39 protein-coding genes are annotated in these 43177 nt (G+C 73.6%); 9 read left to right on the top strand and 30 right to left on the bottom strand.

What is annotated here, in order from left to right:
* Positions 1 to 567 precede the first annotated feature (567 nt).
* The 5 genes from IF88_RS0134795 to IF88_RS0134775 all read right to left on the bottom strand — a co-directional run bounded on the left by IF88_RS0134795 (position 568) and on the right by IF88_RS0134775 (position 5674).
* A complete protein-coding gene (locus IF88_RS0134795) occupies positions 568 to 2298 on the bottom strand; it encodes a BCCT family transporter (RefSeq protein ID WP_199808182.1) in 1731 nt (576 codons plus the stop codon).
* Positions 2299 to 2493: 195 nt separating this feature from the next.
* Positions 2494 to 3045 carry a hypothetical protein gene (locus IF88_RS0134790; protein ID WP_158754761.1) on the bottom strand — a complete coding sequence of 184 codons (552 nt, stop codon included), beginning with the start codon at positions 3043 to 3045 and terminating at the stop codon, positions 2494 to 2496.
* A gap of 87 nt (positions 3046 to 3132) precedes the next feature.
* Positions 3133 to 3342, bottom strand: a complete 210-nt coding sequence (locus IF88_RS41340; RefSeq protein ID WP_107050697.1) for a hypothetical protein — start codon at positions 3340 to 3342, stop codon at positions 3133 to 3135.
* An 81-nt stretch (positions 3343 to 3423) separates the two neighbouring features.
* Entirely contained in the window at positions 3424 to 4827 is a 1404-nt protein-coding gene (gene gdhA / locus IF88_RS0134780; RefSeq protein ID WP_051838087.1) for an NADP-specific glutamate dehydrogenase, read from the bottom strand.
* A 202-nt stretch (positions 4828 to 5029) separates the two neighbouring features.
* The gene (locus tag IF88_RS0134775; RefSeq protein WP_030721951.1) at positions 5030 to 5674 is read right to left on the bottom strand and encodes a dihydrofolate reductase family protein; all 645 of its coding nucleotides are present in this window, start codon (positions 5672 to 5674) and stop codon (positions 5030 to 5032) included.
* Between the two features lie 289 nt (positions 5675 to 5963).
* Here IF88_RS0134775 and IF88_RS0134770 point away from each other — a divergent pair, with 289 nt between their 5' ends.
* Positions 5964 to 7055 (top strand): PP2C family protein-serine/threonine phosphatase, encoded by a 1092-nt coding sequence (locus IF88_RS0134770; protein ID WP_051838085.1) that lies wholly within the window; start codon positions 5964 to 5966, stop codon positions 7053 to 7055.
* Positions 7056 to 7113: 58 nt separating this feature from the next.
* Here the strand turns inward: IF88_RS0134770 and IF88_RS0134765 are convergent, their stop codons facing one another.
* The 13 genes from IF88_RS0134765 to IF88_RS0134705 form a co-directional block, all read right to left on the bottom strand.
* Positions 7114 to 8076, bottom strand: coding sequence for an SMP-30/gluconolactonase/LRE family protein (locus tag IF88_RS0134765; RefSeq protein ID WP_051838083.1), 963 nt, complete (start codon positions 8074 to 8076; stop codon positions 7114 to 7116).
* Between the two features lie 195 nt (positions 8077 to 8271).
* Positions 8272 to 9975, bottom strand: coding sequence for a PKD domain-containing protein (locus IF88_RS42580; RefSeq protein WP_158754759.1), 1704 nt, complete (start codon positions 9973 to 9975; stop codon positions 8272 to 8274).
* Between the two features lie 211 nt (positions 9976 to 10186).
* Positions 10187 to 10546 carry an ArsR/SmtB family transcription factor gene (locus IF88_RS0134755; RefSeq protein WP_030721939.1) on the bottom strand — a complete coding sequence of 120 codons (360 nt, stop codon included), beginning with the start codon at positions 10544 to 10546 and terminating at the stop codon, positions 10187 to 10189.
* A gap of 164 nt (positions 10547 to 10710) precedes the next feature.
* Complete coding sequence (locus tag IF88_RS0134750) at positions 10711 to 11085, bottom strand: hypothetical protein (RefSeq protein ID WP_030721936.1); 375 nt, start codon at positions 11083 to 11085, stop codon at positions 10711 to 10713.
* A 155-nt stretch (positions 11086 to 11240) separates the two neighbouring features.
* Positions 11241 to 12977, bottom strand: a complete 1737-nt coding sequence (locus IF88_RS44585) for a thiopeptide-type bacteriocin biosynthesis protein (RefSeq protein ID WP_234323805.1) — start codon at positions 12975 to 12977, stop codon at positions 11241 to 11243.
* A gap of 44 nt (positions 12978 to 13021) precedes the next feature.
* Positions 13022 to 15052, bottom strand: a complete 2031-nt coding sequence (locus IF88_RS0134740) for a TOMM precursor leader peptide-binding protein (RefSeq protein ID WP_267884550.1) — start codon at positions 15050 to 15052, stop codon at positions 13022 to 13024.
* Entirely contained in the window at positions 15049 to 16884 is a 1836-nt protein-coding gene (locus IF88_RS0134735; protein ID WP_051838076.1) for a hypothetical protein, read from the bottom strand. The genes IF88_RS0134740 and IF88_RS0134735 overlap by 4 nt, the downstream gene beginning before the upstream one ends.
* A complete protein-coding gene (locus IF88_RS0134730) occupies positions 16881 to 18056 on the bottom strand; it encodes a lantibiotic dehydratase C-terminal domain-containing protein (protein WP_030721924.1) in 1176 nt (391 codons plus the stop codon). Before IF88_RS0134730 ends, IF88_RS0134735 begins: the two co-directional genes overlap by 4 nt.
* 107 nt (positions 18057 to 18163) lie before the next feature.
* Positions 18164 to 20974: a lantibiotic dehydratase gene (locus IF88_RS0134725; RefSeq protein ID WP_051838075.1), complete on the bottom strand. Its 2811-nt coding sequence runs from the start codon at positions 20972 to 20974 to the stop codon at positions 18164 to 18166.
* Between the two features lie 201 nt (positions 20975 to 21175).
* On the bottom strand, positions 21176 to 21358 hold the full coding sequence (locus IF88_RS0134720) for a thiazolylpeptide-type bacteriocin (protein WP_030721918.1): 183 nt from the start codon (positions 21356 to 21358) through the stop codon (positions 21176 to 21178).
* A 23-nt stretch (positions 21359 to 21381) separates the two neighbouring features.
* Positions 21382 to 21570, bottom strand: coding sequence for a thiazolylpeptide-type bacteriocin (locus IF88_RS0134715; RefSeq protein ID WP_030721916.1), 189 nt, complete (start codon positions 21568 to 21570; stop codon positions 21382 to 21384).
* A gap of 391 nt (positions 21571 to 21961) precedes the next feature.
* Complete coding sequence (locus IF88_RS0134710) at positions 21962 to 22606, bottom strand: GAP family protein (protein ID WP_030721913.1); 645 nt, start codon at positions 22604 to 22606, stop codon at positions 21962 to 21964.
* Positions 22607 to 22891: 285 nt separating this feature from the next.
* Positions 22892 to 25210 carry an ADP-ribosyltransferase domain-containing protein gene (locus IF88_RS0134705; protein WP_234323804.1) on the bottom strand — a complete coding sequence of 773 codons (2319 nt, stop codon included), beginning with the start codon at positions 25208 to 25210 and terminating at the stop codon, positions 22892 to 22894.
* Between the two features lie 299 nt (positions 25211 to 25509).
* Between IF88_RS0134705 and IF88_RS0134695 the strand changes: the two genes are divergently transcribed.
* Positions 25510 to 27000: an MFS transporter gene (locus IF88_RS0134695; protein WP_030721911.1), complete on the top strand. Its 1491-nt coding sequence runs from the start codon at positions 25510 to 25512 to the stop codon at positions 26998 to 27000.
* 17 nt (positions 27001 to 27017) lie between these two features.
* Here the strand turns inward: IF88_RS0134695 and IF88_RS0134690 are convergent, their stop codons facing one another.
* Both IF88_RS0134690 and IF88_RS46930 read right to left on the bottom strand, forming a co-directional pair.
* Positions 27018 to 28154 (bottom strand): mechanosensitive ion channel family protein, encoded by a 1137-nt coding sequence (locus IF88_RS0134690; RefSeq protein ID WP_051838074.1) that lies wholly within the window; start codon positions 28152 to 28154, stop codon positions 27018 to 27020.
* 216 nt (positions 28155 to 28370) lie between these two features.
* A complete protein-coding gene (locus tag IF88_RS46930) occupies positions 28371 to 29645 on the bottom strand; it encodes a hypothetical protein (protein ID WP_030721907.1) in 1275 nt (424 codons plus the stop codon).
* Positions 29646 to 29826: 181 nt separating this feature from the next.
* On the opposite strand from IF88_RS46930, the gene IF88_RS0134680 reads away from it, so the two are divergent.
* Positions 29827 to 30933 (top strand): P1 family peptidase, encoded by a 1107-nt coding sequence (locus IF88_RS0134680; RefSeq protein ID WP_030721905.1) that lies wholly within the window; start codon positions 29827 to 29829, stop codon positions 30931 to 30933.
* A 3-nt stretch (positions 30934 to 30936) separates the two neighbouring features.
* On the opposite strand, the gene IF88_RS47470 is transcribed toward IF88_RS0134680, so the two are convergent.
* Positions 30937 to 31092 (bottom strand): hypothetical protein, encoded by a 156-nt coding sequence (locus IF88_RS47470; RefSeq protein WP_199808181.1) that lies wholly within the window; start codon positions 31090 to 31092, stop codon positions 30937 to 30939.
* A gap of 104 nt (positions 31093 to 31196) precedes the next feature.
* Entirely contained in the window at positions 31197 to 32123 is a 927-nt protein-coding gene (locus IF88_RS0134670) for an NAD(P)-dependent oxidoreductase (protein WP_030721893.1), read from the bottom strand.
* Positions 32124 to 32207: 84 nt separating this feature from the next.
* Here IF88_RS0134670 and IF88_RS0134665 point away from each other — a divergent pair, with 84 nt between their 5' ends.
* A complete protein-coding gene (locus tag IF88_RS0134665) occupies positions 32208 to 32579 on the top strand; it encodes a winged helix-turn-helix transcriptional regulator (RefSeq protein WP_030721877.1) in 372 nt (123 codons plus the stop codon).
* 374 nt (positions 32580 to 32953) lie between these two features.
* On the opposite strand, the gene IF88_RS0134660 is transcribed toward IF88_RS0134665, so the two are convergent.
* Entirely contained in the window at positions 32954 to 33559 is a 606-nt protein-coding gene (locus IF88_RS0134660) for a hypothetical protein (RefSeq protein WP_030721875.1), read from the bottom strand.
* Positions 33560 to 33749: 190 nt separating this feature from the next.
* A complete protein-coding gene (locus IF88_RS0134655) occupies positions 33750 to 34454 on the bottom strand; it encodes a hypothetical protein (protein ID WP_030721873.1) in 705 nt (234 codons plus the stop codon).
* A 123-nt stretch (positions 34455 to 34577) separates the two neighbouring features.
* Here IF88_RS0134655 and IF88_RS42575 point away from each other — a divergent pair, with 123 nt between their 5' ends.
* Positions 34578 to 35063 (top strand): hypothetical protein, encoded by a 486-nt coding sequence (locus tag IF88_RS42575; protein ID WP_030721871.1) that lies wholly within the window; start codon positions 34578 to 34580, stop codon positions 35061 to 35063.
* Between the two features lie 18 nt (positions 35064 to 35081).
* Here IF88_RS42575 and IF88_RS0134645 read toward each other — a convergent pair whose 3' ends face one another.
* Positions 35082 to 35426, bottom strand: a complete 345-nt coding sequence (locus IF88_RS0134645) for a hypothetical protein (protein WP_030721869.1) — start codon at positions 35424 to 35426, stop codon at positions 35082 to 35084.
* 597 nt (positions 35427 to 36023) lie between these two features.
* Here IF88_RS0134645 and IF88_RS0134635 point away from each other — a divergent pair.
* The 3 genes from IF88_RS0134635 to IF88_RS0134625 all read left to right on the top strand — a co-directional run bounded on the left by IF88_RS0134635 (position 36024) and on the right by IF88_RS0134625 (position 37797).
* Complete coding sequence (locus IF88_RS0134635) at positions 36024 to 36455, top strand: DUF5958 family protein (RefSeq protein ID WP_051838073.1); 432 nt, start codon at positions 36024 to 36026, stop codon at positions 36453 to 36455.
* Positions 36456 to 36660: 205 nt separating this feature from the next.
* Positions 36661 to 37422 carry a hypothetical protein gene (locus tag IF88_RS0134630; RefSeq protein ID WP_030721865.1) on the top strand — a complete coding sequence of 254 codons (762 nt, stop codon included), beginning with the start codon at positions 36661 to 36663 and terminating at the stop codon, positions 37420 to 37422.
* Between the two features lie 27 nt (positions 37423 to 37449).
* Positions 37450 to 37797 (top strand): hypothetical protein, encoded by a 348-nt coding sequence (locus IF88_RS0134625; RefSeq protein WP_030721862.1) that lies wholly within the window; start codon positions 37450 to 37452, stop codon positions 37795 to 37797.
* Here IF88_RS0134625 and IF88_RS0134620 read toward each other — a convergent pair.
* The 5 genes from IF88_RS0134620 to IF88_RS0134600 form a co-directional block, all read right to left on the bottom strand.
* Positions 37794 to 38438 (bottom strand): response regulator, encoded by a 645-nt coding sequence (locus IF88_RS0134620; protein ID WP_030721859.1) that lies wholly within the window; start codon positions 38436 to 38438, stop codon positions 37794 to 37796. The genes IF88_RS0134625 and IF88_RS0134620 overlap by 4 nt on opposite strands.
* Positions 38390 to 39691, bottom strand: coding sequence for a sensor histidine kinase (locus IF88_RS0134615; protein WP_107050696.1), 1302 nt, complete (start codon positions 39689 to 39691; stop codon positions 38390 to 38392). The genes IF88_RS0134620 and IF88_RS0134615 overlap by 49 nt, the downstream gene beginning before the upstream one ends.
* A gap of 22 nt (positions 39692 to 39713) precedes the next feature.
* A complete protein-coding gene (locus IF88_RS0134610; RefSeq protein ID WP_078893324.1) occupies positions 39714 to 40607 on the bottom strand; it encodes a CPBP family intramembrane glutamic endopeptidase in 894 nt (297 codons plus the stop codon).
* Between the two features lie 155 nt (positions 40608 to 40762).
* Entirely contained in the window at positions 40763 to 41233 is a 471-nt protein-coding gene (locus IF88_RS0134605) for a flavodoxin family protein (RefSeq protein ID WP_030721852.1), read from the bottom strand.
* 145 nt (positions 41234 to 41378) lie between these two features.
* Positions 41379 to 42128 carry an SDR family NAD(P)-dependent oxidoreductase gene (locus tag IF88_RS0134600; protein WP_030721848.1) on the bottom strand — a complete coding sequence of 250 codons (750 nt, stop codon included), beginning with the start codon at positions 42126 to 42128 and terminating at the stop codon, positions 41379 to 41381.
* A gap of 61 nt (positions 42129 to 42189) precedes the next feature.
* Between IF88_RS0134600 and IF88_RS0134595 the strand changes: the two genes are divergently transcribed.
* A partial coding sequence (locus IF88_RS0134595; RefSeq protein ID WP_107050695.1) for an NAD-dependent epimerase/dehydratase family protein occupies positions 42190 to 43177 on the top strand: 988 nt, incomplete at its 3' end.

The following is a 43177-nucleotide window of genomic DNA, read 5'->3' as shown; positions in this document are numbered from 1 at the left end:
GGCCGAGACGGCGAACATCGAGAAACGCTGCTTCCGAGAAGTGCGAGCCATGAGAATTACTCCAATAAAGGGGGGTGGGGGAAAGAATCGAAGGACAGTCATGAAATGTCTGTTTTGTCCGTCTGGTTAAAAGACTGACTCCCGCACTTCACGACGCTGTCCGCCGACTGTCACAGGCGCGTGACAGGCCCCTGCGCCGGCAGAGTCACGCTTGCCGCCCAGCCGCACGGGGGACCAGCCCGAGGCTCCCACCAGGCCGGGGCTGGTCCCACAGGGAGCGCGTGAGCGAACGCGCCCCGTGCACGTGGACGGGGCGGCTGCGGGTACGCGGGGCCTGGACATCGAGTCCCTGCCGGCCCCGCCAGTCCTCCACCCGACTGCCGAATTCGGACGGGGATCCCCCATCCGTGGGGTTGGCGGACGTCTTCGCCAAGATCACGACGAGGTCCTCCCAGACCGTGGCTTGCCTGCGCTCATGCTCACGCTGTGCGCGCCGCGCGCCGCACTGATCCTGGGTGGGCTGCCACGACGTCCGGCCGGGCCGTGCGGCGGTGGTGGGGGTGTCCGTCAGGGGGTCGGGGGTGGGGGTTCCGGGTTTGTGTGGTCGCGGTCGTCCTGTGGTTTCCCGGGGGGCTCGTCCTGGGACGGGCCGATGCGGATCTCGAAGTCGCCCGCGTACTTCTCGTGGCCCGCGATCACGGCTTCCTCCACCGCCTCCTCGGCGAGTTCGGTGCGGACGATCAGCGGGTCCTGGCGGAGGTCCCGCAGGAGGGCCCAGCACATGCCGATCATCACCAGGACGAACGGGGCCGCGACGAGGATCGTCAGGTGTTGCAGGCCCGCGAGGGCGTCGCCCTTGCCCTCGCCGACGAGCAGCATCACGGCGGCCACGCCACCGGTGACCACGCCCCAGAAGACGACGATGAACCGGGCGGGTTCGAAGGTGCCCTTCTGGGAGAGGGTGCCCATCACGATCGATGCCGCGTCGGCGCCGGAGACGAAGAAGATGCTGACCAGGACCATCACGAGCAGGCTCATCACGCCGGCGATCGGGAACTCCTGGAGCACCCCGAAGAGCTGCGCCTCGGGCGTGGTCGCGCCGGCGAGCTCTCCCTGCTCCTTCAGGCGCATGGCCGTGCCGCCGAAGATGGCGAACCAGACCAGGCTCACGGTACTGGGCACCAGGATGACGCCGCCGATGAACTGACGGATCGTACGGCCCCGGCTGATGCGGGCGATGAACATGCCGACGAACGGCGTCCAGGAGATCCACCAGGCCCAGTAGAAGACCGTCCAGCTGCTCAGCCAGTCGGCGACGTCACCGCCGCCGGTGGACGCCTCGGTGCGGCCGACCAGTTGGGGCAGCTCCTCGAAGTACGCGGCGAGGGAGGTGGGGATCAGGTCGAGGACCAGGATGGTGGGGCCGACGACGAACACGAAGGCCGCGAGGATGACCGCCAGCACCATGTTGATGTTGGAGAGCCACTGGATGCCCTTCTCCACGCCGGAGACGGCGGAGAAGACGAAGCAGACGGTCAGCACGCCGATGATGGCGACGAGCAGCCCCGTCCCGGCCTTGCTCAGCCAGCCCACCTCGTGCATGCCGCTGCCGATCTGGAGCGCGCCGAGTCCCAGGGACGTCGCGGAGCCGAACAGCGTGGCGAAGATCGCCAGGATGTCGATCACCCGGCCTGGTGCGCCCTCGGCGCGCTCCTTCCCGAGGAGCGGGACGAAGACGGCGCTGATCGTCTGCCGTCTGCGGCGCCGGAAGGTGCTGTACGCGATGGCCAGGCCGACCACCGCGTAGATGGCCCACGGGTGGAGCGTCCAGTGGAAGAGCGTGGTGGCGAGCGCCGTCTGCATGGCGTCCGCCGAGTCGGCGGGGTCGGTGCCCGGCGGCGGGGTGGTGAAGTGCGCGAGGGGTTCGCTGACGCCGTAGAACATCAGGCCGATGCCCATGCCGGCGCTGAACATCATGGCGACCCAGGAGACGGTGCTGAACTCCGGCTTCTCGTGTTCCTGGCCCAGTTCGATGCGTCCGTACCGGCTGATGGCGAGCCAGAGCGCGAAGACGACGAACCCCGAGGCGGCCAGGACGAACGCCCAGCCGCCGTTGTGCATCAGGCCGTTGAGCAGGGTGTCGGAGACGCTCTCCAGCGAGCTGGTGGCCGTGACGCCCCAGATCACGAAGCCCAGGGTGAGCACGGCCGTCACGCCGAAGACCACCTTGTCGGTGACGGGTGCCTTGTCCTCGTGGGGGTGGCCGCCGGGCAGGGCCGCCTTCACGGGCAGCCGCATCCTCTGCCTGCGTTTACGTTGCTCCTGGGACACAGGCGGCACCCTTTCGCGATCACGGCCGATGGCTTCGGTTATCCCGTACCACGGCGTGCGCACCTGTCCCGGCATCAACAGGCGTCGTTCGGGTCCCCGGGGGCGTGATGGGCCGCACGGTGTCGAGGAGCAGCGCCTGCGGTTCCCGTGCCGCTGCCGGGGTTACTTGCCGGCCAGGCCCGCGTTGGCCCCGCCGCGCAGGTCCGCGAAGCCCTGCGCGATGACGGCGGCCGGCTCCAGGCACGCCGTGCGGGTGTCCGCTGCCGTCGGCTCGGTGGCGCATCCCAGGGTTTCGTAGGTACGGACCGCGGTCTGGAGCTTGCGGGCGGCGGAGTCGAGCGTCGCGAATCCCTGGCGGCCGTCGATCTCGGTCAGGGCCAGGCCGGCGGCGTCGGATGTGGCATCGGCTGCTGCCTTGCACTTGGCGGTGAGCATCTGGGGCGATGACGTGGAGCAGGGGGAGTTCACACCCGAGCCGAACTGCCGTTCATCCGCCGAGATGCGCTTCTCGACGGCGAGCTTCACCTTCTCGGCGGCCTGTGCCCTCGCCGAGACCGGCTCCGCCGACGGCGCGGAGGAGGGGGCGGCGGCGGATGCGGCGGTGGCGGCCGGGGGGTGGTCCGAGGGCTTCGCGCCTTCGGAGTCGCTGCATCCCGTGATGAGCAGCCCGGACATACCCAACACGGCGGCTGCTCGCAGCGCTTGCCACTTCATCTTTCGCTCCCCCTGTGAACTGTCGCGTCACCCTACCCGAGGGGTGGGTTCAAGATCGGAGAGCCTTCGGGAGCGGCTACGGAGGCCTCACGCCCGGCCCCGGCGATGCAGGGCGTGCAGGGTTTGCGGGGAGAGGGAGGAGCCGATGGACGCGGCGGAGAGGGCGGAGCCCACCGAGCCGACCGACAGCACCGAGCCGACCGACCCGATCGACAGCACCGAACCCACCGACCCGGTCGACAGGATCGAGTCCTTGGAGCAGAGGGAGAGGCAGGACCTGTCCTGTGGTGGGGGCACGACACCCAGTGTCACGCGAGCGGTCCTCCGCAGGTGCTGCCGCCGGGTGCGGCAGCACCTGCGGGTGGCGTGGTCGTCGGGTCAGATGACGCCCTGCGCCAGCATCGCGTCGGCGACGCGCTCGAAGCCGGCGATGTTCGCGCCGGTGACGTAGTCGCCCGGGGCTCCGTAGCGTTCGGCGGTCTCGTGGGCGACGGCGTGGATGGAGCGCATGATGGCGGCGAGCTCGTCCTCCACCCGCTGCGCGCTCCAGGCCACCCGGCCGGCGTTCTGGCTCATCTCCAGGGCGCTGACCGCGACCCCGCCGGCGTTGGCGGCCTTGCCTGGCCCGAACGCGACCCCGGCGTCCTGCAGGATCCGTACGGCCTCGGGGGTGGTCGGCATGTTGGCGCCCTCGGAGACCGCCTTGACGCCGTTCGCGACGAGGGTGCGGGCGTCCTGCGCGTCGAGTTCGTTCTGTGTCGCGGAGGGGAAGGCCACGTCCGCGGGGACCTCCCAGACCCGGCCGCCGGGCACGTACCGTGCCGAGGACCCGCGCCGCGCCGCGTACTCGCTGACGCGGCCGCGCTCGACTTCCTTGATCTGCTGGAGCAGTGCGAGGTCGATGCCCTTGTCGTCGACGACGTAGCCCTGGGAGTCCGAGCAGGTCAGCGGGTTCGCGCCGAGCTGCTGGAGCTTCTCGATCGTGTAGAGGGCGACGTTGCCGGAGCCGGAGACGACCGCGGTCAGGCCGTCGAGGGATGCGCCGCGGACGTGCAGCATTTCGGCGGCGAACAGGACGCTGCCGTAGCCGGTGGCCTGCGGGCGGATCGCGGAGCCGCCCCAGTTCTGCCCCTTGCCGGTCAGGACGCCGGCCTCCCAGCGGTTGGTGATGCGCCGGTACTGACCGAAGAGGTAGCCGATCTCGCGGCCGCCGACGCCGATGTCACCGGCGGGCACGTCGGTGTGCTCTCCGATGTGGCGGTGCAGCTCGGTCATGAAGGACTGGCAGAACCGCATGACCTCGGCGTCGGAGCGGCCGTGCGGGTCGAAGTCGCTGCCGCCCTTGCCGCCGCCGATCCCGAGGCCGGTCAGGGCGTTCTTGAAGATCTGCTCGAAGCCGAGGAACTTCACCACGCCGATGTCCACCGACGGGTGGAAGCGCAGGCCGCCCTTGTACGGGCCGAGGGCGCTGTTGAACTCGACGCGGTAGCCGCGGTTGACGTGGACCCGGCCCCGGTCGTCCTGCCAGGGGACGCGGAAGAGGATCTGCCGCTCGGGCTCGGTGAGCCGTTCCACCAGGGCCACGGCCGGGTCGGCGTACTCGGGCCGGGCGGTGAAGACAGGGGCCAGGGTTTCGAGTACCTCCCGCACCGCCTGGTGGAACTCGGGCTGTGCGGGGTTGCGGCGCTCGATCTCGGCCCGCAGCGCTTCCAGCCTGTCCTTCGAGTCCTTCACGTGTGTCCCTCCAGGGAGTGCGCGGTGCGCGGACGACGGCAGGTGCATGATGTCGGAGGGGCCGCGAGTTCCGGTCGATTTCGAGTGCAGCGCGCCCGAACACGCGCTTTCGGAAAAGTTTTTCCGGAGGGCGGCCCCTCTGCGGAGGCTATCGCGCAGGGCGCGGCTCTGGGGAAAGCTTCTGTCCCGCGGACAAAAAACGTCCCCCCGCGCCGATGCCCGTGCGGGCTGCCAGGGCTGGCGTGAGCGCTCAGGCGTCGCGTCCGACGCCGCGGTCGGGTGCGCTCATGTCGCCGGTGGCGGGGATGCCGTCGGCGAGCCCGTAGCGCAGGTACACGGTGCCCTTCGGGCCGGCTGCCGGGGGTGCGAGGAGGGTGAGGTTGGTGGGCACCGCGCCGTCCTCGAACACCTTCTTCCCGACGCCGAGCACGATCGGGTGCACCCAGAGGTCGAGACGGTCGAAGAGCTTCTCGCGCAGGAGGGTCTGCACGAGGGTCAGGCTCCCGACGACCTTCACGTGCTCGTGCCTGTCGCGGATCTCGCGCACCGCGTCGGCGAGGTCCGGGCCGAGCCGCGTGGACCCGGCCCACGGGAGGTCGGGCCTGCCGCGGGAGGCCACGTACTTCGGGACGCTGTTGAAGAGCGTGGCGATCTCGCCGTCCTCGCCGCCCTTCTGGTGGGGCCAGTAGGCGGCGAAGATGTCGTACGTCCGCCGGCCGAGCAGGAGGGCGTCGGTGCCCTCGTACGCGGCGCCGACCTGCGCCCCGGCGACCTCGTCCAGCAGGGGTGCCTGCCAGCCGCCGAAGGGGAACCCCGCCGGGTCCTCGTCGGGGCCGCCGGGTGCCTGCCCGACGAGGTCGAGGGTCGCGAACAGCTCGATTTCGATGAGGCCCATGGCGTGCTCCCGGTGAGTGGGTTGTCTCCGTCAAGGGATAGACCTGCGGATGCCCGCGTACTCATCGCCGCGCCGCGCCGGTTTCGCCCGGTCGGAGGGTCGGGCCGTCCGGCCGAAGCGGGCGGGGAGCCTGTCGGGCAACCTCGGAGCGTCCCTGCTTGCGGACAGTTTCGGTCCGCGATGGATCGCGGGATCGGCGCGGTATGACACCCGGCCGGGGGGCGGGGGCGGGGGGCCGGCTCCGTTCGCCAGAGCGCTGTGCCCTCATTGCGCACATACTCTGGGAAGTGTGATCGAGTCTGGACGGCTGCGGCTGCGTCGGCACTACGGCCGGGGGTGGCTTGTACGGCTGTCGCCGGTCATTCTGACCGTCGTGATCGCCAGCCTGGCCTACGGCACCCCGCGGGAGATGGCCTTCAGCCGGCTCCTGCCCGCTGCTCCGGCCCTGGCCGCCGCCATGTGGCCGGTCCTGCCCACCGTCCTGCTCGGGACGGTGTGCCTCTTCCTGATGATCGGCCTCGGCTTCCTCTTCCCCGATCTGGGCACGTGGTGGACGGCCGCGGGGATCATCGCGGTCACCGTGGCCGCCGCCTACGGAAGCCATGTCCGGCTCCAGCGGGAGCGCACCCTCTTCCAGGTGCGGCTCGTCGCGGACGCGGCGCAGCAGGTGGTGCTGAGCCCCATGCCGCACCGCGTCGGGAACATCGAGATCGAGTCGCTGTACCTCGCGGCAGCGGCGGAGGCCCGCATCGGCGGGGACTTCTACGAGGTGGTCGACACGCCGTTCGGGGTCAGGCTGCTCATCGGTGACGTGCGGGGCAAGGGCCTGCCGGCGGTGGGGGCGGCCGCGGCGATCGTCAACGCCTTCCGGGAGGCGGCCTACGGCGAGATCGACATGGTCGAGGTCGCGCGCAGGCTGGACGCCAGCAGTACCCGTTACAACGCCGCCTTCGCCCCCGACGGGCCGATGGAGCGCTTCGCCACGGCCCTGCTCGTCGAGATCCCGCGCGAGGGCGGCCGTATCGACGTCCTCAACTGCGGACACCCCCCGCCACTGCTCCTGAACCGCGGGAAGCTCCGTGTCCTGGAGTCCGCCACCCCCTCGCCGCTGCTCAGCCTCGCGGAGCTGATCGGCGATCACTACACCGTCGACACCTTCGATTTCACCCCCGGTGACCTGCTGCTCCTCTATACCGACGGGATCGCCGAGGCCCGCGCCCGCGACGGCGAGTTCTTCCCGCTGGCGGCGTGGATGGGCCGGCAGCCCCCGACGCCGCCCCGCGAACTGCTCACGGCTCTTCACGGCGACCTCTTGAGCTACAGCCGGGGACGTCTTGACGACGACATCGCCGCCCTCGCCGTACGCCTGTGCGAGCCCTGAGGCGCGCAGTCCCGGTACGCAGTCCCGTGCGCAGTCCCGTGCGCAGTCCCGTGCGCGGTCACCGCGCCGGGGCCGCCGGCGGGGTGGTGCGGGTGTCCGGGGGAAGGGCCAGGCCGGTGGGGGTGTTGAGGCCGGTGGAGTTCAGGGTGCTCTGGGTGCCGTTGGGGCGGACGCGCAGGACGCGGTTGTTGAAGGCGTCGGCCACGTAGAGGGTGCCGCGGCGGTCGACCGCGAGGCCGAGCGGGCTGCTCAGGCCGGTGGCGGGGACGGTGGTCTGGGCGCCGGTGCCGGCGGCGAGCTTCACCACCCGGTTGTTGCCGCTGTCGGAGACGTAGAGGTCTCCGGTGGCGCTCAGGGCCAGTCCGGTGGGCTGTGAGAGGCCGGTGGTGGGGACGGTGGTCTGGCCGGTGCCGTCGGCCGGCACCTTCACCACGCGGTCGTTGACGAAGTCGGAGATGTAGAGGTCCCCGTCGGGTTCCAGGGCCAGGCCCCAGGGGTGCAGCAGGCCGGTGGTGGGGACGGTGGTCTGGCCGGTGCCGTCGGCGGGCACCTTCACCACGCGGTCGTTGAAGCTGTCGGCGATGTAGAGGTCGCCGGCGGGGTCGACGGCCAGACCCAGGGGGCGCGAGAGGCCGTCGGTGGGGACGGTGGACTGGCCTCCCCCGTCCGGGAGCAGCCGCACCACGCGGTTGTTGCCGGTGTCGGAGACGTAGAGGCTGCCCGTACGGTCGAAGGCCAGGCCCGTCGGGCGGACCAGGCCGTCCAGGGGGAGGGTGCTCGGGCCGCCGCCGTCGGGCGGCAGGGTGACCACGCGGTCGTTTCCGTAGTCGGAGACGTACAGCGGCAGGGAGGTGTGCGGGCGGGCGTCGTGGGGCTGGGTGACGCCCACCGCGCGCGCGGGCAGCACGCACAGGAGCAGCAGTCCCGTGACGGCGGCGAGGCCGCGGTTCAGCGGCCGGCGGATCCGGCGGGCGGGCGCTGGAGGTTCCTGTCCGTGTGAGTCGGCCGGGACGCGTTCCACGATGCACCCACCTCTTCCGCGAGGGCCGGCCGGCTGCGGTGCCGGCCCGGTCGCGTCGACCCTAGGCGGCGCCCGCGGGCCGGTCCGGAGCCACGCCATCGGCGGCGACGCGGGCCACTCCAATGCGCTGCCCCCGTCACCTTCACCTGTCGGGGTGGGCGGGGTGGCCCGCCGGTGCGGGCCACCCCGCGGGCATCACTTCGACTGGTAGACGCCGAAGACGTCGAGCACCAGGTCTGCGTCCTGGTAGCCCTGGTTCCAGAAGGTGATGACGCCGTGGTCGCCGTCGCTCGCCTGGACCAGGTTGGGGACGGTCTCGCCGGCCGTCCAGTTCAGGGTGGAGGAGCCGGGGCGCGGTGCGGTGGGCGCGGCGGGTCCGCCCTCCGCCGGCAGCGGGTGGGGGCTCGGTGCCACCGAGAGGTATCCGGTGCCGCCGGTGCCGGTGACGGTAGTGTTCAGCACGTAGGCCTCGACACCCGTCGCCGCCTCGGGCGTGAACCCCTGCGTGATGTACTCGCGGGCCCGGAACCGGCCGCCGGGCCAGCCGTAGGCCTCCTCGCGGGTGTCGAGGGTCCGGAAGGGGGTGAAGGGCAGGAAGGCGGCCTTGCTGTCCTTGCTGTAGTAGCCGACGACGTCGACCACCACGTGGGCGGCGCTCCAGGACCCGTTGAAGACCTTGATCGTCCCGTCCGTGGCCACCGGCACGATCACGGCGTTGGCCACCGTCTGGCCGGGTACGAAGTTCAGGTTCGACGCCGTGGGGACCGGCCCGTCGCCGGAGAAGGCGGTCAGGTGGCCCGGCCCGCCGGGTTCGGTCACCGTGACGTTCAGTGCCACGGCGGTGATGCCCTGGGGCACGCTCTCCAGGCCGCCGATCCGTGTCGTGAACGCGGTGCGCGCGGCGAGCTTGCCCCGGGGCGCGCCGAGGCCTTCGCGGGTGTCCACGAACCGGGCGGGCGTCATCGAGGTGTAGCCGCCGGCCGAGGCCCGGGTGAAGTAGCCGGTGACGTCGGCGATGAGGTCGACCGGCTGCGGGCCGCCGTTGTAGAGCTCCACGTACCCGTCCTCGCCGACCGGCACGATCACCAGGTTCGGGACGGACCGGCCGGCCGTGTAGTTCAGGTTCGAGGTGCCGGGGCGGTCGTAGCCGGTGCCGGGCCAGGCGGTCACGTACCCGCTGTCGACGGTCTCGGTGACCGTGACGTTGAGGGCGACGGCGGTGACGCCGGCCGGGACGGCGGCGTTGCCGGCGATCTTCACCCGGACGGAGCCCAGTCCGGGGACCTTGGTCGCGGGTGCGCCGGTGCCGTCGCGGGTGTCGAGGAGCCGGGTCGGGGTGTGCGGGGTGAAGTCGGAGCCGGGGGTGAGGAAGGCGCCCCCGTTGGCGGCCTGGACGGCGTTGGCGGTGTCGGTCACCGTCACCTTGACCTGGTACTCGCCGGACTTGTCGTACGTGTGCGAGTGGTGCAGCTCGGCGTTGCCCTGGGCGGTGGCCGTGTCGGTCTTCCCGTCGCCCCAGTCGATGACGACGCCGAGGGCGAAGTCGGCGCTCGTGATCAGGGTGGTGAGTTCGATGCCGTGCGCGGTGTGGCTGGTGCCGCTGACGTCGACCGCGAGGGCCGGGTTGGCCCCCGCGTCCGCCGCGGCCACTGCGGCCGGCGCGCTCTGGGCGCTCTGGGCGCTCTGCGGTGTGGCGGTCTTGGCGTTCGTCTTGCCGTTCGCGGCGGCGGCGCCGGGCAGGGTGGTGCGGATCGTGCGGTCGGCCGGGCTGTGGAAGCCCTCGGAGGTGAATGCCTTGGCTATCGCCTCGGCCACGCCGGCCGCGGCGGGTACGGGATCCGCCGCCTGCGCGGTGCCCGGGATGATGCCGAGACCGGCTGCCACGAGGGCAGCGGTCATTACGAGTCGGTGGTTGCGCACCGGCCCCCCAGTTGTGGTGATGAGCGAGAAGAGGGGCCAACGTACGTAAGGTTCCGGCCAAGGGTCGCGGGATCCTGGCGGCATTCACTCCATAGGGGCCAAGGCTTTACCGGCTGTGCGGTTTGTGATCGACAACCCCTGCCCCGGCCCGTGCGCGCCTCGGACGCGCGGCCGGCCGAGGGGTGGGCGGTCACAGTCTGGTCGGACCTGCGTGTACGGAGGTGTCGGCGTGGCGGAGTTCGGCGAGCAGCTCGCTCTGTCCGGCCAGCAGTTCGGTGAGGATGCGTCGTGCGGCCCGCAGGAGTTCCGCGACGTCGCCGCCGGCGAGGGCGTAGCTGACGGTGGAGCCGTCACGTATGGAGACCACGATGCCGGATCGGCGCAGTACCGCGAGCTGTTGGGAGAGGTTGGACGGCTCGATCTCGATCTCGTTCAGCAGTTCGCGTACCGGTACGGGGCCGTTCTGGAGCAGTTCCAGTACGCGGATGCGGACGGGGTGTCCGAGCATGCGGAAGAACTCCGCCTTGGCCTGGTACAGCGGCACCTGCATGCGACAACACTCCCACCCGGGTTCGGCTTTTCATGAGCTGGCGGCCAGACCTCCATCCTCCCGCCCCCTGGCTCCGGTCCACCCTCTGCTGATCACATTCAGATGTGCCGAGTTGAAGAGTCTTTCAACTCCTGGGCGTGCGGAGCCGGGAAGCAGAAGGACGGTTACAACTCCAGTTCCGCCTCGATGCGCTTGAGCTGGTGCCTGGCCATGGCCAGGTTCGCCCTGCCCTTGTCCAGGACGATGTAGAGGAACAGGCCGTTGCCCCCGCGGCCCTTGATCAGCCGGATGAGGTGGTACTGGCTGCCGAGGGTGATCAGCACGTCCTCGATCTCCTCCTCGATGCCCAGCATCTCCATGGTGCGGAGCTTGGCCCGGATCACGTCGGTGTTCCCGGCCGCGGCCACCGTGAGATCGAGGTCCTTGCCCCCGCCCAGCGTTCCGAGGGCCATGCCGCTCGTGTAGTCGACCAGTGCGGCCCCCACGCTCCCCTCGATCGAGGTCATCGCTTCCTTCAGAGACGTCTCGACACTCACCATCAGTACTCGCTCCCTCGGCTCTTGACGGCCCCGGCCGTCTTCATGCTCCGGCCGGGTGATGACGGACGACGCTACCCACTGGCCACCGGGAGGGCGGGCAAGATCCGATATTCGGCGGGAAACGCACCTTCGGGGCCGACGTGGGGCGGACGGGGTCAGCCGGCGCTCCGGTGCGGTCGGCGGCCGAGGGGCAGGAGGTACTGCAGGGGCTGGTCCGGGTCGCGGAGGCCGAGGAGTTCGTGGGCCAGGTCGTCGTGGAAGCCGCCCAGCGGGGTTCCGCCCAGGCCCAGGGCCGACGCCGTGAGCAGCAGGGTCTGGGCCAGGTGGCCGGTCTCCAGCAGGGCCAGGCGCAGCGCGCGCAGTCCGTAACGGCGGCGCAGCAGGCCGAGGTCGGCGTAGAGGGCGAGGAGGACCGGTGCCTGTTCGACGCCGATCCAGTCCGGGTCGGCGGACGGGCGCGAGAGGTAGGTCGACAGGGCGGTGATGTCCTCCAGGGGTGCCACCGGGCCGATCCGGCGCAGGGTCCGGCGCTCGGGGACGCAGTCGTAGGTGCCGGCGGGGAGCCCGGCCACGTCGAGGACGAGCAGGCGGACGCGTGCCGTGTGGAGGGCGCCCGCGCTGGGGTAGGGGCGGTGGGCCAGGGTACGGGTCGTGCCGTCGGCGAGGCGCTGCTCGCTGCGGCCGCTCTCGGCGAGGGAGTGCCACAGCAGGGCGCCGAGCGTGCCGGCGTCGAGGGGGCCGGTGAGGGCGCCGCGGAGCGAGGAGCGAGCGGCGAGGACGGCACCCAGGGACACCGCGGGCAACGGGTCGGCGGGGAGGGGGACTTCTTCGGCGGCCGGGGCCGTGGCCGGGGCCGGGGCCGGTTGGTCGTCGTCGGTCGGGGCGTACGGGCGCAGTGCCGAGTCCTCGCCGCGGCCGATCTGGAACTTGCTGCGCTCCAGGTACTGCACGTCGGGGGCGGTGTGGTCGGGCGGGAAGAACCCGGCCGGAGCGTCCGTCTCCAGCAGGGTGCGCGCGGCCAGCCGGCACACGGCCCGTTCCTCGTCGGGACTCACGCCCAGCCGGTTGAACAGCATGTGCAGCTGCGAGCCCCAGACCCCGGCCCGGGTCCGCTCCCCCAGGCCGTCGAGGGTCGCGTCGGCCTCCCGGACCCGTTCGGCCCAGCGCGCCAGCCAGGGCGCCGCCGTGCCCGCCCGGAGGCGGTCGCGCAGGTCCGTGGCGCGCCCGCCGAGGGCGGTGCGCTGCGCCGCGTGGACGGTGTTGACCCGGCTGTGGACGGCGGCGGCGGGCAGCAGCGGCACCTCGGTGACCCAGCGCCAGCCGGCCGCCTGAGCGCGCAGCCAGCGCGCGGCGGCGAGCCGGTCCATGCCGAGCGCGTACGCCGTGGTGTGCGCGAGGTCCGCGGCCGCGGCGAGCCGGGACGCGGCCGTGCCCGCGGCGGGCAGCGCCCCCAGTACGTCGAGGGCGGTGCGGGTGGAGGCGCCGAAGACCGCCTCGGCGACGGGCAGCGCCCGCGGTCCGCCGTAGCGCCGGGTCTCGGGTACGTAGGGCACGGCGCGGACCTCGCCGTGCCGGGAGGGCCAGGGGCCGGGCACGGCGGGCACCTGCCGGGCCTGACGGGCCAGCAGGTCGGGGAGTTCGGGCAGCCGCGCGGTGGTGCGGACCCGGATGCGTACGTGGGGGCCGTCCTCCCCGTAGCGGATGAAGAACCAGTCGGCCGCTTCGCCGGCGGCGACGAGGCCGTCGAGGAGCGGGGCCGCGTCACCGACCAGGAAGCGGTCGGTGTCCTCGGTGGTGGAGTGCAGGAAGAGGTGGTGGCTCTGCCAGGTGCCGGCGGCGGTGCCCGTGCCGGGGCCCGCGTGGGTGTCGGTGTCGGTGTCTGTCGTCGTCACGTCGTCCGGTCCTCGTCGTCGCATGTCGGTCGGGTCGGGTCGGGTCAGGGGAAGGGGTGCGGGTGCAGGGGCAGTTCCTCGTGGCGCGCGGGCCGGGCGGTGCGGCCCAGGCGGTGGGGCACGTCCAGCAGCCGGGGCAGGCCGAGGGTGCGCCGGTTGACGTGCCCGAAGGTCATCGGCAGCGCGCCGGGGACCACGGCCTTGACGCAGTGCAGGCCGAACCGCTCGCGCAGCCCCGGCTCGCTCTGGTCGACGGTGATCACCTCCAGTCCGGCGCGGGCCAGCCGCTCGACGGTGCGCGTCAGGAGGTCGGAGAGGTCGGGCACCGGCGCGGGGGCACCGGGCCAGGCCTCGGCGGCCGCCACGGTCGGGGTGTCGGCGAAGAGGAACTCCAGGCGGGGGGCCGCCTCGGGCAGGGTGCTCAGCCCGACGTGGTCGTCCAGGGTCAGGACGAGTTCCGGGCGTTCCAGCATGGGCCGCAGCCGTGCGGGATCGCGCGGCCCTCCCTCGGCGAAGGAGCGGTGCGGTGCCTCCAGTACGTTGGTGACGGCCTCGGCGACGGCGGAGCGGATGGCGGCGCGCGGATCGTGGTGGGCGCCGGCCGCGAGGAACATCCGCGGCGCGTCCGGGTGGCCGCCCTCGTAGCGGCAGACGGCCAGGACGGCCGGGATGCCGAAGTCGTTGGTCGCGTCCAGGAGGAGGAGCCGGTAGCCGGCGGCCGCCGCCCGGTCCGCGAGCAGCAGGGTGTCGGTGTCCTCGGCCGGCAGGCGGACGCGGCGCAGCGGGGTGGCCGCGTACCAGGCCATGAGGAAGGCGTCGCGCTCCGCGACCTCGAACAGCCCGTACAGGGCGGCTTCTTCGGGGCTGTTGCCGAGGCCGCAGCCGTTGGAGGACTCGTACACGACGCGCGTCCGGTCCGGGCCCGGCACGTCCCAGTACGCGACGTGCTCGGGGACCGCGGTCGGCCGGTGGTGGGTGAGGGACCAGCCGCGCACCCAGTGCAGCGGCAGGTCCGGGGTGTAGGGGACGGTGGGCGAGCCGGGGTGGCCGTGGTGGGCGGGGTCGGGCAGGCCGAGCCGTTCGGGGTCCAGTGCCTGGTCGGGGCCCAGTTCGGCGAAGGAGGCCCGCAGGTGGGTGCGGCGGCCGGTCGGGCGCATGCCCGCGTACCGTTCGACGGCCTCGAAGAGGGCGGTGCGCTCGCTGTCGGCGAAGGTGCGGGCCCGGCCGTGGCCGCCGTCGTCGACGGACCGGCCGTCGGTGACGATCGCGCTGGTGAGGCTGAACGCCGAGTCCTCGGAGCGGCGCAGCAGCCGCACCGGCCCGAACCGCGCGTCGTACAGGGCGGCCCGCAGTGCGGCGCCGCTCGTACGGGGGTTGGGGCCGCGCAGGACGGCCGGGTCGGGCATCGGGCGCGGCCCCGAGGGCAGCGGGCTGAGGGGGGTCTGCGCGTCGGACGGCAGCGGGCGGCACACGTCGCAGCCGCCGACGGGGCGGACGTGGTGGGTGGACCAGGTGCCGCGGCCCTGGTGGACGACGTGGACGACGGCCGAGTCCGGGCCCCCCGGGTCCGGGTTCGGGTCCGGGTTCGGGTCCGGGTTCGGATCCGGGTTCGGATCCGGGTGGTCGAGGAGCTCCTGTACCAGGGCCTCGACGGCCGGGGTCAGGGCCGGTGAGGGCACTCCGGCCAGGGTCAGCTTCGGGCTCTGCCACGGGACCCGGCCGCCCGCGGTCGCCAGCCGCTGGTACTCGGTACAGACGAGGCAGGCCGCGGCGCCCGGCCGGAGCACCGGCCCGACCACCGCCAGCGCCCCGTCGAAGCGCACCGGGACCAGGACCACGGGCCGGCGCAGGGCATGGCGGCTCAGTTCCTCGGCGAGGCCGAGCGTCCACCGGGTCAGCAGGACCGCGGCCCGGCCGGCGGTGGCCGCCAGGGCGGCGGGGGCGTCCAGTAGGGGGACGGCACCCGGACCGGCGGCGGCCAGAGGTCCGGCCATGGGTGCGGGGGCGGGGGCGACGGCGGGGCCCACGGGTGCGGGGGCGCCCATGGGTGCGGGGGCGACGGCGGGGCCGGTCATCGGGCCTCCTCGGCGGTGCGCAGCACGGTGAAGCCGAAGGAGCGCAGCAGGCCGGCGGGTTCGGGGTCCGGTGCGAAGGCCGGTGTGAGGGCGGCGGGGCCGGCTCCGGACAGTCGGTGCAGGGCGTCCTGGAAGGCTTCCTCGCGCCCGGCCAGGTCGGCGAGCCAGCCTCCCGTCCAGCCGAGGTCCTCCCAGGCGGCGGTGCGCGCGCCTTCGGCCGCCAGCGGGGCGGACGCTCCGCCGGAGGGCCGGGGGCGGGCGGCGGACGGTCCGGTCGCGGCGGTGCAGGCGGCGGTGACGGCGGCCAGCGCGGCGAAGGACGCGGCGTCGCCGGGCGTGGCCTCGACGGCCTCGCCGAGCACCGGGCCCGGCTCGCGCCCCGGTCCCGCCGGGGTGCGGCGGACCACGGCCCGGTAGGCCTGCGCACGGGGGGCCGCCCGGTGCACCTCCAGGCGCGCGGCGACGGCGAGCCGGTCGGTCAGGGTCGTCCACCAGTGGCGCAGCTGCGGGTGGCCGGACCATCGGGCCGGGTCCACCGCGGTGCGGCCGTCCGGGACGGCGGCGGCGAGGCGGCGTGCGGCAGCGTGGCGCAGGGCGCGGCCGCGGGCGTGCCCCGGGTCGGCCCCGACGGTGAACCCGGTGTCCCCGAGGAGCAGTTCGGCGGCCCGGCAGAACAGTTCCAGCCGGGCCAGGTCGAGGCGGGGCCCGCCGCCGGTCAGTGTGCGGGGTGGCCCGGCGTTCCCGGTGGCGGGGCCGGGCAGTGTGCAGGTGGCGAGGGGCACCGGGAGTTGGGGCAGCTCCCCCGGCAGCGGTCCGGGCAGGGGTCCGCAGCGGTGCTCCCCGAGGGCGGTGATCCGCCGCAGCGCCTCACCGAGCCCGGCCGGGGGCGCGAGGCGGACGCGGCGGTCCTCGTCGATGCGCTCGGGGCCGAGCCAGCTGTGGTGGTCGGCGCGCGCGGGGCGGATGTCGGCGAGGAGGACGGCGGGGATGCCGGGGAGCAGCCGCGGGTCGTCTCCCTCGGCGGCCGGGTCGGGCAGTCCGGCGGCCGCGCACAGCAGCCGGTGCGCGGCGGCGCCGGCCAGCAGCGCGGCGAACGCGCCCGGGACCCCGGGGGGTTGCGGCGCGGCAGCGTCCCCGGCGGCGTCGGCGAGCCGGGTCTCCAGGGCCGCCGCGTCGGCGCGTGCCTGGGCGGCGCTGCCGGGAGCGGTCACGTATCCGGTGGCGCCGCCCCGTCCGGCCGCGACCGCCCGGTCCCGGCCGGTGCCGGCGCCGCGGACGGTGAGCAGGACCCGGTCCCCGGGCAGCCGCGGGTCGGGGGTGCGGGTGACGGGCAGACCGCAGGCCTCCAGTGCCCGTACGGCGGCGGCGGCGGGCGGGGCGGCCGGGTCGCGGGCCAGGACCTCGGCCCGGGCGGTGGCGAGGGCGGCGGCCGCGTCGGCGGGGCGGGCGGCCGTGGCGTCGATCCACCGCGCGACGGCGGGGTCCACGGCGCCGGCGGGGTCCGGGGTCCCGGCGGCGGACGGGGTCCCGGCGGCGGATGGTCCGGGGACGAGGAGGTCGTGGGCGGCGAGTTGGCCGACGAGGGTGTCGACGGCGACGCGGACGGCCGAGCCCGGCTCCAGGCCCTCCCGGAACTGTGTGAGACGGCCGGCGCGCAGGGGTTCCTCCAACAGGCCCCACACCACCGGGACCGCGGTGCTGCCCTCCAGGGTGACGCTGCCGCGCCGCCCCCGCAGGTGCAGTCCGGCGCGCAGCGGGGTGACGGCGGTGCCGGGGCGCAGCCTGTCGCCGCCGCTCGCGCCGCGGCTCCTGCCGGTGTCCGAGCCGGTCATGTCCGGGCCTCCACCGCGTCGATGACGGCGCCCATCTCGGTGCGCCAGTCGCAGCCGGTCAGGGCGGGCACGGCGCGGACGACCAGGTGCGCGGCGAGGTAGCGCTCCAGCGGGCGGACGTCACAGACGGCCAGCAGCCGGTACAGGGCGTTCGTACAGGCCCGGTGGACGAGGTAGTCGGGGCGGCTCCACATCGCGCCCTGCGGGTCGGCGCGGCGCAGCAGTCGGTGGAACTCGCTGTAGCGGGTGCGGATGTCCTGGTTCCAGCGCTCGTGCGCGGCGGCGTCGCCGGTGGCGGCTGCCCGGACCCGGTAGGCGAGGGGATCTCCGTGCAGGTCGGCGCCGGCGTCGTAACGTTCCTGCGTGAGCCGCCAGGCGCCCTGCGAGAAGCCGGCCCAGGCCTGTTCCCAGTCGTCCGCGCGCCCGTCGGCGATCCGGCCGACGAGGGCGGTCACGGTGTCCTCCGCCTGCTCCCCGTGCCGTTCGAAGGTGGCGCGCAGCCTTCCGTCCGGGTCGTCGTGGAGCAGGAAATCCTCCAGGTGGGAGACGTAGGACCAGTGCCCGCCCGTCAGGCCGCCGGGGTGGGCGCAGGCGTGGGCCGCGAGGGCGGTCACCGCGAGGCGGAGCCGGGCCCGGCCGGTGTCGCCGTGCCGGCCGAGGAAGCCGGCGCCGGCCCGCAGGGCGTCCAGGCCGGACCGCAGCAGGTCCTCCCGCAGGGCGGTGCCGTCCGCTCCGAGCAGTCCCCGTACGGAGGACCGGTCGACGGGCTCGGTCCGGACCGTGTTGTCGGGGAGGAGCGGTTCGTAGGGCGGGGGGATGAGTTCGGCCCGTCCCGCCTCGGCGGCCCGTTGGAGGAGCTGGGCCTCGGTGAGGTCGCTGTGCGAGGGGTGCGCGCGCAGCCAGGCGCGGATGCGCCCGGCCGCGGTGGCGGCGGTGTCGGCGACCTGGGCGGGATCGGTGCCCTGCAGGCGCAGTCGCAGGTGCGGGCCGTGCAGCCAGTGCCGCTCCACGTGGGCCGCGGTCCCGTCCGCGGCGGCGTCGGCGGCGAGCGGCAGCATCACCTCGCGCAGCAGCGGGGCCTTGACGGGGTGGTGGTAGTACGCGACGACGTCCAGCGCGCCGCTGTCGCGCGGGTGGGCTCCGGCGGGGGCTCGGGGGTCGGGGGACGGCATGTCCGGCAGGCTCCTCTCCTGGTGCTGCGGGCTTGGCGGGCTCGGCGGGCTCGGCGGGCTCTGTGGACGCGGCCGGCTCTGTGGACGCGGCCGGCTCGGCGGGCGGGTCATCGCGGGCGTCCGTCCCGGTAGACCTCCAGGACGAGTTCGACGGCCCGGGCGGGTGCGGCCAGGCCGCCGGGTGCGGGCAGCGCCTCTTCGAGGACGACGCCGTCGGTGTGCCGGGACAGCCATTTGGCGAGGCAGCGCAGGTGCAGGGCATTGCCGAGGTCGGCGAAGTGCGGTTTGGGGCGGGCCAGTCCGCTCAGGAAGTCCTCGGTGGCCCGGCCGGTGGGGGCGCCGGCCACCGGGTGCAGGAAGACCTGCTCGGGCAGGCCGAGCAGGGCCCGCCAGTGGGCCGCGGCGGCCGCGGGGACCCGGCCGGGGCCGGTGTCGGCGGCGAGGTCGGCGCGCAGCCGGGCCACCACGCCGGAGGGCAGCAGCCAGCGGCGGCGCTGGAGCACTACGTGCCGGTGGCGGAGCCGGGAGCTGACGGTGACGTGGCCGCCGGGTGCGGCCAGGGTCCGGCGGGGGGCGAGGGACCGGAAGTCCACGACGCCGCCCGGGTGGTCGGCGAGGTGGGGCGCGATGCGGGCCGGCAGCAGCACGGGGGCGAGGAAGCCGGGGTACAGCACGTCGAGCATCTCGCCGGTGGTCCGCAGGCGTACCCGGATCTGGTCGGTGGCTTCGTCGTGGACGAGTTCCAGGTCGGCCTCGGCGATCGGGGTGCGGCGGCGGTCGGGGCCGATCTCGTCCGGGACGAGGAGGGGGTGGAGGTTGGCGTTGAACCCGCCGACGGGGCGGATCTGGGCGGGCCGGGCTCCGGGACCGAGGCCGCGTCGGAGCTGCCCGGACACCTCGGCGGTGGCGCGGGGGTCCAGGGAGTCCAGGAAGCGGCTGGCGAAGCGGCCCCAGCCGCCGTAGACGTGGTTGACGGCCAGCAGCCCGGAGGCGGGGTCGCGCTGGAGGAAGTAGGCGTAGCTGAGGGGCCGTTCGACGGTCGGCGCGGGGAGCCGCTCCCCGAGGGTCTTGAGGGTGTCGGCGGGGAGCACCGCCTCGTCGCGGACACGGGAGGGATCGGAGGGGCCGGGGGTGTCGGGGGTGTCGCGGCCGGCGGGGCCGTTGTCCTCCCGCAGGGCGTCGGCGACCTCCGCCCGCAGCCGGGCGAGGGGTTCGGTCGCGCTGGGGAACGCGCCCTGGTCGGCGGGGTCGAGGAGGGCGATCCGTCCGGCGGACTCCCAGGCGGCGGTGACGTCCGGGCCGAACTCCCAGGGGTGCGCGCAGCGTCCGCCGGCGCCGTAGCGCTCGACGAAGCGGTCCCGGACGGCGCGGCGGACGAGATGGCCGAGGTCGAAGAGTTCGGCGAGGGCGGTGACCTCGCCGAGCGCCTCGTGGTCGGCGGCGCCGAGGAAGCCGTCGAGCGCCAGCGGGCGCGGGGCGACCACGTCCTCGGACAGGACGGTCAGCGGGGCGGAGGCGGTGGGGACGGGCCGGCCGGCGGCGGCCAGCTCGGCGGTCCAGCGTTGGGTGAGGAGGCTGAGCCGGTCGGGGCGCTCGGCGGCGGGTGCGGCGGCGAACCGGGCGGTCAGCGAGCCGAGTTCGGCGATCCGGTCGGCGCGTTCGGCGTCCTCGGGGTGGCCGGGCGCGAAGGACCGCAACCAGGCGGCGAGGCGGTGCAGGGGGTCGGGGTCCTGCGGGGGGACGGGGTCCTGCGGGACCAGCAGGCCGGCTTGGGCGAGCTGGTCGAGGAAGGCGGCGGCCGCGGCCCGGCCGTCACCACCACCGCCACCACCACCACCGCCGCCACCGCCACCGGCGTCGGCGTCGGCGTTGGCGTTGGCGTTGGCGTTGGCGTCGGTGTCGGCGTCGGCCGGGCAGAGCGCCGCGGCCAGCCGCCCTGTCAGCTCCGCGAGCGGTACGGGGTTCTCGGCGAGGGCGGTGAGCAGGCGCAGCGGTCCGCCGGCGGCCACCTCCGCCTCGTCCTCGCCGGGCACGAGGTAGCGGCCGCCGGCGAAGGAGGGCCGGTCGCGGGAGTACGCGGCCCGTCCGTCGGCGGTCCGTGCGGTGCTGGTGATGCGGTGGGGCAGCGTGGTGCGGCGGTGCGGAGCGTCGAGGAGGGCGAGGGTCAGCGCGGTCGTCAGGGTGCGGTTGACCCGTACGACGGGGCACAGGGGGCCGTCGAGGACGGGTGCGGCGCCCCAGGAGGTCACCGGGCGGACCGGGCCGTCGGCGGGGGCGCCGGCCAGCGGGCCCCATCCGACGGCCGTGAACCATGACAGCGGGCTGGTCTTGGTGCTGGCCCGCAAGGCGTAGCGCAGCACGGTGGGCTCCTCTTTGCGGGCCCGGCGGTCGGCCGCGCCGGTGGCGGCGCGGTTCACGGCGCGCAGCAGGTCGGCGCTGGTCAGGGCGGTGGCCTTGGCGAGGGCGGGTTCGCGGCAGAGGGCGGCGAGCGCGGCGCGTTCGGCGTCGAGGGCGGGGCCCGTGGCGGCGTCGAGGGCGGTGAGGAGGGCCTCGCGGTCGGCGCGCAGGGTGAGCCATGCGTCGAGCCGGGGAAGGCGGGCGGGGAGGTCGCCGAGGCGGGCGAGCAGGGCGGGGCGGGGTTCGCGGCCGTTGTGCAGGGCCCGTCGCAGGGGCAGGGCGACGTCGCGGTGGAAGTCGGCGGGGTGGCCGTCGCGGGCGGCGTACAGGTCGTCGCAGAGTGGTGCGGCGGTCAGGGCCAGTTCGGTGTCGAGCCGGTGGAGGCGGGCCAGCAGGTCCCGGAAGGCGGCCGGGGCCGGGTGCTGGGCCGGGTGGGCGAGCACGGTGGCGCGGGCCAGCGCGTAGGGGGCGGAGCGTACCCGGTAGCCGTCGGCGCCGGGGGTGGAGTGCGGCTGCGGCATGGGTTTCCGTCCTGTGGGTGGGGGCGGCGCGCGGGCTCCCCGCCGGGCGCGTGGCACGGCGGGAAGCGTCTGCCGAGCGGTGGTGCGGTCGTGCCGTCGTGCGGTCGTGCCGTCATGCGGTCGTGCGGTCGTGCGGTCGTGCCGTCGTGCGGTCGTGCGGTCGTGTGGTGGTGCCGTCGTGCGGTGGCGCGCCCGTACCCCTTACACGGGGAGTTCGGGCATCTGCGGGTGGGCGCAGGAGGACGAGCCGCAGGAACAGGAGCTGCCGCCGTTGGACGCGCCGCCCTCGGGCAGCGCGACCGTGTCCCGCATGGAGGTCACGGTGAGTTCACCGAGGTCGAGTTCGTCGAGGTCGAAACCGGAGGACTGCGTGCGGTCGGTCATGGGGTTTCCTCTCGTTGGCGGGGTCAGGCCTCGAGGGCGACGGAGTACTGCGGCTGGGCGCAGGACGACGATCCCTGGCAGGAGCAGGAGCCCCAGGACGCCCCGCCCTCGGGCAGTGCGGAGGTGTCCCGCATCGAGGTGACGGTGAGGTCTCCGAGATCGAGCTCCAGGTCGTGGAGTTCGAATTCGGGGGTACGTGCGGTGTCGGACATATAAGTCTCCCGGGGTGTGGAAGCGGAAAGCCGAGGGTGCACTGGACTTCAGTCGGCAGGATCGTTCGGAAAGCATTGCGAGGTCGTCCGGACGACGGCAAGCGTGCGGGGCTTCCGCGCGCTACCTGGGCAAGTCCGGTTCTACTTCGTCACGTTGCCGCCGATGAAATCCGGCCACGGGGGTGTTCCGGCCGAGGTTTCGGCCGCTCCCCAGTATTCCCCGGGGTCGCTCGAGCCCCGCCGGAGCGTAAGCGGCCGCATTTCCCGTACGGGGCGCGGAAATTGCGCCGACCGGCTTGATTTCGGTGAATTCCCCGAGCGTTTATCGGGGCGGGCAGCCGGGGCCGGGGCACGGTGGTGAGGCTCGGCCCGTCGGGCGGATCAGTACGCGTCAGGCGACCAGCTCATAGATGCCCCGGGCCGCCAGCCACAGGCCGACGAGCAGGGAGAGCGTGACGATCAGCTGCTCCTGGTGCTGCGCAAGCCACGTGCGCAGGGCGTCCAACCGGGCGCCCGCGGCGGCCGGTGCCCAGACCGTGTACATCTCCATGACGATGAGGCCGAGCGTGGCCAGCAGGCAGTAGCCGGTCAGTGCCAGCCAGTCGGTGAGGGAGGAGAGGTCCGCGGCGACGACCGTGGCCGCGCCGGCGCCGACCAGCGCCCAGGGCTGCAGCAGCCAGGCCAGCCCGGCGGCCGTCACCAGTGAGGCGCCGTCCACCCGGGCGGTCCAGCGCGGCGGGCCGTGCGGACGGGGCGGCCGACGGCGCCGGTGCGCCGCGTACAGCACCATCCCCAGGCCGATGGCGAGTTTCGCACTCGCCGCGCCGGTCGACGGCGCGCTGTGGCGGGCCGGGGGTTCGCCGCCGGTCAACAGCACCACGCACGCGATGACCACGACCAGGTTGGCGAGCCACGACAGCAGGAACGCCATGCCTTTGCGGACGCCTCGCTGTGAGGAGAGCAGCAGGATGAAGGCGCTGTTGTGCAGGGGCCCCAGGGTGATGGCCGTACCGATCACGACCAGGTCGAGGACCATCAGCGCAGTCACTCCCGGAGGCCAGGCCGTCTGCCGCCTTCGGACGGGTGGACCGGAGACGGGGTCGGGCGGCGCTGTCACGACACCGCGTTCCGACTCTGCGTCCGGCGGCCCGAGCGGTCAAGCAGGCCACGCGCACGTACCCGAATGCCGCACGGCGGGTGGCGGAAGGCCGGGCCGGGCGCCCGGCCGGGGCCCGTTGTCGGCGGGCCGTGGTGCAGTCCTCCTTCGTGTGGGAGGAGGCAGCCCGACCTGCCCCAGCAGGTGCCCGGCCGGCCGAGCGGGTCAGGACACCACGGGGGCGGCGTCCACTTCGGTCAGCTTGACCGTGTACAGGCCGCTGCGCTCGCTCTTCACGTCCGTCACCTTGAGCTGCGTGCCCGGTGTGAGGATGTACTCCTCCTCCCCCGTGAAGGCGGAGAAGCTCCGGATCCCGACCGCCTTGGCGGGCGTCACCTCGAAGAGCGTCCGCTTGCCGCGGCTGCCCAGGAAGGACCGCGCCACGTTCAGCTGCGAGGTGCACGAGGAGACGCCCCACCAGGTGACCGTCCGGCCCACCGGGTACTGCGCCCGCAGGTCCAGCGACACACCGCGCCACAGCGGCTGCGTGTGCGCGGGCAGCCCCGAGACCGCCGAGAACAGCAGGCGCAGGTACGGCAGGTAGGGCGTGACCCGGCTGCGGTCCGGGGAGCGCAGGACGGCGTTGATCTCGCGGTAGAAGGCGGACTCGCAGGTGTAGAGGTAGAGCGCGGCGATCGCGTCGGCGGACAGGCTGGCGGACATCTCGTCCGCCCGGCGCTTGCCGAAGTCGCGTGAGCGGTCGATGTGTCCGGCGAGCCCGGACAGCGTCCGGGCGACCGGTGCGACGGCGTCCTGGAAGTCCATCAGCGGGGTGTCGAAGACGCCGGTGATCGCGGGGAGGACCAGGCCCTCGTCCTTGACGCTGGTGAGGCGCTCCAGGTACAGCTGGTGCAGGTTCATGGTCGACTCGATGAAGGCGCCCATGCGTGCCGCGACCGCCCCGTCGGCGCCGGCCGTCCCCGCGTTCCATCCCTTGCTGGGCAGCCAGTCGATCACGTCGGCGCCCAGTGACGTGAGGGCCTCGTTCACCAGGGCGAAGTGGTCGCCCTCGCAGAAGATGTCGCCCTGCGCCGCCGGGTTCGCGTGGTCGATGTGCCGGACCTCGACGTCCGGGTACTTCTCCTGGAGCCGCAGGACGACCCGCTTCAGGTTGCGGGCGTGCGCCCCCCACCAGGCGAAGACGATCCCGCGGTCCTCCTCGTCGGCGTCCTGCTTGGCCTTGAGGATCTCCTCGACGATCCGTTCGGCGACGGGCCGCCAGAACGCCGTGTGCTGGTCGGCGCCCATCGCTCCGTCGCCGCTGGCGGTGAGGGAGGCGTTCAGCAACAGGACGCCCTGCGTGAGCATCGCCTGGAACCACTCGGGCGGCTGGACGGTGTCCTGCTCCTTGAGCAGCGCGCGCACGTCGGCGATGGGCGTCTTCTTGGCTATGCCGTACTTCCACATCGCCGCCGCCTTGATGAGGCAGCGGATGCTGACGACCCTGCCGAACTGGCTGTCCTTCCAGTCGCTGAAGGTGTTGTCGAACATGGCGATGCCGGTCGCGCTCTCCGCCCGCGGGTAGGGGTTCTGGCCGAAGGCGACGACCTTCCATTTGTGCGGCGGGTGGGGCTTGAGGGCCTGGAAGGTCAGCTCACGCACCGGGACGACCTCGGGGCTGCGGCCCTTCCCGATGAAGCGGGGGGCGTCCGGCAGCCCCTCGATGACCGGCTTCAGGAGCGGGAGCCAGGGCTCGCCGCCGCCGTCGAAGAGTTCGGTGAGAGCCAGGGGGTCGTTCGCGTCCGTCATGGCAGAGGGGCTCTCGTTCGTCGTGGTCGGGGCGGGGACGTGGCCGGCGGGGTGGCCGGCGGGGGCGGGCTGGGCGGCCTTCGGCACCACGATGCGCACCCGTTCCTCGGCGGGGGCGTTCTCGATGCCGTTCAGCTGCGTGACGATGGTGGCGCGCAGCTCGTCGTCGTCCTCGAACCAGTGGTCGTGGAAGAGGGTGTAGCCGGTCCACATGAGGTTGGCGCAGACCCTGGCCGGGACCCTGCCGGTCTGTGCGCCCATCCCGACCAGGGCCACGGAGCGGATGCTGCCCGGCTTCTGCCGGTTCTGCCGGTGGACGGCCTGGAACGCGGCGGCGCATGCCAGGGCCACGTTCAGTGTGGCGCTCACGTTCTGCGAGGACTGGACCATGGTCGGCGTCGAGATCAGGTACCGGGGGGTGGTCGCCCCCGACGGGACGCAGACCGCGCTGCCCACCGGGAGGGCTCCGGCGAACCGATCGCGGATCGCGCGCTGCACGCGTACCTGGATGCCGGATCCGAGGTGACGCTTGACGGCGGCGTCGACCCCGCCGTCCATCCGGCCCCGGGAGTTCGTCGGGGTGACCCAGGCGTCGACGTCCTCTTCGAGGATCGAGCCCCGGCGGATCTCGATGCCGGGGGTGTCCGCGAACGCCGCCCGCCATGCCTCCACCACGCGCTCGTTCACGTCGGTCAGCACCACCCTCAGCGTGGGCTGAACACTGCTCTCGGTCATCGTCCGCTCCTGTCGGGAAAGGCCCTTGCAACACTGCGAACGTAACCGCCGGCACTGACAACGACGCCCGTGTACGTGGGTGGTGACCGGCCGTCACAGCTGCGGAAACGTCCCGCCGGGACCGTTCGGGCCGCGCCGGGTGTGTCGCGGCGGGTGTGTCGCGGCGGGTGTGTCCGCGCCGTGCGCGCAAGCTGGGAGGCGGCCACGGGCGGCCGGCGGTGATCGCGGCCGCATGTCCGACCGGTTCGTGGGAACCCGGCAGGGCAGGGGGGCGTTCGAGAAGGAGGGAACAGGAAGCCATGGCATCCGACTCGTCGCCGGTGGCCGTGCCGGCCACCACCGGCACCGTCACCACGGCCGTGCCGGCCCGCCTCGACCGCCTGCCGTGGTCCCGGTGGCACTGGATGATCGTGATCGGCCTCGGCACCGTCTGGATCCTCGACGGACTCGAGGTCACCATCGTCGGCAACGTCGCCGGGCGCCTCGCCGAGGAAGGCAGCGGTCTCGACATCACCGCCGCCCAGGTCACCGGCGTCGCCGCCGCCCTCTACGTGGCGGGCGCCTGCTTGGGGGCGCTCTTCTTCGGCTGGCTGACGGACCGCTACGGCCGCAAGCGGCTCTTCATGGTGACCTTGGTCGTCTACCTGGGCGCGACGGCGATGACCGCGCTGTCGTTCGAGTCGTGGTGGTTCTTCCTGTTCCGCTTCCTCACCGGCTTCGGCATCGGCGGCGAGTACGCGGCCATCAACTCGGCGATCGACGAGCTGATCCCGTCCCTCTACCGGGGCCGGGTCGACCTCATCATCAACGGCAGCTACTGGCTGGGCGCGATCGGCGGCGCCCTGCTGTCCGTCGTGATGCTCGACACCGACATCTTCCCCGAGAACCTGGGCTGGCGGCTCAGTTTCGCCCTCGGTGTCGTCCTCGGCCTGGCCGTCCTGCTCGTACGCCGGCACGTTCCGGAGAGTCCGCGCTGGCAGTTCATCCACGGCAGGGAAGAGGACGCCGAGGAGCTGGTGTCATCGGTGGAGGAGCGGATCGAGCGGGAGAAGGGCGAACCCCTCCCGCCGCCGACCGGTGAGATCACCATCCACCAGCGCAAGAGCGTCGGCTTCGGCCTGATCGCCAGGACGGTCTTCGGCCGCTACCCGCGCCGCGCGGTCCTGGGCCTGGCGCTCTTCATCGGCCAGGCGTTCCTCTACAACGCCGTCACCTTCGGCTTCGGCACCATCCTGACGACGTTCTTCGACGTGCCGACGGGCAGCACGGGCTACTACTTCGCCGTCATCGCCGCGGGCAACTTCCTGGGGCCCCTGCTGCTCGGCAAGCTGTTCGACACGGTCGGGCGCCGGATCATGATCTCCTCGACCTACCTGCTCTCGGGTGTGCTCCTGTTCGGCACGGCGTGGCTGTTCGACCAGGGGTCGCTCACGGCGACGACCATGACGGCCTGCTGGTGCGTGGTGCTGTTCTTCGCGTCGGCGGGTGCCTCCAGTGCGTACCTGACCGTCTCGGAGGTCTTCCCCATGGAGACCCGGGCCATGGCCATCGCCTTCTTCTACGCGCTCGGCACCGCGGCCGGCGGCATCAGCGGCCCGCTGATCTTCGCCGACCTCACCTCGTCGGGCGTGGTCGGCGACACGGCGCTCGCCTTCCGGATCGGCGCCGCGCTGATGTGCGCCGCCGGCCTCGTGGCGGCTTTCCTCGCGGTCAAGGCCGAGCGCCGTTCGCTGGAGGACATCGCCGAGCCGCTGTCGGTGGCGAAGCCGGACCCGGCCGGCTCGCGGTGACCACGTCCTCCGTCGACCTAGCGGCCGCTGTCCGTGAGTTCCGTGAGGTCCGTGCGTTCCGTGGCGGTCGAGGGTGACGCCCCGCGCTGGTGGGGCACGGGTGCGTGCGGGGACGAGGCGGGGTGCTCGTCGTGTCGCAGGGCGACCGTGCGGGTCGGGGCGGGGATGGAGATGCCCTCCGTACGGAAGCGCCGGTGCAGGCGCTTGATGAACTCGTGCTTGATCCGGTACTGGTCGCTGAACTCGCCGACGCCCAGGATCACGGTGAAGTTGATGCGGGAGTCCGCGAACGTGTGGAAGCGGACGGCTCCTTCGTGGTCGGGGACGGCGCCGTTGATGTCGGCCATCACGCTGTCGACGACGTCGAGGGTCACCCGCTCGACGTGCTCCAGGTCGCTGTCGTAGCCGACTCCCACCTGGACCAGGATCGAGAACTGCTGTTCCGGCTGGGTGAAGTTGGTCATGTTCGTCCGGGCGAGACGCCCGTTGGGGATGATGACCAGGTTGTTCGACAGGTTGCGCACCACGGTGTTGCGCCAGTTGATGTCGACGACGTACCCCTCCTCGCCGCTGGTGAGCCGGATGTAGTCGCCGGGCTGCACGGTCTTCGAGGCGAGGATGTGCACCCCGGCGAAGAGGTTGGCGAGGGTGTCCTGGAGTGCCAGGGCCACCGCCAGACCGCCCACTCCGAGGGCGGTGACCAGGGGCGCGATGGACACGCCGAGGGTCTCCAGGGCGACGAGGACGCCCATCACGAGGACCACGATCCGGGTGATGTTGACGAAGATGGACGCCGACGCGGCCACCCCGGTGCGGGTCCCGGCCACGGACTGGACGAGGCCGGCGACGACCCGCGCCGTGCTGCGGGTGGCGATGAGGATGAGCAGCGCGGTCAGGGACTGGTTCACGAACCCCGAGACCCGGGCGGTGAGCGGCAGGGTCGTGGCGGCGACCGCGGCGCCGGCGATGAGCGCGGCGCCGGGGGCGATGGTGCGCAGTGCGTCGACGATGACGTCGTCGCCCTTCCACCGGGTCCGCTCGGCGTGCCGGCCCAGCCACCGCAGGAGGGCGCGCAGCAGCAGTCCGGCGGCGGCGCCGGCCGCCAGCGCGATGCCGGCGACCAGCCAGTCGTGGAGGACGAGATCCCGGTTCAACGGACCTCCTCCGCTGCGCGTCCCCGGCCCGGGGGCGTGGCGGCGGGCGCCGCCGGGCGTCGTATGAGGTGTGTCGTCACCTTGTCACCTGTCAGTTCGTCGTGCTGTAAGCCGCGTTCGGGCGTGTGTACGCGTCCGGAACGGGCTGCCATCCTGCCCCATGGGGGGTGACGCACCGCAGGCGGGGCGGGTCGGGCGAGATGCGGAAGAGAGGGCCTAGCGTCGTACGGCGGCGTGTTCGAGGACCGCGCGGACCTCGGCGGTGATCGCGCTCTCGTTGCGTTCGAACTCGGGGCCGGTCAGCTGCTGGGGGTCGGCCGGCAGGCCGGTGAGCACGGGGGTGTGGAGGTGGCCGCCGGGCAGGTGCGGGGCGAGTTCGGTGCGCAGCCGGTTGGAGCGGTAGGCGACCTCGTTGGACAGGTAGCCGCCTCCGCCGCCCGCGACGGCGCGCGAGCCGGGTGTGGGGCCGTCGGTCCGGTCCACGGGGGCCGTGGCGCCCGCCGGGATCTCGGTGACGTCGGGGTTGAGGAGGACGGGGTAGGGGCTCTGCACGGCGGCGGTCACGGCGTCGGCGGGGAGGGTGGTGCGGATGAACTCCGGGCCCGGGCCGAGGCCGGGGGCGGTCACCGGGCGTTCGCGGGTGCCGCCGGAGAGGGCGCGTGCGTTGTCGGGGTAGGGGTCGGCGGACCGGGCCCGCCCGGCCCAGTCCTCCAGGGTGAAGATGCCGGGGTAGCCCTGGCTGACGGTGGTGATGATGTCGGCCGAGGCGGGGCCGGCGGCCAGGCGCGGGGCGAAGGCCCGCTCCACCAGGCCGGCGTCGAAGTCGGCGTAGCGCACGGGCAGGACGACGGCGCGGATCTCGGCGGGGCTGCCGTCGGCGAGGGTCACGCGGCGGCCGTTGAGCTGGAGGGCGGCCGATCCGGACGGGTTGGCGCGGCGGATCTCCGCGTCGAGTCCGAAGGGGTCGAAGCCGCTGATGAAGAGGCGGCGTACGCCGGGTGCGGCCTGGAAGGCATTGTCGGTGAGGCCGCGGGAGGCGTCCTCGAAGCGGGCGCGGAGCGCCGCCCGGTCGACGGTGAACCTCGGCTGCCAGCGGGCGAGTTCGGCGGTCATGGCGAGCCGTGCCCAGTACAGGGGCCGGTCGTCTGCGGGGGCGAGGTCGCCGCCGGGCCGCTGTTCCTGGGCCCGCCGTACGGAGGCCTGCCACAGGGCCTCGCCCCAGGACCGGAGGAGGCGTTCGGCTTCGGCGGGGCCGCGCGTCGTGCACAGGGCGGCGGGAAGGCGCCGTACGAAGTCCGCGAGCCCGGCTCGTTCGACCAGGGCGGTGGTGCGGGCGTCCGCGAGCCGTGCCTGTTCGGCGTCGAGCGGTACGGAGGCCGGGGGGCGGCAGGCGGTGGCGCCGTCGGTCGCGTGGGCGGGCGAGGCGACCGCCATGGGCAGGACGGTGACGAGGAGGGCGGCGGCCGATGCCGCACGACGTAAGAACATCATGCGATGTGACATTACATAGCGGCTGTCGCCCTCACCAGGCACCCCGGGCGCAGCCGCCGGGACTGGCTCAACTCCGCCGCAGAGGCGTCCGGTTCGGCGCGCGGGGCGGGCGGTGGCGGTGGTGGGGTGAGAGGGTGACGGGGGTGAGCGGCGGCGGCGCGTGGGGCGGCCGCGGCGGGTGATGGTGCGATCGGGGGCGGGGAACGTGGATCGGGTCGATGCGATAACGGACGTGGCGGGTGTGCGCGTGGGGCATGCCGCGCTGACGGGTGAGGGGGCTCTGTCGGGAACGACGGTGGTCCTGGTTCCGCCGGGCGGGGCGGTCGCGGCGGTTGACGTGCGCGGTGGGGGTCCGGGGACGCACGAGACGGACGCGCTGGACCCGCGGGCTCTGGTCGAGCGGGTGGACGCGGTCGTGCTGACCGGTGGCAGTGCGTACGGGCTCGCCGCGGTGCACGGCGTCATGGAGTGGCTGGAGGAGCGGGGCCGGGGCGTGCCGGTGGGGCCGGTGGCGGGGCAGGTGGTTCCCGTGGTGCCGGCGGCCGCGCTGCTGGACCTGGGGCGGGGCGGGGACTTCGGGCTCCGCCCGGGGCCGGCGTTGGGCCGGCGCGCGGTGGAGGCGGCCTCGGCCGCGGCGGCGGGTGCCGCGGTGGCGCAGGGGTCGGTCGGGGCGGGGACGGGTGCGGTGGCGGGCGGTCTGCGCGGCGGGGTCGGGTCGGCCAGTGTGTGCCTGGAGGGCGGGGCGGTGGTGGGGGCCCTGGTGGTGGTGAACGCGGCCGGGTCGGTCGTCGATCCCGGGTCGGGTGCGCTGTACGGGGAGTTCTATGCGGGCCGGCGCGATGTGTGGCCGCGGCCGGAAGTGCACGAGCGGGCGCGGCGGGCCTTGGACGAGGCCCGTGCCACGACGCGGTCGCGGCGCGGCGCTCCCGCGGAGGACGGGTCGGCGGCGGTGATGAACACCACCCTCGCCGTGGTGGCGACGAACGCCGACCTCACGCGGGCCCAGGTGCAGAAGATGGCCGGCACGGCCCATGACGGGCTGGCCCGGGCGATCCGTCCCGTGCACTTGATGAACGACGGGGACACCGTCTTCGGGCTCGCGTTGGGCGCGCACCCGTTGGCCGGGATGGCGGAGTTCAACGAGGTGCTGGGGGCGGCGGCGGACGCCGTGTGCCGGGCCGTGGTCAACGCGGTGCGGGCCGCGGAGGGTTTCGACGGTCCGGGCGGCCTGTTCCCGTCCTGGCGGGACCTGTACGGTCCGGAACCAGGCGTCCAGGACGGTGGGTGACGGTCACCGCGGGGTGGGCGGGGCCCGTCGGCCGTCGGTGGCCGCCACCGCCTCGATGTCCGCCGACGCGTTGGGCATCATCGTGACCCCGGACCGGACGAGAGCCTCGTCGTCGACCACCATCACCCGGATCACCGCGCCGGTCTCCGACCTGTCCATCCACCCCGGCCCGCCCTTTCCGCAGGTCACCACCCGGGGAAAGCAGCGCCGTCACCCTGACGGCATCGCGGGCGCGAGCGAGCGGCGGGACGGTCGGCCCGCGGTCAGTGCGGCTCTCGGACGCTTCGGGTGCTTCGGATGCCGTCGATGATGCGGGTCCAGTTGTCGCCGCCGTGGCCGTTCTCGATCGCGTGCCGGTAGTGGGCCTGCACGGCCAGCGGGAGAGCGAGGTGGAGGCCGAGTGCCGCGCTGGTCTCGACGATGTGGTCGGCCGTCGCGCCCATCATGGTGACCGTGCTGAGGTCGCCGGGATGCTCGCCGGCGTCCAGCGCGGCGCCGGGGGTCTCCTCTCCGGCCCGCAGGATGGCGCCGATCGAGTCGGCGGAGGCGAGCAGCTCCGGCAGCGCTTCCACAGCCTTCATTCCTGCGGTGCCCAGCATCGCGGTGGCGTGCATCAGCGCGGACAGGGTGGTGAGGAACACCGCGAGCTGGGCTTGGTACATCATCTGGGCGAGGCCGGGGTCCTCGCCCAGGTACTTCGGCAGGCCGACCCGTGCCAGGGCCGCCTGGTGATGCTCCATCACCTTCCCGGGGCCGCTGTAGTAGACGTGGGCCGCCTCCGTGCCGACCATCGGCGCCGGGACCATGACGCCGCCGGTGAGGAAGGCGGCCTGGTGGCCCGCCGCCCATGTCGCCGCCTTGCGGGTGCGGTCGGGCGTGTCCGAGCTCAGGTTGACCAGCGTCCGGCCGGCGAGTGAGGCGGTGGTGCTGTCGAGGATGTCGTACATCGCCTGGTAGTCGGTGAGGCTGAGGATCACGAGTTCACTGGCTTCGACCGCCTCGCCCGGTGTCGCCGCGAGCGTCGCCCCGTCGGCGACGACGCCGGCGGCCCGGCCGGCGGTGCGGTTCCAGACGGTGACGCGGTGGCCGGCGGTGAGGAGTGTGCGGGTGATCGCCTGGCCCATCGGGCCGAGCCCGATGACGGTGACGGCGCTGTTCCGGCTGGTGGTGTGGTGCTGTTGTTCGTTCACCCCTCCATGCTCGGAGAGCGCCTCTAGTCTCGGAAGTACCCACTATTTTCTGGGGTACTTACCTTTTAGTAAGGGGGAGCAGTGATGTCCAAGGCGCCGAGGCGTGGGCCTTACATCTGCGGCATCGACGCCGCGCTCGATGTGGTGAGCGGCAAGTGGAAGGGACTGATCCTCTGGGAGCTCGACGCCCATGGCGTACGCCGCTTCGCCGAGCTCCGTCGGGGTCTGCCCGGAGTGAGCGAGAAGATGCTGACCCAGCACCTGCGTGAGATGGAGGAGGACGGACTCGTGCACCGGAAGGTCTACGCCGAGGTGCCGCCGCGGGTGGAGTACTCCCTGACCGAGGACGGGCGCACGCTCAACCAGGCGCTCGGGGCGCTCGGTGCCTGGGGCGGTGAACGGATGCGCCGCGAGGGCCTGGAGGTGGTCGAGGCGGCCGGGGCCTCGCACGGCTGAGGTTGCGGCCGCCGGCCCCCGACGGCTGGTGCGGGCCCGCCGCGTGGCGGGAGGAACCAGCCGCTCGACGGGTGCCGTTCGCCCTGAAGCGGGCTCGTATGAGCACCGCGCTCCGGTGGGCGGCCAAGGCCGCCACGACGGCCCTGTCCGTGCTCGTCCTGGCCCTCGTAACGCGTACTGGCCGGCCCGCACTGCTGGGCCGAACTCCTCCTGACCGCGGCCGTGACGGCGGCGGGCGCCTGGGTGTGGTCACGGATCGCCAGCGCGGAGCCGCCGGCGACCGCCCGTCACTGAACGGCCCCGGTCCGGGGCGTGTCCGTGTCCCCACCGGAACGCTCCGGGCCGGGCGGCGGCGGGCTCGGCCGGCGCGCCCGTCAGGGCCGCAGGCCCGCTCGCCTGAGTGCGATCCCGGACAGAGCCGCGACGACCTGCTGGTCGCCGCGGCGCCAGGCGTCCGCGAGGCCGCCCGGCGGGGCGGGGATCGCCAGGAGGTCGCCCGGCGGTCCGGTGAGGGCGCGCAGCGCGAGCAGGTCGGCGCCGCCGGGTGCGTCCAGGAGACGCCGGACGGAGGCGCTGCGACGGATCCAGCGCAGGCGCAGGGGAAGCCACAGCAGGAGTACGAACGCCACGGGGACGACGATGAGGGCGACCGCGGCCAGGGTCGCCAACTGGCTGACGGTGTCCTGGAGCGACTGTCCGGCGTCGGCGATCCCGGTGCCGGCGTCGGCCGCGGACCGGAACGGTTTCTTCAGGAGGTCGCCGACCAGCGGCACGTCCGAGGCCGTGTCACCGGCGTCGCCGAGGGCGGTGGCGAGGCTCCTGCCGGAGCTCTCCACCTTCCGTCCCGGCTCGGCCAGCAGCATGATCGCGTCGTGGACGGCCAGGGCGAACCACACCGCGGCGGCGATCAGGACCACGGCGATCAGGTCCGCGAGGATCTGGCGGTTGCGCCGCGCTGGGGTCTGGGCGTAGAGAGGCATCGGCTGCTCCCGTTCCTGTCGTGGCGTCGAGGAGCCGACCCCGGCCAGGTGTGCGGTGCCGGCGGCAGGGCTCGGCCGGTTGCTCGACCGTACGTCGGAATCGGCCCGTCCACCGGTGTTCACGGGGACACGTCCGCGAACCGTTGCCGGGTTGGCGCAGTGCCGACGCCGCCGGGCGCGGGCGCGCCCCCTACCCGGCGGGTGTGTAGTGGTCGGCGTACGACTGGAGGCGGGCCGGGAGCGGGCCGTCGGCGCCGGTGGAGTTCACCCGCATCCACAGCTCGTTCTCCACGACGAAGCGGTACGCGAATTCCTCGAAGGTGTCGGCGCACCGCATCAGCGAAGCGGCCACCGCGGCCCGGACCTCCTCGGCCGGTTCCCCGTCCGCCCACCAGCCGGCGGACTCCAGTTCCACGTGCGAGAAGACCACGAACGCCTCGCCGCAGGGGCGCAGGTACAGGTACCAGATGACGCAGTCCTGCTGGTCCCGCAGGAACCGGACGAGGCGGGCGCCTTCCTCCACCGGGCTGCGCAGCGGGCCGGAGAGGTGGCTCCAGCACGCGGTCACCGAGACCTCGTCGAAGGCGCGGTGGAGGCGCTCGTCGGCGTAGAAGGCGGCGAAGCCCTCGGGGAGGGCCAGCCCGGCCTCGGCCAGGTCGCGTGCCAGGGCCGCGAGGTGCTCCTCGTGTTCCGATCGCGGCCCGTCCGCCCCGCCGAGCCAGTCGAACCTGTCGTCGGGTCGTACGGCGTCCAGCGGCGGCAGGCTCTCCAAGGGGTACACGTCGTAGGTGGAGGCGCAGGGCCGGAAGCGTCCCAGGTCGGTGGCGCACCAGCCGGTGGGAAACGGGGCGGCCGCCGCGGTGTCGGCTGCGGGCCCGGAAACGGAAAAAGACATGGAAAACCCCTCGGACGGTGGCCGGTTCGGCGCTGTGCCCGCATCCTCGCGCCCGCCACTGACAACGGCCGTCCTCCTGACGCGGGCGCGTGGCGTGCGGGGCCGCGTGCGAGGATCCGCACCATGGATCATGAGGCGCTGTGGACGTACGGGGCGGCGGGGAAGCCCTCCGCGGGGCCCGGGGACGTCCTGCGCATGGTGCGCGGTGCCGCCCGTGCGGAGCCGGGCGGGCGCGTGGAGGCTCTGGTCGCCGAGTGCGTGCTGTGCGGTGCCGGGGCGGACGAGTTCGAAGTCGCCAAGGGCGAGTGCTTCTGCGTGGGTTGCTGCATACCGGTCGGCATCGCGGACGGGGACATGTGCCCCGACGCGTACCCGTGGACGCTCGAACCGTCCGGGGCGCCGCTGCCGCCCGCCTCGCCGGGCCCCGGCTTCGAACCGTCGGACCTCCCCCACTGCCCCGCAGGGCACGCCGTGTTCCAGGTGGCGGTCGCGCTCGCGTTCGCGCAGGACGGGGCGGTACGGGGCATCTCGGTCGGCTTGAGGTGCCCCGAGGACGGCGCGCTGTGTCTGTACGTCGACAACGCGCGCGTGGTGCCGGGCGCGCCCTGACCCGGCGTCGGCCGCCGGTCAGCCCGGTGTGCGGCCTTCGGTCTCCGGCGGGGCGGGTTCGTTCTCGGAGCGGGCGGTGAGAGCGACTTGGGCGGTCCACGACCAGGGCTCCCGGGGTGGATCCCAGTGCACGTCCACGTCGGTGTCGTGGACGTCGCGCGCGAGTTCCGTCACCATGATCGCCGCCGCGGCCCGCGCGTCGTGCGGGTCGGTGCGGGCCGGCACGCTCAGGCGCCCGCAGAGCATGCCGCCCTCCGCGGTGAGAACGCTCGTGCGCCAGCCCTCCGGCGTCGCCAAGAGGACGAGCCCCTTCGGAAGACCGAAGGCGGGCCGCTGCTTCTTCTCCTTCTTGCCTCTGACCATGCCGCCATCCAACATCACCGACGGCAGTGCCCGTTCCGGGCCTGCTCCGGGCCTGCTCCGGGCCTGCTCCGGGCCTGCTCCGGGCCTGCTCCGGGCCTGCTCCGGGCGGCTGATGGCCGCCGGGCGCGGAGGCTACTTCAGCAGGCGGCCCAGATCGGCTTCACCCGTCTTGGCCGGCGACAGTCCGGAGGTGAGGCCGAGGATCTGCTGCTTCGCGTCCTGGACCGTCGGTGCGAGGAAGCCGAGCGACAAGAGGTTGTCCAGGCTGAGGGGGCCGGCCAGGGCGCCGGTGCCGCCGCCGGGACGCTCTGCGGCCTGGGCGGCGGGAGCGCAGGCAAGCGCGACGGCGATGGTCAGGGCTGCGGTCGCCGCGGCGCGGGCGGCGGTGTGGTGGGTACTGCCCGCCCCAACGCCGTCGGCGTCGCGCGGTCATGGGATACGGGCCCGTACGGGCGGGGATTTCGCCCGAGAGGCTGCGAGAGCCCGTCCCGCCTTGGCCCTCGCCCGGTGCGCCTACTCCCCCACCGGGGCCGGGCCCGGGACCGCCGTGGAGGGCGGCGCCCACGGCGGTGCGCGGCGGCGTGGGACGATCAGCAGATGACCGGAACGAGCAGTGAGGACGGCGCCGGCCTCTGGCGCGAGACCGAGCGGGTCGTCAACGAAGTGGCCCAGGAGCTCCGCACGTTGGACGAGGGTGCCGCCTGGTTCTCCGGCCTCTGCTCCGCGGACCGGCGGCAGGTGTTGCGGGAGGTCGGCGGGTACGCGATGCAGGCTCACATCACGGCCGCGGACGGCCGCGCCGGGGTGGCGCGGTCCGGGGTGAAGCCCACGGCCAATCCTGCGGTGATGATCTGCATGGACCCGCCCCGCAGCGGGTCCTCCGGCCTCCCGGCCGACGAGCACGTGAAAGCCTTCCGGGTGCTCGTCTCCGTGTTCGCCGTCGCCGATACCCGCCGCAGGGAGACGTACGGCAAGGGCGCCTGCGGACACGCGTGGCACAACCTCCCTGCGGCAGCCGGAGAGTCGTAGCGGCGGCTGTCCCCATCTGAGATCGCTGGGGCCGCTGGGGCCGCTGGTGGCCTGCGGGGAACCGTCGTGTCTCGTCCGCCGTCCGTATGGATCAGGGCGCGTTCCCGCCCGCCCGCCTCGACGGGCCGGCCGCGGGCGCGTGCCGGGCCCGGACGTTCGGGCAGGGGGGTGGGGAACTGGCCCATGGCTCAAGGGGGATGACGGCATGGCTCTGGACACGACGGAGGCGGGGGACCGGGCCCGGGCCCGGAGCGAGTGGTGGGAGGCGGTGGGCTGGTCGCTGCTGGGGGTGGTGCTGGCGGCGCTCTCCGTCGCGGGGGGCAGCCTGGTCCCGGGGCAGATCGCCTACGAGGAGTCGTTCCTGGGGGCCCGGCCGTGTGCCGGGGCGGCGGCGGAGCGGGGGACGGACCCCTGTCTGCGCACGACCCGTGCCACCGTGCTGTCCGCTCAGCCCGCCAAGAGCGGCGCGAAGAAGGCGACCGTCTTCCAGGTGCGGTTGCTGGGCCCCGTTCCGGCTCCCGCCGATCGGCCGTTCCACCTCGATCCCGATGGCGAACTGTCGCGGCTCGTCGAGCCCGGTGAAGAGGTGGAGGTCGTCACCTGGCGGGACGTGCAGGTCTCCGTCCGTCAGGGCGGGGTCAGCGAGACGCTGCCGGGGCTGCCGGACGAGGCCACCATGTACGTGGGGATCACGCTGGTCGGCGTGTGGATGACGGGGGTGGCCTTCATCGCCGCGTTCGGCAGTGGCCGCCGGGCCCGCTGCCGTGCCACCGGCCGTCCCGTCACGCCGCGGGGCGGCTTCGGCATGGCGAAGATCCTGTGCGTGGTGGTGGTCCCTCTCGCCGTGTCGTTCTTCTGCCTCACGATGTGGGACGCCTGGGTGGCCGCGGGCATGACGGTGGCCATCTGGGCGCTCATCGCGTTCCCTGCCACGTTCGCCGCTCTGCGATGGGACCGCGACGACTGAGGCCGGCGCATCGCGCGGCGGCTGCACGTGGTGCAGCAGTTGGTCCTGGACCGAGGCGGAGAGCTGACCACGGTCGCGGCGCTGAGCCCGGAGGGGGATGTGGGGGCCTCCACGGAACTGGTCCTCCCGGATCCCTGCGGCACGCGCACGCTCCAGTACGACACGGTGGTCACCCCCGCCACCGCGGCCGGGGCCTGGCCGCGCCGTGAAGCTGCACACGGCGGCCCAGGCCGCCGTCCGGTACCCGGCGCTGCGCCGCATGCCACCACGGTGGCGGACGAGAACGTCCCCATGCGGATGGTGAACGAGTCCCTGGGCTACCGCCGCGCGCGGTACGGCGTACTTCCAGCTCAAGCCGTAGCCGCGCCGCTCTAGCGCTTCAGGTAGGCCAGGACGGCCAGGACGCGGCGGTTGTCGTCCGCGGAGGGTTCGATGCGGAGCTTGGTGAAGATGGCGGCGGTGTGTTTGGCGACCGCGCTCTCGCTGATGAACAGGGATTGCGCGATGGCGGTGTTGGAGCGTCCCTCGGCCATCAGGGCCAGGACGTCCAGTTCGCGCGGTGTGAGTTGCGCGGTGGTGCCGCGGGCGTCGCTGCGGGCCAGCAGGCGTGCGATGACCTGGGGGTCCATGACCGTACCGCCGGTGGCGACGGTGCGTACCGCGTCGATGAACTGGGTGGTGCGGGTGATCCGGTCCTTGAGGAGGTAGCCGATCGCGCCTTGGCCTCCGGCGAGGAGTTCGTGTGCGTAGAGCTGGTCGACGTACTGGGACAGGACGAGGACGGGCAGGGCGGGTCGTGATCGGCGTGCTTCCAGGGCGGCTTGGAGGCCTTCGTCGGTGAAGGTGGGTGGCAGGCGGATGTCGACCACGGCCACGTCCGGTTCTTCTGCGAGGACGGTGTTGAGCAGGGCGGGGCCGTTGTCGACCGCGGCGACCACCTCGAAGCCGTGTTCCCGCAGGGTGCGTGTCAGTCCGTCCCGGAGGAGGAAGAGGTCTTCGGCGAGGACGACGCGCACGGTATCTCCAAGGTCGCGGTGGTCGGGCCGCCCAGCGGGCTGTGCAGGACGAGGGTTCCGTCGAAGGGGTCCAGTCGGCGCCGTACGCCTCGCAGTCCGCTGCCGTCGGGGTCGGCGCCGCCGCGGCCGTCGTCGGTGACGGTGACGCGCAGGACGCCGTCGGTGTGGTGCAGGCGGATGCGGACCTCGGGGGCGCCGGAGTGCTTGGCGGCGTTGGCGAGGAGTTCGGCGACGGCGAAGTAGCCGGCGGACTCCACGGGGGCGGGGAGCCGGCCGGGCAGGGTGGCCTCGACGTGCACGTCGAGGTGGCTGTCGAGGGCCAGGGAGCGCACCGCGTCGCCGAGGCCGCGGTCGGCGAGGACGGGGGGCAGGACGCCGTGGACGAGTTTGCGGAGGTCCTGGAGTGCCCGCTCGGAGGTGGCCCGTACGTCGCGCAGGAGTGCGCGGGCGGCCGGGAGGTCGCGGTCGAGGAGCCGGGTGGCTTCGTCCAGGGTCATGCCCAGGGCGACGAGGCGGGCCTGTGCCCCGTCGTGCAGGTCGCGCTCGATGCGCCGTAGTTCGGCGGCCTGGACGTCGAGGACGTCGGCGCGGGAGCCTGCGAGGTGTTCGATGCGGCGGGCGAGTTCGGTGGTGTGCGGGGCGGCCAGCAGTCGCCCGCTCCAGCGTGCGTGCAGCCGCAGGGTGGCAGGGGCCAGCCGGATCCCGGCGAAGGTGAATCCGAGGCCGAGCAGGAGCGCGGCGAGCATCGCGGGGGTGGAGTCGACCAGGATGAAGGCGTACCAATTGCCGTCGCCCAGGAGCTGCCAGACGAAGGGCTGTACGGCCGCGCCGAAGAGGCCGTACTCGGCGAGGGCCAGCGGCACCGCGGCGAGCAGTGCGCCCGTCCACGGCTCCGCCCAGGCCCAGCGCAGGTCGTGCCAGAACCCGTCGTCGCCGAGGAGTGCGCGGGCCTGCCGATGGCGGCCGGCGGTGCTCGCGGGTGCGGCCGGGCGGGGCGGGAGCGACCGCGGCGGGCTGATCACGGTGCCCGTCCAGCGGGCGGCCCAGGCGCGGTAGCGATCGGACATGCGGCGCAGGACCGCCGCGGCGGACGGGAGCAGGAGGAAGCCGATGCCGACGGGCAGGAGCAGCAGCGCCCCGACCACGAGGCTGCCGGCCCCGCATACGGCGAGCGCGGCGAGCGAGAGCAGCTGGCAGCGGCCGAGGGCGGCGAGCGCGCCCCGGCTGCCGGGGCGTATGTCTGCCTGTGCCATGCCCACCTGTGGTTCCGTCATGTCAGCGCGTTCCGGGCGCTGTTGTGGCGGTGATCTTATCCGGCGCGGTCGCCGCGCGGCGGGCGGCGGCGAGCCACGGGAGGGCTGCGGCCAGGCAGGCGGCGCCGAGGACCACCATCGGCGCGGCCGCCGGGGACGTCTCGTCCGTCACGAACAGCATGCCGAGGTTGACCAGGGTGTGGAAGCCGCCCGCGAGGAGCAGCCGGTTGTGCCGTACGCGTTCCAGGGCCAGGCCGAGGATCACGGACATCGCGACGGTGGCCGTCAGGAATCCGGCCGCGTACGCCGGCTCCCGTGCGAGGACGGGTACGTGCCACAGGCCCCAGAGGGTTCCGACCAGGACGGAGGCGGTGACCGGGCCGAAGCGGGTGCGCAGCAGCGGCTGGAGGTAGCAGCGCCAGCCGATCTCCTCGGCGCAGGCGCCGAGGAGCTGGGCGGCCACGAGCAGGGCCAGGGGGTGTGCCAGGGCCCGGGGGGCGGGGACGGGGAGCGTGCCGGAGGTGAGCAGGATGCCGCCTGCGGACAGGGCGATGATCAGGGCGGGGGTGAGCAGGAGGGGCAGGTGGGGCAGGAGGGCGGACCGGCCGGTGGCCGCTGTCCGCGGTGCGCGGCCTGCGGGGCGGCTGCCGCGGGCGGGCAGGGCTCCCGCGAGCAGGTCCTTGGTCCGGGCGGGCCACAGCAGTGCCACGGCCGCCACGGCGAGGGCGGGGCCGAGCTGGGTCAGTTGCACCACCTCGGGCGGTATCCCGCTCGCGGGCTGGAGGGCTCCGCATGTTCCCGCCGCGATGAAGGCGACGGCGAGGAACGCCCCGGCCTGCGCCGCCCATCCGCTGCGCTGCACTCCCCCCGGCCCCTGGTTCTGCTTCTGGTTCTGGTTGTGCTTGTGGTCCGGCATGCTGCCCGGTCTCCCCCGTCGGTCGCCGGGGCGCGGCTGTCACGCCCCGCCTGCGACTCTGCCGGTGGGAGTGCGGTCCGTCCTTGTACGTGGCTGCCGAAGGGGGTGTATCCAGGTACACCCCCTCTCCGTCGTTCCCGCGTGTCCGCGGCCGGTCAGGGTGCGGTGGTGGAGCCGTTGGCGAGTCGTCGGGCGAACGCGCGGGCGGCGGTCAGGTCGGCCGCGTTGGGGCGGTGTTTGTTGATGCCGCCGAGGGGCTTGAACGGCGCCCACGTGTCGAAGGCGCGGCAGGTGAAGGTGGGCTCGATGTGAAAGCCCCTGGCTTGGAGGAGGCGTACCAGCGGGCGGGTGAACGGCGCGAACGGCAGTTCCGGCAGGCCGCTGGTGGCGAAGACGAAGGCCCGCCCCGATGAGGCCGGCAGCGTGCGGACGTACCCGAGCAGGTCCGGGTGCATGCGCTGGGAGAAGATGCCGGAGCCGAAACCCACCAGGTCGTAGTCCGCCGGCTCGACGGCCGTCGCTTCCTGTGGTGTGACCACGCGGGCGTCGAGGACCTGGGCCATCGCCTGCGCCATGCGGCGGGTGTTGCCGTGGGATACGGACGTGCATACGAGCAGAGTCTTCATCAGCGTCCCTTTCGTCGGTCGCCCCCTGGAGCGGGGACCGATCAGGCCCGCCGAATGTGACAGGCCCCCGCCGGGACGGGGTTCGGTGCGACGGGGAAAGGGGGTGGAGGGGAAAGGGGGGTGAGGGGAAAGGGGGGTGTCGGGCTCAGCGGGTCGTCCAGCCGCCGTCCACCGAGAGGGTCGTGCCCAGGACGAAGGACGCGCGGTCGCTGCAGAGCCAGGCGGCCGCCTCGGCGATTTCCGTCGGGTCCGCGATGCGCGGCAGGGGGGCCGACTGGAGGAGGACTTCTTCCATCGCCGGGTTCTGCTGGAGCCAGTTGTCGATCATCTCGCTGCGGGTGGAGCCCGGGGCGATGGCGTTGATGCGGATGCCGTGGGTGGCGTACTCGCAGGCCGCGGCCTTGGTGAAACCGAGGACGGCGTGTTTGGAGGCGATGTACGTCGCCGTGACCGGCGTGGCGACGAGGCCGGCGGTGCTGCTGTTGTTCACGATGGAGCCGCCGCCGCCCGCCAGCATGGCGCGGATTTCGTGGCGCATGCAGTTCCAGACGCCGCGGACGTTGGTGTCCATCACGGTGTCGTAGGCGTCTTCGTCCAGCAGGTGCATCGGCTGCGGGGTCGCGCCGACGCCCGCGTTGTTGAAGGCGGCGTCGAGGCGGCCGTAGGCGGCGACGGCCGCGTCGACGGCGCGGGCCACGTCCTCGGTGCGGGAGACGTCGGCGACCACGTACTGGGCCTGGTGGCCGGCGGCGCGCAGTTCCTGTGTGAGGGCGGCGAGTTGGGGCTCGCGACGGGCCACCAGGGTCACCGAGGCGCCTTCGCGGCAGAAGACGCGTGCGGCGGCCGCGCCGATGCCCGCGCTCGCGCCCGTGATCAGCGCCGATCTGCCTGCCATCAGAGAATTGCCGCTCTCCCCCGTCACGGCGCGACCGTAACACGATGGGATGGGGGGTGTGATGAGAAGAAGCGTTGTGCTGGTGACCGGAGCGGCCGGATTCGTCGGTTCCGCGGTGGTGGAGCGGCTCGTGAAGGAGGGCGTGGGAGTACGGGCGTTGGCGCACCGCTCTGATGTGCCGTCAGGGGTGGAGGGCGTGCGGGGAGACCTGGTGCGGTCGGGGTCGCTGCGCGGGCTGTGCGAGGGCGTGGACTGCGTGCTGCATCTCGCCGCGCGGATCGGGGGCACGGCCGAGGAGTGCCGGGCCGTCAACGTGGAGGGCACGCGGGCGCTGTTGGCGGAGGCGGAGCGGGCCGGGGTGCGGCGGATCGTGCAGCTGGGGACGGCGGCGGTGTACCGGGAGGGCGCGCACCGGGGTGCGATGGAGGGGGAGCTCGCCGAGGAGCCGGGGTCGGTGACCAGTGTGACCCGGCTCGTCGGTGAGCGGATGGTGCTGGCGGCGGGCGGGGCGGTGGTGCGGCCCCATCTGGTGTACGGGAGGGGGGACCGTTGGGTGGTGCCGTCGCTGGTGCGGTTGCTGGCGCGGTTGCCGCACTGGGTGGAGGGCGGGCGGGCCCGGATGTCCCTGGTGTCGGTGGACGCGCTGGCCGGTGCGATCGCCGAGTTGGCCGTACGGGAGGGGGGTGTCGGCGGGGTGCTGCACGCGGGCCATCCCGAGCCGGTGACCGCGCGGGAGCTCGTGGGGACGGTGGCGCGGGAGCTGGGGTTGCCGCTGCCGAGGGGGGAGGTGGACCTGTCCGGGGCGCTGGAGCTGGTCGGGGGCCCGGACGGTCCGGATGCGGTGGTGCGGCGGCAGGTCTCGCTGCTGGCGGTGGACCACTGGTACGACAGCGGGCGGCTGTGGGGGCAGTTGGAGGCCTCCCCCGGGGCGCGGTTCTCGGAGGCGTTCGGTCAGTACGCCGGCTGGTACCGCGGTGCGGGCCGGGAGCTGTCTCTTATACACATCTCCGAGCCCACGAGACGTAGAGGAATCTCGTATGCCGTCTTCT

It is taken from the genome of Streptomyces sp. NRRL F-2580 (assembly GCF_000720115.1).
Lineage (GTDB): Bacteria > Actinomycetota > Actinomycetes > Streptomycetales > Streptomycetaceae > Streptomyces.
This window is presented reverse-complemented; position numbering and strand designations above follow the sequence as displayed.

Excerpts from the sequence above, each read along its gene's own strand:
- IF88_RS0134795 (WP_199808182.1), bottom strand. The coding sequence starts at position 2,298 with ATGCGGCTGCCCGTGAAGGCGGCCCTGCCCGGCGGCCACCCCCACGAG.
- IF88_RS0134790 (WP_158754761.1), bottom strand. The coding sequence starts at position 3,045 with ATGAAGTGGCAAGCGCTGCGAGCAGCCGCCGTGTTGGGTATGTCCGGG.
- gdhA (WP_051838087.1), bottom strand. The coding sequence starts at position 4,827 with ATGCACCTGCCGTCGTCCGCGCACCGCGCACTCCCTGGAGGGACACAC.
- IF88_RS0134775 (WP_030721951.1), bottom strand. The coding sequence starts at position 5,674 with ATGGGCCTCATCGAAATCGAGCTGTTCGCGACCCTCGACCTCGTCGGG.
- IF88_RS42580 (WP_158754759.1), bottom strand. The coding sequence starts at position 9,975 with ATGACCGCTGCCCTCGTGGCAGCCGGTCTCGGCATCATCCCGGGCACC.
- IF88_RS0134755 (WP_030721939.1), bottom strand. The coding sequence starts at position 10,546 with ATGCAGGTGCCGCTGTACCAGGCCAAGGCGGAGTTCTTCCGCATGCTC.
- IF88_RS0134750 (WP_030721936.1), bottom strand. The coding sequence starts at position 11,085 with ATGGTGAGTGTCGAGACGTCTCTGAAGGAAGCGATGACCTCGATCGAG.
- IF88_RS0134740 (WP_267884550.1), bottom strand. The coding sequence starts at position 15,052 with ATGACCGGCCCCGCCGTCGCCCCCGCACCCATGGGCGCCCCCGCACCC.
- IF88_RS0134735 (WP_051838076.1), bottom strand. The coding sequence starts at position 16,884 with ATGACCGGCTCGGACACCGGCAGGAGCCGCGGCGCGAGCGGCGGCGAC.
- IF88_RS0134730 (WP_030721924.1), bottom strand. The coding sequence starts at position 18,056 with ATGCCGTCCCCCGACCCCCGAGCCCCCGCCGGAGCCCACCCGCGCGAC.
- IF88_RS0134725 (WP_051838075.1), bottom strand. The coding sequence starts at position 20,974 with ATGCCGCAGCCGCACTCCACCCCCGGCGCCGACGGCTACCGGGTACGC.
- IF88_RS0134720 (WP_030721918.1), bottom strand. The coding sequence starts at position 21,358 with ATGACCGACCGCACGCAGTCCTCCGGTTTCGACCTCGACGAACTCGAC.
- IF88_RS0134715 (WP_030721916.1), bottom strand. The coding sequence starts at position 21,570 with ATGTCCGACACCGCACGTACCCCCGAATTCGAACTCCACGACCTGGAG.
- IF88_RS0134710 (WP_030721913.1), bottom strand. The coding sequence starts at position 22,606 with ATGGTCCTCGACCTGGTCGTGATCGGTACGGCCATCACCCTGGGGCCC.
- IF88_RS0134705 (WP_234323804.1), bottom strand. The coding sequence starts at position 25,210 with ATGACCGAGAGCAGTGTTCAGCCCACGCTGAGGGTGGTGCTGACCGAC.
- IF88_RS0134695 (WP_030721911.1), top strand. The coding sequence starts at position 25,510 with ATGGCATCCGACTCGTCGCCGGTGGCCGTGCCGGCCACCACCGGCACC.
- IF88_RS46930 (WP_030721907.1), bottom strand. The coding sequence starts at position 29,645 with ATGATGTTCTTACGTCGTGCGGCATCGGCCGCCGCCCTCCTCGTCACC.
- IF88_RS0134680 (WP_030721905.1), top strand. The coding sequence starts at position 29,827 with ATGGTGCGATCGGGGGCGGGGAACGTGGATCGGGTCGATGCGATAACG.
- IF88_RS47470 (WP_199808181.1), bottom strand. The coding sequence starts at position 31,092 with ATGGACAGGTCGGAGACCGGCGCGGTGATCCGGGTGATGGTGGTCGAC.
- IF88_RS0134665 (WP_030721877.1), top strand. The coding sequence starts at position 32,208 with ATGTCCAAGGCGCCGAGGCGTGGGCCTTACATCTGCGGCATCGACGCC.
- IF88_RS0134660 (WP_030721875.1), bottom strand. The coding sequence starts at position 33,559 with ATGCCTCTCTACGCCCAGACCCCAGCGCGGCGCAACCGCCAGATCCTC.
- IF88_RS0134655 (WP_030721873.1), bottom strand. The coding sequence starts at position 34,454 with ATGTCTTTTTCCGTTTCCGGGCCCGCAGCCGACACCGCGGCGGCCGCC.
- IF88_RS42575 (WP_030721871.1), top strand. The coding sequence starts at position 34,578 with ATGGATCATGAGGCGCTGTGGACGTACGGGGCGGCGGGGAAGCCCTCC.
- IF88_RS0134645 (WP_030721869.1), bottom strand. The coding sequence starts at position 35,426 with ATGGTCAGAGGCAAGAAGGAGAAGAAGCAGCGGCCCGCCTTCGGTCTT.
- IF88_RS0134635 (WP_051838073.1), top strand. The coding sequence starts at position 36,024 with ATGACCGGAACGAGCAGTGAGGACGGCGCCGGCCTCTGGCGCGAGACC.
- IF88_RS0134630 (WP_030721865.1), top strand. The coding sequence starts at position 36,661 with ATGGCTCTGGACACGACGGAGGCGGGGGACCGGGCCCGGGCCCGGAGC.
- IF88_RS0134615 (WP_107050696.1), bottom strand. The coding sequence starts at position 39,691 with ATGGCACAGGCAGACATACGCCCCGGCAGCCGGGGCGCGCTCGCCGCC.
- IF88_RS0134610 (WP_078893324.1), bottom strand. The coding sequence starts at position 40,607 with ATGCCGGACCACAAGCACAACCAGAACCAGAAGCAGAACCAGGGGCCG.
- IF88_RS0134605 (WP_030721852.1), bottom strand. The coding sequence starts at position 41,233 with ATGAAGACTCTGCTCGTATGCACGTCCGTATCCCACGGCAACACCCGC.
- IF88_RS0134600 (WP_030721848.1), bottom strand. The coding sequence starts at position 42,128 with ATGGCAGGCAGATCGGCGCTGATCACGGGCGCGAGCGCGGGCATCGGC.